Raw genomic sequence first — 57671 nt, 5'->3', positions numbered from 1 at the left:
GGAAGGGTCTCCCATCGGGATGACCATTGGAAGTCCTCCTGCTTGACGGATCCCTTCCGCAAATTGACTAGACACGGAAGAATGAAGGTTTTTCCCTTCCGGGTCCACCGGACAGAGATTAGCGGATACTCCAACAATTGTTCTGCACATATTCATTCCTCCTTCATTTTAACTACTACTTATCTTACCACCCATTCATGATCATGTCTAATATGTATTTTTTAAAACCGTGATAGATTTTATTTATCACCCTCACCTTCCTCACAAAACAATTGATGATCATACAAGTTTTTTTACCTATATTATGTTAAAATAGAGAGGAAAATAGAATCGTCCTTCAAGGCACACATTAGGCCGTTTCGAAGGTGCAAGCGCTAGATTCCTAGCCTTGTTGAAAAAATAGACATAGAAATGGAAGATACAATGGAAAAACAAACCGTTGCAGTATTGGGTCCTGGTTCATGGGGAACAGCCCTTTCACAAGTCCTCAATGATAACGGCCATGAAGTCCGCCTCTGGGGAAATATCCAAGAACAAATCGATGAAATCAATACCGCTCATACCAATCAACGCTACTTCAAAGACATCGTTATTAGCGAAGAGATTACTGCTACGACCGATCTGAAAGCAGCTTTGGACGGTGTGGATGCTATCCTTTTTGTCGTTCCTACCAAGGTGACCCGCTTGGTCGCAAAACAAGTCGCTGAAACACTGGATCACCCTGTCATAGTCATGCACGCTTCTAAAGGGCTCGAGCCTGGTACACACGATCGGATTTCTCAAATCCTTGAAGAAGAAATTCCTGCTTCTCTTCGCAGTGAAGTAGTGGTCGTTTCTGGACCGAGTCACGCGGAAGAAACCATCGTACGGGATATCACCCTCATTACAGCAGCCTCAAAAGACTTAGAAGCTGCACGTTATGTTCAAGAACTCTTTAGCAATCACTACTTCCGTCTCTATACCAATACAGATGTTATCGGAGTGGAAACTGCTGGGGCCTTGAAGAATATCATCGCAGTCGGTGCTGGAGCCTTGCACGGTCTTGGTTATGGTGACAATGCCAAAGCAGCCATCATCACGCGCGGTCTCGCTGAAATCACGCGCCTTGGCGTTAAGCTCGGAGCTAGCCCATTGACCTATAGCGGTTTGTCTGGGGTCGGTGACTTGATCGTTACCGGAACTTCTGTTCACTCTCGCAACTGGCGAGCCGGGGATGCTCTCGGACGTGGCGAAAAATTGGAAGATATCGAGGCCAACATGGGCATGATCATTGAAGGGATCTCTACGACCAAAGTCGCCCATGAGCTGGCCCAAGAATTGGATGTCTATATGCCGATTACACAAGCCATTTACCAAGTCATCTACGAAGGAAAAGATATCCGCGAAGCTATCCACCACATGATGAGCAACGAATTTAAAGAAGAAAACGAGTGGAAATGAGTCAACCACCCTATCATCAATCCTACCTTTTAGAAAGGAAACTATATGACTAAAGTTAGAAAAGCAGTCATTCCTGCGGCTGGTTTGGGGACACGCTTCCTCCCAGCTACCAAAGCTTTGGCAAAGGAAATGTTGCCAATCGTTGACAAACCTACGATCCAATTCATCGTTGAGGAAGCCCTTAAATCCGGTATTGAAGACATTCTCGTTGTCACTGGTAAATCAAAACGTTCGATCGAAGACCACTTCGACTCAAACTTCGAACTAGAGTATAACCTGAAGGAAAAAGGGAAAGATGATCTTTTAAAACTGGTCGATGAAACTACTGGGATGCGTCTCCACTTCATTCGTCAAAAACATCCTCGTGGACTTGGAGATGCAGTTTTACAAGCTAAAGCTTTTGTTGGAAATGAACCATTCGTCGTGATGCTTGGAGATGACCTCATGGATATCACGGATGATAGAGCCACCACTCTCACCAAGCAATTGATGAATGACTATGACGACACACATGCTTCAACCATTGCAGTCATGAAAGTTCCTCATGAAGATGTTTCTGCTTACGGAGTGATCGCCCCTCAAGGAGAAGGCATCAACGGGCTATACAGTGTTGAAACTTTTGTTGAAAAGCCAGCACCTGAGGAGGCACCGAGCGATCTTGCTATCATCGGGCGTTACCTCTTGACGCCTGAGATCTTTGATATTCTTGAAAATCAAGAACCAGGCGCTGGAAACGAAATTCAATTGACGGATGCGATTGACACCCTCAATAAAACACAACGCGTCTTCGCCCGCGAATTTAAGGGACAGCGCTACGATGTTGGAGACAAGTTTGGCTTTATGAAAACCTCGATCGATTATGCCTTGAAACACCCTCAAGTCAAAAATGATCTTAAACAATATATTATCGAACTCGGAAAAAAATTAGAAGCAGAAAAAACTGTAGACTAATAAAAGGAAGAGAGATTTCATTCTCACTTCCTTTTTTTGTTGCATGTTATAAACTGAATCGTTTAATGGTTTCTACGTTTTTTAATGTTGTATCCAAATCCAAAAAGTGTCAACAGAACTCCGCCTACCATCGTCGCGATTGAAATACTTTGTCCGGTGGATGGCAATTTCTTATCATTTTTCTTTTCTTCAATTTTTGCTGCAGACTTATAAACTACACCATAAGTTGAAAAATGAGAGGTTGTAAATGTTACGGCTGACTTATCTTCATTTAGTTGGAATTGGAAGGATTCTAATTGGCCATTTTCACCGATACCATAAACTGCTTCTACTTCTTTTTGGCTATTTACTGGAATTGTCACAACAGTTGGACTAATTTGATGTATTGGATTGTTTTGGTTCGATAATTGAATATTATATGCCTCGTACTCTTTATCGGCTAGTGCTTTGATATCTTTCAAAACTTCAACAAGGAGACTATAACCACCTTGAGCAAAATCAGGGTTTTGCAAGACGATACCTGTTGCCTGGTCTACCAAAATATATGAATTGGTTGGTAAAACTGGGCGACCAACGGTACTTACGCTATTACTGTTTGTAGGAACAATAGTAGTTGTATTACTTGGTGTTGTTCCTTCCTGGCTTGCCTCGGTACTTGGCTCTGTGCTTGCTGTCGTTTCTTCCTGACTTGCCTCAGTACTTGGCTCTGTGCTTGATGTTGTTTCTTCCTGGCTTGACTCAGTACTTGGCTCTGTGCTTGCTGTCGTTTCTTCCTTGCTTGACTCAGTACTTGGCTCTGTGCTTGATGTTGTTTCTTCCTTGCTTGACTCAGTACTTGGCTCTGTGCTTGATGTTGTTTCTTCCTTGCTTGACTCAGTACTTGGCTCTGTGCTTGATGTTGTTTCTTCCTTGCTTGACTCAGTACTTGGCTCTGTGCTTGCTGTCGTTTCTTCCTTGCTTGACTCAGTACTTGGCTCTGTGCTTGATGTTGTTTCTTCCTGGCTTGACTCAGTACTTGACTCAGTTGGATCCTTGTAGTCGTCTGGTAAAGATGCACGATATGGATCATCTGTACGACCTGCTTCTTTAAGAGTTGCAGATAATTCAGACTCATATTGCTTGAATTGTTTGAAGAGACGTTCAGAGCGAGCTAAAGCATCCTCAGTTACCTGATCTTCAGCTGCTTTTGCTGCAGCTTCATCAGCTTTCAAGGCTGCATATTTGCTATCACTAACCTTCTGTTCAATGATCAATTGTTCTTCGAGAGCTTTCCAGTGATTTTGAATCGATTTCCCAAAGAGATCTTGATTATTGATGGCCATTTGGTCAATGTGCCAAACTGTCCAATACCATGAATTCGGATCATAGGTAGCAGTTTGAGGTTTGAAAGCCTTATAGGTATCTTTTACATTTCCATAGAATGGAACATAAGGGGTATTCCGTGAAGGCCCCATGCCGAGCCATACAGTTCCACCAAATGTTTTCGGAAGATTTGGATTGATTTGATAGACATGGGCATCGATCACATTTTCGTTTCCTAAAGCATATTTGTATTGATCTTTTCGAACAGTATCGTTGCTACCATCATCCCCTTGTTTCTTGACACCAATTTGATCATCTGGAACAAAACGACCATTCAAATGTTCAAAACGGTTTCGTTGTAAGGCAAAAGCATCTTCTAAGGTATATTTTTTATTTGGATCGGTTGGTGTGCGGAAGAGTTCGTATTCATCATCTTCATAAGTTACTTTTGCATTTGGGTCCAAAAGAGTGATTCCTGCATAAGTACGTGAACGGTCACCTTCGGCATATTTTTCTGGCCCATAAGATTTAGCAATATGAAAGTTCCCATCTTTATCGGTCTTGTAGTTTCCAGATTCTTTGGCTACTTTTTCGACATCTTTCGAAGCGATCACATTTTCCTTGTCATTCAAATCAACATGACCAAGGTAGTAGGTATTTGCGAAGACAGCATATTTGTCTTCTGGGACTTTTACCGCTACATATTGGTGACCGGAAAGAATTTCCATATACCAGGTTTCATTTTGGTCTGTAAAAACGACAACATTTCCTTCTGCTGACCCTTTTTCTTCAATAACTTTAGCTAAAAATTCAACCCCTTCACGAGCAGACTTAACACGTGGTAATACCACGTCCAACATAGCAGCTTCTGGAATCCCATTTTCTGTTAATGGGTCAGTCTTCAAGACTTTTTTGTTTGGAATTGCTGTAACAGTTGAGGTCATAGAGACGCCGGCTTCGTTAAATCCGTGTTCCCCAAAAGCACCATTACTACCATCTCCACGAGCAGAGTCATAAGTTGCTGTATATTTCATTTCACTAGTAGCATGTGGATAGGTAAAACCATTGGATTCGTCTTCCAGTTGGTCCCCTTCCTTATAATTCTTCGCACCAACAACCACATAGTTCTTGTTGTGCTTGCCACCATTTGGATAGTAAGGATAGTCTTCTGTCCGACCAAAGAGAGTGGTACCATCCTTAGTCAATTGCCGACCAATGATAAAACCACAACAGGCTTGAACAGCTTGAACTGGTAGGAGCAAAAACGTCATTGCTACCAACGAAAGTTTAAACAACCATTTTTTCATGGCAAATCTCCTTTTTGAATACTCCTTTTAGTAAAAAAAGGATAGCATTCCCGATTTTTTATACCTCCAGTTTACATCTTTTTATTCATTTTTGCAAACGCTTACCAGACTTGTTTTTATTCTATTTTTTCCTAAATTATCTTTCTATTCACTCATTTCTATGAAAATTATATATATTTATTGAGATTTCAAACAATTTTCTGTTAGTTTACGATTGCGCTACATTTTTTAGGAAAAAAGGGAGGCTGTGACAAAAGTCCTAGCCTCTCAATTATTTTTGGATTGTCGAGCAAGACGCAGTGGTTGAGTGGACTCTACTACGCTGATTTCATCAGCTTTTACAGCCCTACTCAACTGTGCGGAGGTGGGACGACGAAATCGAATTCTAACGAATTACCGATTTCTGTCCCACTCTCTCTTAAAATAGATTTAAGATTTTACCTAAGAAATAAAGCAAAAGTAAGAGATAAGATAGGGCTGCACTCATCTGATAGGTTCGGTTCATAAAGCGAGCTTCCCCTCTTACTGGAAAGACATAAGCCAACATCACCCCAGCTACTAAGCCACCGATGTGCCCCGCCATACTGATTCTTGGCATGAAGCTAAAGATCAAATTGACCAGGATCAAGCTGGTATAGGACTGACTTAAGTGGCGAATATAGGGACTTTGGACAATAAAGCGCAAAGCACCAATGGTCCCAAACAGTCCAAAGAGGGCTGTAGAAGCTCCTGCTGCAATCACATCTGGCGTAAAAATAGCGACAAAGACATTGCCCATCATGCCTGATAAGAGATAAAGAGCTAAGAAAGCTTTCGATCCAAAGAGATCTTCTGCCAAACGTCCCAAGTAATAGAGGGTGATCATATTGAGCACAAAATGTTCTAGGCCGATATGAACAAATGTAGCTGTCACTATTCGCCATAACTGGCTAGGATCGGATTTCACAACCTCTCCAATAATCCCACCGCTATAGTAAATAGCAGCACCCGTTTGGTAGTCGCCTCCAAATCGGATAAACATGGAAAGAAAGACTGCCGTTGTGACGAGCAATAAGAGGCTGGTCACAGGATAACGACGATCAAAGAGTAACTTCATAGACTAACACCTCCTGAACTGCCTGATCAAAAGCATCTGGTTGGAACTCCTTCTGCTGGATGGAATAAATCGTACTAACCGTTTTTCCAGTAAAATCTTCTAAATAACGATCATAATAGCCACCACCATAGCCAATTCGGTAGCCTTTTGACTGGAAGACCACGCCTGGTACATGGATCAGATCAATCTCTGACTGATCCACAAACCTTCCTTTTTCATTGGGCTCCAGCAAACCAAAGCGTGTCTTTTCCAAAATATTAGGATCGTATTCCACAAATTCCATCCGTCCGTGTGGATAGGTACGGGGAACACAGATGCGTTTTCCAAGTTGAAGAGCGGCTTGAATCAAGCTAGCTGTGGAAACTTCATGCTCAAAGGACAGATAGGTCGCAAGGGTCTTTGCCTCCTGAAAAGCTGGTAGCTCCAAGAGGCGCTGAGTCAGCTCTTCATCTGCTTGAGTTTTCACGGATTCTGGCAACTGTTTCATGGCTGCTATGGTTTCTTTTCGTAGTGTTTTCTTCATGCCTACTCCTTTTTCCTAGTTTTTATTGTATCATTTTTTAGCAAAGATCCGAACAGTTTTTACGCGACAAAGAAAAAATCCAACTCCAGACGGAGTTGAATCAATCACTTATTGGTTGGCTTTCATTTTCAAAAATTTACCTATGTTTTCCACAGCAAAGGGAAGAGCTGCTTCATTTGGGCTCATCTTTGGATGGTGCAGGGCATAAGGGGTATCAATCCCCAGCCAGAACATGACACCCGGGACCTTGCTCAAGAGAAAGCCGAAGTCTTCTCCTGTCATCGCAGGCAGGATATCAATCAGGTTCACGTCTTCCTCAGCTGTGAAAAAGTCCATGAGTTCTTTGGCCAATTCTGGTTGGTTTTCCACAGGCAGGTAGCCCCCTTGCTTGAGTTCCAGGTCCAATTTCACATCAAACGCTGCTGCAATTCCTTCTGCAATGGCTTTGACCCGTTTTTGAGTCAAAAGATTCATCTCCATGGTCAAGGTCCGAATGGTCCCATGAAGGAAGGCTGTCTCAGCAATCACATTATTGGTTGTTCCTGCATGCATGGAACCAAAGGTCACCACAGCACCTTCAATCGGATCGACATTTCGACTCACGACTGATTGGACTTGGGTAATGAAGTAAGAGGCTGCTACAAGAGCGTCATTGGCCTCATGTGGAAAGGCAGCATGCCCTCCCTTACCTGTAAAGGTAATCTTGACTTCACAGGTCCCCGCAAAAAGGGTACCCGTATTGGTCGCAATGTCCCCCACCTTCAAATCAGGGCGTACATGCAGACCATAAAATTCATCAGGGAGCCAGTCGCCAAAAGCATTGTCCTTATACATGAGCATCCCACCAGCTTCGTTTTCTTCAGCTGGTTGGAAGAGAAAGAGCAGGTTATTTTTGGGTTGCACTTGAACCAGTTGGTCCAAAAGCCCAAGGGCTGTCGTCATGTGCATATCATGACCACAAGCATGCATCCGTCCTTCGTGCTTGGAGGCAAAATCAAGGCCCGTTTGTTCCACAATCGGTAAGCCATCGATATCCGTCCGCCAGCCGATCGTTTTTTCAGGTGCAAACCCATGGAGATAAACCAGGATCCCGGTCCGCCAAGTCCGTTGCTCAACAAAGTCCTTGCCCGCTGTGATCTCTGCGATTCGCTCTAAGAGGTAGGCTTGGGTTTCAAATTCTTCCAAACCAATTTCAGGGATTTGGTGCAAATCCCGTCTGATTTTGATTAAATCCAATGTCATAGTCGTCTTCTTTCTATTAGAATAGAGGCCTTACAGCCTCTATATTTCATATCTTATAAATTACGCAAGGCGTCTTCCAACGCTGTTTTTTGTTGTGTTTTTTCATCGATTTCCTTGATGATGCGAGCTGGGACACCCGCTACGACCACATTTTCAGGAACATCTTGAGTAACGATAGCTCCAGCGGCAACGACGGATCCGTTTCCTACTTGAACCCCTTCAATCACAACTGCATTGGCACCGACCAAGACATTGTCACCGATCCGAACAGGCTCAGCAGAAGCTGGCTCAATGACACCCGCAAGAACGGCACCTGCACCGATGTGGCTGTTTTTACCAACAGTAGCACGACCACCAAGGATAGCCCCCATATCAATCATAGTTCCTGCACCGATTTCAGCACCGATGTTGATGACAGCACCCATCATAACAACCGCATTGTCTTCGATGGTCACTTGGTCACGAATAATAGCACCTGGTTCGATACGCGCATTTAGATAGCGCTTATCCAGCAAGGGAACAGCTGAATTACGGCCATCTTGTTCCACCACATAATCCTTGTTCTCTGTCAAGTTGGCAAGAAGGGGCTCGATATCTTTCCAGTCACCGAACAAAACATTGCCAAGCTTGGTAACAGAAGCAGGAACAGCCGTTGCCAATTCCCCTTCAAAGGTTATTTTCACATTTGTTTTCTTTTCTGCATTTCCAATAAAAGCGATAATTTCTTGAGCAGACATTTTTTGTGCTGTCATAAGATTCTCCATTCATTTCAATTAAAGGTATCCATATTATACCACAAACCCAAAGAGATGAACACCTAAGGTGACGTGCTTGTAGCCGAATCCTCCAGGCCTGTCATTTCACTAATGGTGCGATGACTTTCAAAGTGAATCGTAACTAAATGCGCTTCAGACAGTTTGTAGTAAAAGATTAAGAAGGGCTCTGAACTCATCATATTCGACCAAGAAACACGGCTAGGAATTCCTACGGTATTCACAAGATCTGAATAGCTGGTTCCTATTTTAATATTGGCAAAATCCTCTCTGTTCAAACTGCCATTTTTATTGGCTAATCGCTCACTGTTTAAGTTCTCAACATCAAGAGAAGATAAACGGTCAATGCCAATATTTGAAAGTAAAACTGTTACGGAAGAAGGACAGGTTTTCATCCTATCAGACAGGGAGTCCTATACATTTTTTCTCGGCCCTGGAACTCTTGTTCCTCTCAATGAAACTAGACCAGCTTCTGAAATCAAGTAGGTTCGACCCTGGTGGGCCGAAGCTACCTTGATATTCATCACTTGACCTGCCAATGATTTCTCCCTTCTTATATCAACACCAATTTCTTACCTTTTTTCTTCAATTCCATCACTACTTCTGCCTGGCCTGGTATTTGGTAAGTGGCTAGAAAACCTTCTTCTCCATCCAGCAATTCCCCCCAGACTAAGCGTTGTGGAGTTCCCAACTTATTGATTAGACGGGCTAATTCTGTACCTTTATTTTCTTTTTCAGTAGTGATTTCTTTCTCACTACTTGCCTTCTCGTTTGCATCCAACAAATTCGTCGCATCTACCATCGTCAAGCGATACCCCTGATCTTTCTCTTGTTCAAACCACAAGGTCACACTTTTCTTCCCATGAACTGTTTGCTTAGCTGCATAAGTCAAGACAAGAACAGTTTTATCCCCTTTAGCTGTCTTTGTATAGCGAACTTTTTGAGCTTTTCCCCATTCCGTCACAACAGTTTCCAAGCGTGTTCCTAGTTGCTGACTCTGCTTAAGACGGACTTTCAAATTCGCCACAGCTTCGATGGTCCATTTAAACTGCTTGATTTCTTGTTCCTTGCTGACCAAATTCTTGTAATCCTTTGGCTGGAAATGAGTAAGCGTTTGATCCTCCTTGGTATCGGTTCCCTGCTCTTGCACCTGGATCCTTGCAATCGCAAGTAACAGTCCTAAAACAAAACACAAAAACGGTAGCAAGAGTTCTTTTCGATTCTTTTTCATCCACTCGATCATTTGCTTCACCCCTTCTTCGTCAAACGATACTGACCACTCTGGTCACGTTCAAAGGTCAAAGAGACCAGTCCATCTGTCACCTGATAAGACAAGGCTAAGACTTGCTCGTCCTTTGTAGAGGTCAAACTAAGAGAATTGGGAAGGCCTGATTTGTTCAAGACTTCTTCTACAGACGTTCCCTTTTCCTTTTTTCCATCCAAAGGCTTATAGCCTACAAAATCTGCCAATTTTAAATTCTTTTTGCTCTGATAGTGAGCCGACTTGGGCGCAAATCCTTGAATCGAGCTCACATAAAAGGCATCACCCTGCTTTTGAAATTCTATGGTATAAGGATAGAGCCCCTTTACAGGACTCCCATAACCTAGCTGGACTTGCGCTCCAAAACTCGTATCTTCTTGTGTAAAACTCGCTGCTTTTCCAAATTTTTTGACGAATGCAGACAAAGTCACCCAATTTTTTTGTGTCTTTCCTTCTCCTCTTGCAAGCTCCAATAACAGCAAGTCTTCTAAAGTCGGCGCTTTGGAAGAAGAAGCAACAAATTGCTGGCTGGCTTCATGCATTTGAGACAGGCTCAACAAGCGATCTTTGGGTAAGGTTTTAACCGGATGAATCATAAATACCAGGCAAGCACCAACGACAAAAGCTAACAAAGCACTTGCAGCTTCTTTGAGGATTTTCTTATGATCTCTGACCCACTCTTTCATTTCTTCCATCCTTTATGCTCTTTCTATTCAAACTCCTTCTATTGTATAGAAAATTAGCGTATTTGTCTCGTCTTATCCGAATTATCCGAAAGAAAGAGGCGCTTGCCTCTTTCTTTTCTTCATTAATTTAGTAGCTGTCTTTACTGCTCAAAAGGAAATCTCCATTTGATTGGCGAATGAAGGTTAAGTCCACATAGTCCCCATTTTTCTTTTGGAAATCCATGACCATTTCCACCTTGTCTGAATCATCAGATGTACGGATGCTCAGGCTGACCCCATCACTGTATTTTTTTAAAATCTCTTTGTATGAGGTTCCTCCTGCACCGGTCTCACTGTTTCCAATTTTGAATCCATCTGCGAAGTTATCCTCGACGCTAAGATTTTTCCCAAATTGATTAAATTCAAACTTGACAAGCTGGAATTCTTTTCCTTTCTTAGAGTAGGTTGCTTTGACATCTTTATTATACGAGCTGTCATCCCAGCTTAAGGTTAATTCGCCATTATCAAATTGAACAGAACTAGCTTTACCATAAGCATCGACTGTTTCTTCAGGAGTCTCCCCACCATCTTTTTCAGTCAAAAACTGAAGCTGCTCGATATCAGATTGCTTCCAGCTGAAATCGGCTTCCGCATCTTCAGAAGTCAATTGCTCCAAATCGATATTGGAAGAAGAAGCAGAATGGTAGCCTGACCAAGAAGCCTGCTTTCTTGATGACGAGGCGCTAGGTCTGGCATGACCAATCAAATAGCCACTGACTCCACCGATGAGAAGACCTACTAAGATCCCAAGAGCAAAACGAATAGCCTTCTTGTCTGCAGTATCCATCGGTCTTCCAACAGGAGGGAGAGGAGCTTGTGGAATATGTGTGTCAGGAACAGGCGCTGTTTGCGGACTAACCGGTCCAGCTACTGTGTTTTGAGGAGCTTGAGGCGCAGGCTGGAATGGAGGAGTCGGTTGAGGAGCAACAACTACATCTGGATTTTCTCCAACAGTTGCTTCATCTGCTTTTGGATGCTCCATAGTTTCTGATATAGCTGGCTCGTCTGCTTCTTCTTTCATTGCTTCCGTCTCCGTCACTGAAAGGCCACTAACTTCTGGAACGACCCAGTCTTCGGCTTCTTCTTTTGGGACAAAGGCTGGCGCAGCCACATCAAATTGAGGCGCACCCTCTAAGGGCGTCTGTTTCATAAATTGTTCTTGATCTTTCTCGGACATTTCGAATTCTCCTTTTTATTCTTCTCTTCTACTATAACATAAAACCAAGCAAGGACCAACTCCTGTCTGTTAAGACTGAAAAAGATCGGAGATAGATCGGACCTTTTAGAAATTTCTATTAAAATTTCTTGCGAAGGGGGACAATAGCAATCAGTTAACCATATGATTGAGAAACATAACTAGATCGTGTTTTTATAATTGATTCCAGGGGACAAAAATATGAGTTTGTTTAGCAAGTAAAAAAACGACCTCTTACGAGATCGTTTTGTCTATTGATTAAAGACGAGCGTTGAGTTCTGCTCCAAGTTCTTCAAATCCTGGTTTACCAAGAAGGGCAAACATATTTTTCTTGTAAGCTTCAACACCTGGTTGGTCAAATGGGTTGATCGCATTCAAGTAACCTGAAAGGGCGATTGCCAATTCGAAGAAGTAGATGGCATAACCAAGAGTGAAGGCATCTTGCTCAGGAAGAGTTACGTACATGTTTGGCACGTCACCGTCAGTGTGGGCAAGAAGAACACCGTCAGTTGCTTTTTTGTTTACGAAGTCAACGTCTTTTCCTTGGAGGTAACCAAGTCCATCAAGGTCTTCTTCCAATGTAGGGATGATCACGTTCTTACGTGGTTTGTCCACGCGGACAACTGTTTCAAACATGATACGAGTTCCTTCTTGGATAAATTGACCTAATGAGTGCAAGTCTGTTGAGAAGTTAGCTGAAGTTGGGTAGATTCCTTTTTGGTCTTTCCCTTCTGACTCACCAGCCAATTGTTTCCACCATTCTGAGAAGTATTGAAGGGATGGCTCGTAGTTTACCAAGATTTCGGTTGCATAACCTTTACGGTAAAGGATGTTACGAACTGCTGCGTATTGGTAAGCTTCGTTTTCAGAAAGTTTATCTGAAGTATAGTCTTTACGAGCTGCGTTAGCACCTTCCATAAGGGCTTTGATATCTGCACCTGATGCAGCGATTGGAAGCAATCCAACTGCTGTCAATACTGAGAAGCGTCCACCGATATCATCTGGAACTACAAATGTTTCCCAACCGTTCGCATCTGCTTCAACCTTAACAGCACCTTTTTGGCGGTCAGTAGTTGCGTAGATCCGTTTGTTAGCTTCTTCTTGACCGTATTTCTTCACCAAGAGTTCTTTGAAGACACGGAAAGCGATAGCTGGTTCAGTAGTTGTACCTGATTTAGAAATCACGTTTACTGAGAAGTCTTTGTCTGCAACATACTCTACCAAGTCAGCAAGGTAAGTAGATGAGATTGAGTTTCCAGCATAAAGGATTTGTGGAGCTTTGCGTTCTTCTTTTGTTTGCAAGTTTGCAAAGTGGTGGTTCAAGAAGTCAATAGCTGCTTTGGCTCCAAGGTATGACCCACCGATACCGATCACGACCAAAACATCGCTGTCTGATTTGATTTGTTCAGCAGCTTTCAAGATGCGGTCAAATTCTTCGCGGTCGTAATTTTCAGGAAGGTCCAACCAACCCAAGAAGTCGCTACCAGCACCTGTTCCTTTACGGATCAATTCATCAGCTGCAGTCACTTGTGGTTGCATGTATTCCACTTCATGTGGGGCAACAAATTTACCCAAAACTTTTGAGTAGTCAAATTTAATATGAGACATGTTATTCCTCCAAATTTTGTTCTCCTCTATGATATCGCTTTACACGGATTTAATCAAGGGAAACCAATCTATAAAACGTTTTCATTTGCTAATTTTTTTATTTTCACAAATCAAGCAACGACGCAATAGCAATCGTTTGCATATTTGCACTATTTTTGGCTAGAAAATAAAAAAAGAAGCTTCTCACGAAACTCTATTTTTTCTCTTTTATTCTTTGGATATCAAAGTCATTTCTACATGACTCTGGTGAGCAATAGCCCTCACGTCGCTTCGATCCTCAGGGTCAATATCTCTAAACTCATCTGCGACTTTCTGGCTAATTTCATTTACGCTATAGCCCTCACGTTGCTTCGCTCCTCAGGGTCAATATCTCTAAACTCGGTTGCGCCTTACAGGCTAATTTCATGTTACGCTATAGCCCTCACGTCGCTTCGCTCCTCAGGATCAATATCTCTAAGCTCGGTTGCGCCTTATAGGCTAATTTCATGTTACGCTATAGCCCTCACGTCGCTTCGATCCTCAGGATCAATATCTCTAAGTTCGGTTGCGCCTTACAGGCTTACCTCACTAAGAGCTATAGAAAAAAGAGCACACAGTTCACTTCGCTTAGGGCTGCTGGATTCCTCCCCTGACCCGCTTCACGCAGAACTGTTGCTCCGATAGGTATTATATCATAATTTGTTCGATTTGCAAAGGTCCGGTTTTTATTCTTGTGTTTCGGCCTTGGCTGCGAGTTTGGCTTGTTTTTTTCGTTCTCGACCTTGGCGGAAGAAGGTCTGCATGATGGCTGCACATTCTGCTTCCAAGATTCCTGTTTCTACTTCGACTCGGTGATTGAGGCGTTCATCTGCCAAAATGTCGTAGAGACTACCTGCTCCACCGAACTTCTGATTGGTCGCCCCGTAAATCACCTGGGGAATCCGAGCTAGACCAATGGCACCACTACACATGACACAGGGCTCAATCGTGACAAAAAGCGTCGTATCCAGCAGGCGCCAGCTATTTTCACGCTGATTGGCCTCCTCGATCGCCATGATTTCCGCATGCATGACCGCCCGCTGCAGCTCCTCACGCGCATTATGTCCACGCCCGATAATCTGACCATCCTTGACCAAGACACAGCCAATCGGTATTTCATCATTGGCGAGGGCAATCTCCGCCTCCTTCAGGGCTTCCCTCATAAACATCGCTTTTTCCTCTATCGTGTAGTCCATCTCTTCCTTCTTCCTTTTAGTTTCTTTGTTCATTATACCATAGGCAGCTTACGACTCACAAAAAAAGCCGCCGATTGGGCGACTCTTATGGGAGATTATTATGAAAAAGTTTAGGAGGTTTAAACAAAGTTAGGAGGTCTTTGTTTATGCTTCTAGTATAGCTGGCCTATCTTAAATAAAGCTTAAGTTCTCTGAGTATTGATGATTTTGGAAATATCACCACTTAGAATCTCAAAAATATCTGACAAATTGCTGGCTTACTACTATCCGCTTTGTCGCAGAACCAACTATTGTGGCATCGCTCATCCTTTACGTAACTCAAGGATTTGGTCATAGCGCTCTTCTTCATCAATATGATGGGCTATTTCTAGTACCGTGATCGGCAAAGAAAAGATTAGGTCTCTAACCAGACGACTATTTTTTTCGTCCAAAGCTGATGTCACTTCGTCCGCTAATAAAATATCCTTCTCGCGTAAGAGAAAACGAGCCAACTCTAATCTGACACGCTGACCTCCTGAAATGTTTTCACCATTATTATGAATTTCTACATTCAAAATATCCTGAAATTCATCTATTAAGCCAACTCGGTCCAATACCTCCAATAATTCATGGTCCTGAAAAGGCTGACCAAAAGTTAGATTATAGCGGATAGTATCGTTAAACAGGAAGGGATGCTGGCTAATTAAACCGATATTCCCTTGGAAATGACTCGTTATTTGATTTCCATCATACTGAACGAAAATGTCACCCTCATCACATACTTCTTCTCCTAAAATCAAGCGAAAAAGAGTCGTCTTTCCAGACCCGCTCGGTCCTTTGATTAAGACCTTCTGACCTACTGAAATCGTCGCCGTCAAATCAGAAAAAAGCTGACGTTCAGCAAAACTTTTTGAAATATGATTTAAGCGCAACGATTCGAGATTTTCAACAAATTGATCCTTTGTCTCTTCGAAATCAGGTTCTTCCTCGATAATCTTAAACAGGCGGTTCGCAGTCGGCAAGGCACCTTGGAGATTGGCTGCACTGTACATCAGAGTTTGGATCGGTTCTACCAGCATCCCCGCAGCAACATACATAGAGATGAGGCTTGTAATAGAAATAGAATTTCCCTGTAAACTCAAATAAAAGCCTAAAGCAAGAGGAACAACCTGACTAAAAAAGACCATAAATCCATTAAAGAAAAAAATAATATTATGTGTGAAACAAAATCTTTGGATGGCTTTTTGATATTCTCCGTTTAAATCATTCACGCGCTCTTCATTCAGCCTCATGGCCTGATTAATCCGTAAGGTTTGGCTGCCTTGCATACTATCCGAGACAAGCCCATGTAATTTCGTTCTAAGCTTGGACCAGCTGTCTCCCGAATCTTGTAAACGACGATTCATGATGAACTGAGGAATAGGTCTCATAATCGTAAAAATGACAAAAATAAGTCCTAAGAGAAAATTTTGTGAAACAATATAAATGGCTGTAACAAGGGCGACAAATCCCCAACTCACCATAACATTTATATTTTCCAAATAATTATCGCCCACATATTCCATATCTTGAGTTAGCAGACTAACTTTTTCATCATTGGAAAATTTAGGATTCAATATGACTTTCTTAAATAAAAGGGCACGGACACTTTTGTTGATTTCTCTTCGGAATATATTGTGCGAATAGTTTGAAAACAGCATCAGACTATAAATAACAAGATAGACAGACAAACCAAATAAAACAAAATTGAGAATTTTTCCATAAGAAAGGCCGTCTTGATCTAACTTCAAGGCCTTCGTTAAAATCAGAGGTTGCGCCAACACCAAACCACTATTCACAATACGCCCTAAAAAAATAGGAAAAAGATACTTCTTATCAATGTACTTATAAATATTTCTCATAATTATCATCCATCAAAATAGAGGGCTAGCACAACCCTCTTCTCTAATTTATTTAAAATCGTGATTATTTACAATCACAATTATAGTTAAATACTCTAGGTTTAGCATTCATTTTGTCATCGAATTTGTTATTCACTTTAACCTTCATGATATCTTCCTTTCTAGCGTAAGAAAAAATGAATGATTGGTTTTAGTATTAAAATACAACGTACCATCATCAGTACTATATTTTAATATATATCGTGACAAATTCATATTATCACCTCTTAATCTGTGTGACTTAACCTACAGTAAATATACACCGATAGAAATATTAAATCAAGCAATATTCAGCAGATTAGAAAAGTTCCAACTTTTAATATTTTGGAAAAGGTTATCCTATAAAAGCTGCAATTTCGCCAACTTCTTGAGCAATATAGGTGGCGCCGGCTTCTTCCAATTCTTCCCTGCTTCCAAAGCCATAAAGGACACCGATAGAATCAAGCTTTTGCGCTTGAGCGCCAAGCACATCGTGCTCCCTGTCTCCAATCATGATGGTATGCGCCAAATCTGTAATCCCATTTTGCTCCAAGGCATACTGGATAACATCGCTTTTTTTACTACGTTTTCTATCCATGGTCGCACCAGCGACAAAGTCAAAATAATCATACAAACCAAAGTGTTTGAGAATTTGAATGGAAAATTCTTCAGGCTTTGACGTAGCTACAATCAACTGTTTGCCAGCCTGCTTGAGAGAAGCCAGCAAGTCAGGAACGCCTAGATAGACCTCATTTTCATAAAGGCCTTTTTCGGAAAAATACTCATGATAGTAGTCAATGGCCTTTAAACATTCTTCCTTAGAAAATCCATAAAAGCGCTCAAAAGACTCCTGCAAGGGCGGACCGATGAAAACTCTCAATGCTTTCTTGTCTGGCGCTTGAATCCCATATTTTCCTAAGGCATAGGCCACCGAGTTGGTAATCCCTAGTTCTGAATTGGTCAAGGTGCCGTCTAGGTCAAATAAAATCGTTTGATACATTTTTTCCTCTTTCTGCTTTCAAAAAGAGGCTGGGACAAAAGTCCTAGCCTCTCAATTGTCTTTGGATTGTCGAGCAAGACGCAGTGGTTGAGTGGGCTCTACTACGCTGATTTCATCAGCTTTTACAGCCCTACTCAACTGTGCGGAGGTGGGACGATGAAATCGAATTCTAACGAATGACCGATTTCTGTCCCACTCTCTTATCTTCATTTGCTTATAAACTAGACCAAACACTTTCCAAGATATTGGTTTGCTCGCGACCTGGTCCGACTGAGAAGGTCGAAATGCGGACTCCAACCAGTTCGCTGACACGGCGAACATAATTGCGGGCATTTTCTGGCAGGTCTTCTAGGCTGCGGACACCAGTGATGTCTTCTGACCAACCTGGCAATTCTTCATAGATCGGCTTGCAGCGCTTGAGCTGCTCCAGACTTGCTGGGTAATGGTCGATTCTTTGACCGTCCAAATCGTAGGCTACACAGATTTTGACTGTATCTAGACCACTCAAAACGTCAATGGAGTTGAGGGAAAGGTTGGTAATTCCTGATACGCGGCGGCTGTGGCGCATAACAACGGAGTCAAACCAGCCCACCCGACGCGGACGGCCAGTCGTTGTACCGTATTCATGCCCCACTTCACGGATGCGCTCGCCCACTTCATCAAACAGCTCTGTTGGGAATGGTCCATCACCGACACGGCTCGTATAGGCTTTGCAGACACCGACAACCTTATCGATCTTACTTGGGCCGACACCTGATCCGATGGTCACCCCACCTGCGACTGGGTTTGAAGAGGTTACAAATGGATAGGTTCCTTGGTCGATATCCAACATAACCCCTTGGGCTCCTTCAAAGAGCACGCGCTTGCCGTTATCCAAAGCATCGTTCAAGATGACAGAAGTATCGGTTACATATTGTTTGATTTGTTGACCATATTCATAGTATTCTTCGAAGATATCGTCAAAGGAAAGAGCCTCTGCTTCATAGAGTTTGGTAAATTGACGGTTCTTTTCTTCCAAGTTGATGCGCAGGCGTTCTGCAAAGACGTCGCGGTCCAAAAGATCCGCGATCCGGATTCCCACACGCGCAGCCTTGTCCATGTAAGCTGGTCCAATTCCTTTGATGGTCGTTCCGATTTTGTTGTCCCCTTTTGACTCTTCTTGGAGACGGTCCAATTCGATATGGTAAGGGAGGATGACATGGGCGCGGTCTGAAATGCGCAAACTGTCTGTTGTCACACCTTCTTCATGAAGATAAGCCAACTCTTTGACCAATGATTTAGGATTGATCACAACCCCATTCCCAATGACAGAAATCTTTTCAGGGAAGAAGATACCTGAAGGAATCAAGTGCAACTTGAATTTTTTGCCGTCGATCACGATGGTGTGACCGGCATTGTCCCCACCTTGGTAGCGAGCAATGACTTCTGCATTGGCTGATAGGAAGTCTGTAATCTTCCCTTTTCCTTCATCTCCCCACTGGGTTCCTACAACAACTACTGATGTCATATCTTTGTCTGAGCTATATAGCTCGTCCTTTCTTGAAAAGCAGGCAGGAATCTCACCTGCGATTATGTTTTATACCTCATTATATGAAAAATTTGATAATTTTTCAAGGAGGGTTCATCATTTCATTTGTTTTTTCTCTTATGTAGACGAATTACATTTTTACAAAATATGTATTTTCTGAATTTTAGTACTTAATTTAAAATAAAAGTTCGGAATTTTTGTAAAATCGTAGCGGAAATTTGCTTTCTTTTTCCGTTTGTAATAGACTAAAATAACTACCATAGGACGGTGAAACGATGACGATTAATCAATTACTGCAGAAACTGGATACATCAAGCCCTATTCTCCAAGCGACCTTTGGTCTGGAGAGGGAAAATCTGCGAGTGACAACTGATGGACACTTAGCTCAAACTGCTCATCCGAGTCAGCTTGGTTCCCGCAATTTCCACCCGACCATCCAAACAGACTTCAGCGAACAACAACTGGAACTAATTACACCTATTGCTCACTCTACTAAGGAAGCGCGGCGCTTACTGGGAGCTATCAGCGATGTGGCAGGCCGCTCAATTGACCAGAGTGAATGCCTGTGGCCTCTGTCCATGCCACCGCAGCTGACTGAAGAAGATATTATCATCGCCCGTCTGGAAAACGAATACGAACGCCACTACCGAGAGGGTTTAGCGAAAAAATATGGCAAAAAACTACAGGCCATCTCTGGTATCCACTACAACATGGAGCTAGGGAAAGATCTGGTCGCTGCTCTCTTTCAAGTCAGCTCCTATCATTTACTCAAGGACTTTAAAAATGACCTCTATCTCAAACTGGCTCGAAACTTTCTGCGTTTCCGATGGCTCTTAACCTATCTCTACGGTGCTGCTCCTCTGGCAGAAGCCGGCTTCTACAGTCAGGAATACCCGCAGCCTATCCGCTCTTTTCGCAACAGCAACTATGGCTATGTCAATGACGAGAATATTCAGGTGTCCTACACTTCTTTGGAGCAATATGTAACCGATATTGACAACTACGTTCAGTCTGGCGAGCTCAGTGCTGAAAAAGAATTTTACTCAGCCGTTCGCTTCCGTGGACAGAAGCACAATCGCGCCTATCTGGAGCAGGGTATCACCTATCTGGAATTCCGCTGCTTCGATCTCAATCCTTTTGACCATTTGGGCATTAGCCAAGAGACCTTAGATACTGTCCATCTCTTTTTACTGGGCCTGCTCTGGCTAGATGATGTAGAAAATGTTGATGCAGTATTAAAAGATGCTCATGATTTGAACCAGAAAATTGCTTGTAGCCACCCGCTGACTGCCCTGCCAGATGAGGCAGACAGCTCAGCCATTCTCCAAGCCATGGAAGGGCTCATCCAGCATTTTGAACTGCCAACTTACTATCAAACTTTGCTGGACCAGATGAGAGAGGCTCTCTTACATCCTCAGCTGACACTGTCAGGACAGCTCCTGCCCCATATCCAGCAAGATTCTTTAACAGCTTTTGGTCTAGAAAAAGCAGAAGAATACCACCGCTATGCCTGGACTGCTCCTTATGCCCTCAAAGGCTACGAAAATATGGAACTGTCCACCCAGATGCTACTCTTTGATGCTATTCAAAAGGGGCTGAATGTTGAAATTTTAGATGAAAAGGACCAATTTCTCAAGCTTTGGCATGGTAGTCATGTAGAATATGTCAAGAACGGCAATATGACCTCCAAGGATAACTATGTCATCCCTTTGGCCATGGCCAATAAAACAGTCACCAAAAAGATTTTGGCAGCAGCTGACTTTCCCGTTCCGGCTGGAGCAGAATTTTCTTCTCTTGAAGAGGGACTGGCCTACTACCCTTTGATTAAGAACCGAGAAATTGTTGTCAAACCCAAGTCAACTAACTTCGGACTGGGCATCTCTATCTTCCAAGAGCCAGCTAGCCTGGAAGCTTATCACAAGGCTCTGGAGATTGCTTTTTCAGAAGATGTCGCCGTCTTAGTGGAGGAATTTATCGCTGGAACGGAGTACCGCTTCTTTGTCTTAGACGGACAATGCCAAGCAGTCCTCTTGCGAGTGGCGGCCAATGTCGTCGGAGACGGTCAGCATACCGTGAGAGAATTGATTGCCATCAAAAATGACAATCCTCTGCGGGGCCGAGATCATCGTTCACCGCTTGAAATCATTGAACTGGGGGACATTGAACTGCTCATGCTGGACCAGCAAGGCTATGGACCAGATGATATCCTGCCTGCTGGAGTCAAGGTTGACTTGCGGCGCAATTCCAACATTTCTACTGGCGGAGACTCGATTGATGTCACAGACAGCATGCACCCATCTTATAAGGAACTCGCTGCGGACATGGCAAAGGCTATGGGAGCCTGGGCCTGTGGCGTTGATCTCATCATCCCTGACAGCTCTGCTATTTCCACAAAGGAAAATCCCAATTGTACCTGCATCGAGCTCAACTTCAATCCTTCTATGTATATGCACACCTATTGTGCTGAGGGGCCGGGACAAAGCATTACTCCGAAAATACTAGCTAAACTTTTCCCAGAAATGGACCTATAAAGTAAGAAAACGCAGAAGATGTCTCTGCGTTTTTGTTTTGTAACCGAGGTAGAGTTTTAGATGATAAGCTAAAAAGATTAAGCATGGTCCTCCTACAAGTTTAAAATAGCAAGTCATTTGCTGTAAAATCATCCTCTAACAAGCAAATTTCAAACCTCTCCTGCATATAGCAGAGGAAATCTTCCCTTTTTCCCAAAAAGAATCATAGGCCGCGAATACAAGGCTAGTATCATCTGAACAAGTTCCAGCCAGTTACTGTTGGCTTCCATAGCCCACCATCTCAATCGCTTTAAAACTGCCTCGGGTTAAAAATTCATACGGAACCCCTAATGCATCAGCTACCGCCAAACCATAGACTGCCGCTTTCAAAGATTGGTTCATGCTAGCCTCCTTTGTTTTATTATACTATTTTTGGTCTTAAAATTCTTCTTAACCCCAAAAAACAAGCGCAGGCCTGCGCCTGTTTTTCTATTTTGTGTTAAAATAAAATGTATGGACAAAATTATCAAAACTATCTCAGAAAGTGGCTCTTTCCGTGCCTTTGTACTAGACAGTACAGAGACCGTGCGAGCAGCCCAAGAATACCATCAGACACAAGCAAGTTCAACAGTGGCCCTTGGGCGCACCCTGATCGCTAGTCAAATTCTCGCAGCCAATGAAAAGGGAAACACCAAGATAACAGTGAAAATTCTGGGCACTAGCTCACTTGGTGCTATCATCACTGTGGCAGATACTCAAGGAAACGTCAAAGGCTACGTGCAAAATCCTGGTGTGGATATCAAGAAAACAGCGACCGGTGAAGTCGTGGTCGGACCATTTGTCGGAAACGGGGAATTCCTAGTGATTACCGACTACGGCACAGGCAATCCTTATCATTCCATGACACCTCTCGTCACTGGAGAAATCGGTGAAGACCTAGCTTATTACTTGACTGAAAGCCAACAAACGCCATCTGCGGTTGGGCTCAATGTCCTCCTTGATGAAGAAGACAAGGTCAAGGTTGCCGGTGGTTTCTTGGTGCAGGTCTTGCCAAATGCCAAGGAAGAAGAAATTGCCAGCTTTGAAAAACGGATCCAAGAAATGCCGGCCATTTCTACCCTTTTAGCCTCTGACGACCATATTGAAGCCCTTCTTACTGCCATCTATGGTGACGAACCATACAAGCGTCTCTCAGAAGAAGAGATCCGCTTCCAGTGTGACTGTAGCAAGGAACGCTTCATGAATGCCTTGGCAAGCTTACCGGCTAATGACCTTCAAGAAATGAAGGACGAAGACCATGGCGCTGAAATCACTTGCCAATTCTGTCAGACAACCTACCACTTTGATGAAAACGACTTGGAGGAACTCATTCGTGACAAATCTTAATACACCTTTTATGATTGGGAACGTCGAGATCCCAAACCGGACGGTCCTCGCACCTATGGCCGGAGTGACCAACTCAGCTTTCCGGACCATTGCCAAAGAACTGGGGGCAGGGCTCGTTGTGATGGAAATGGTCTCTGACAAGGGAATCCAGTACAACAATGAAAAGACGCTTCACATGCTCCATATCGATGAAGGAGAAAATCCTGTATCGATCCAACTCTTTGGAAGTGACGAAGATAGCCTGGCACGCGCAGCTGAATTTATCCAAGAAAATACCAAGACCGATATCGTCGATATCAACATGGGTTGCCCGGTGAATAAAATCGTCAAGAACGAGGCTGGCGCCATGTGGCTCAAGGACCCAGACAAGATCTACTCCATCATCAATAAGGTTCAATCCGTCCTTGATATCCCCCTCACTGTTAAAATGCGGACGGGTTGGTCGGACCCTTCTCTAGCAGTTGAAAATGCGCTCGCTGCTGAAGCCGCGGGTGTCTCTGCCCTCGCCATGCATGGACGAACTCGGGAGCAAATGTATACGGGTCATGCGGACCTTGAGACCCTTCACAAGGTTGCACAAGCTCTGACTAAGATTCCATTTATCGCAAACGGAGATATCCGTACGGTTCAAGATGCCAAACAACGGATCGAAGAAGTCGGTGCCGATGCGGTCATGATTGGTCGCGCTGCTATGGGCAATCCTTATCTCTTCAACCAAATCAATCACTACTTTGAAACAGGAGAAATCCTGCCTGATTTGACTTTTGAAGACAAGATGAAGATTGCTTACGAACATTTGAAACGCTTGATCGATCTCAAAGGTGAGCACATTGCCGTTCGTGAATTCCGAGGGCTCGCCCCTCACTACCTCCGTGGTACCTCAGGTGCAGCCAAACTCCGCGGCGCCATCTCCCAAGCTAGCACTCTGGCTGAGATTGAAGAACTCTTACAATTAAAAGCATAGAAACACAAAAAGCAGAGAGTGGGACAGAAATCGGTAATTCGTTAGAATTCGATTTCGTCGTCCCACCTCCGCACAGTTGAGTAGGACTGTAAAAGCTGATGAAATCAGCGTAGTAGAGCCCACTCAACCACTGCGTCTTGCTCAACAATCCAAAAATAATTGAGAGGCTAGGACTTTTGTCCCAGCCTCGTTTTTATAGATTATCTGTCTGTAATCCGAGTTGTTTGACTCTGGCGGTGTAGTAGGTCATGATCAAAAAGAGGTTGGCTGTGATCAGCCAGATGGCCCATTGGTGAATGAAATGCATGAGGATGGCCACGCTAATCGCTCCCGCAACAAAGCTTCCAACAACAATCCCGTAATTCATGGCCTGACGCCGATACTCGTCCAAATCTCCCTTTCCTCGAGTGATTCGGTACAAGGCCGTCAGCATCTTGCGATAATTTCCGGAAGTCATAAAGATCACATAAGGGTGATTTTCGATGAGGCTTCCTGTAAAGGTCAACATCATCATCCCTGTCCCAAAAGCAATAAAGGGAACTTCTATAGGTGGTATGACAGACACCAAGGGAATCAGGAGTGTCACCACAAACAAAGGAATTAACATCTTGGTCCGCCAAAAGGCTGTCTTGCGATACTCTTTGATATGGAGGGCAACCAAAAAGCCGATCGAGAAAAATAGAATAGATGAAAAACGCATGATGGTATTTTCGACACGAGGATCGTGCCAATCAGCGATGAGAAGCAGGAGGTTTCCCGTTTGGGTCGCGACCAAACTCCGATAGTGCATGTGGCAAAAGACATCGAGGCCTCCTCCGATAAAACCAAGCAGAGCCCCCATCAATCGTGTATTTTGTGGTAAAATTATTTTTTCTTCCATAGTCTTGTCTCTTTTGATCTCAATTATGTTTATTATACCACTTTGCACACAAGTGGAGCAGGAAAAATCAGAAAAAGCCCTTCCGTTACTAAAAGTAAGGGAGGGCTGGTAGAATGAACCCCGCTCGATCTACTGTTTTAAGCGATAGGTCTTGCGTGGTTTTTTCTTAGGTACCCGCTTGACGCCCACTTCTTCTACGAATTCTCCGAATTTTACGAGGAAGTTATTGCTAACGATGGGACGTCCTGGATTGATCAAATTGACCAATTCGGTTGCTTCATAAACGGTGAAAGGCTCCTCTAACAGATAGAGGAAGGTTGGATTCCAGTCTAAACGCCCCTGAATCCGCTTGATCGATTCTTGAATGATTTGATAGTGGTCAAAGGCAAAATCAGAAACAGCTAAGGGTTCTCCATCGAGCAAACACTGGGATTTTTTGAAATCGACATCGAGAAAAACGACTTCCTTGGCATCGTCCCCTGCACAGGCTAAATCTACTGCTTCTGCTGGCAGATAGACCAGATGGGCGATGGTAATGACCCAGCCTCTGGGGTCCCGCCCAGGGGTGGAAACGGTCATGAGCTGCTCCACCTTATTCACTGGCAGATCGAGCCCGACTTCTTCTTTAACTTCTCGGATGCAGGCATGGGTCGCATCTTCATCCTTGTTCACAAAGCCCCCCACCAAGGCGAGGCGGTGTTGATAAGGGTGGGCCTTGCGGCGAATAGCTAAGAGCTTGAGCTTTCCTTCAACAAAACAGTAAGCTACCATGTCCGCTGTGACACTGGGGGTTTCATAAGTCGGCAGGTCTTGCTCCTTGTACCACTTGAGAAAGTCCGCTTCACTAGCGACCGTCTCAAAATACTCTTTCTCCGTCATTCCTGCTGGAATCGAGAGACTTGCCATCTAAGCCACCTCCTTCTTGAGGGCTTTGGTCCATTGGTACCAGCCCACTAAACTATTGAGCGTGTAGACCCAGTACATTCCTTGAATGTGAAGACTCTGATCCCACCAAAGATAGATACTAAAGACGTTGGTCGCAATCCAGAAGATCCATTGCTCCCGGTAAAGGCGGGTCATTAGGAGCTGACCGACCCCATTGGTCGCATCGGTGATACTATCGCGGAAAGGGCGAGCGCTATGGATGCTCTGATATGCAAAGCCCATACCGATCCAAATCACAGCACACAAGGCCAAGTAGCGCATCCACTCGATTAAGTTCAATTTCTTGGCTTCAAAGTGAGATTCTTCGATCTTACCTTGATCATTGATCCGATTAGAGAGCCAGACATAAAGGCCGATCGGTTGCATGATGAAGAAATAAAGTGTTGTCAGAACTTCCCCATAGAAGTTCTTATTGAGGGCTAAAACGAGGTAGATCGCTGAATTCACTGCTCCAAAGAGGTAGTTACTAGCACGCCCTTCGGCAACCAGGATGACGCAGACAATGCCTGTCCAAGAGGCAAACAGTCCCAGCCAATCATGCAGTCCTGTACGATTGGTCCATTCCAATAGGAAGGGAACGCTGGAAAGAAGCAGGAGATAGATCCATTGAAAGGCCGTGCGTCCTACAAAAAGGTCCTTCCATAGGAGTTTCATAATATTGACAAAGCCTTGCTTTTTCGCTTCTTGGTGAACATTTTTAAAGTCTTGGCTAAAAGTTTCGAATTTTTCAGATAGGTTTTTCATAAGCTGCTCCTTAGTCGGCTTGGTAGATGGCATCGATCACCTTCTTGGCTTCTTCGTAGTTGCCGAGATAGTCTGATGCGAGGAAAGTGGTCGGAATGTTCCCTAGGTATTGCTGGCGCAATTGGTCTAGGTAATTTGAAAAACTGGTACGGATCTCTTCGTCAGCCATGGTCATGTCTCGGAAACCATCATTGACATAAGAGCCGATCGGCTGGACAAAAAGGATCAAATCCCATTTTTCTTTGGAGAGAATACTGACAAAGAGGTTGTCGAAGGTATCAGTCATGCTGGTATCCTGACCTTCGACTTCCATATAGTAGTCGTAATAACCCTTGGTCACCAGGGAATTTGTATCTGCGATGACCAGGCCTCGATTGGCACTACTATCTATGAGCTTAGAAGTTTGATCATACTGTCCTAAGAGTAGGTAATAGTAATCTTTAGGCGTGAGCTCATCATCTCGAACATTGTTTTTTATCTGGTATTCACGGGCATACTCCAGACTAACAGGTGCATCGTAAAAGCGAGCCAAGTCCTTTGCAAGGGTCGTTTTCCCGTTGCTGGCGCTCCCCATGATCAAGACTTTTTTCGTGAACTGGCGACGGAAGGGCTGAGCGATGTATTTCCAGTATTTGCTTGGATTTTCCCGGATCATGGTAGCAGAGATTCCGAAGCGACGCTCTTCTAAGTGAACTTCAAACCCTCTAGCTTCCAACTCTTCCTTGTAAGCTTTCTCCCCTACATAAAAGATCAACTCTTCTGTCTCTGTTTGATACTGGATGATATCTAGGGCTGTTTGTAACCAAGGCTCCCACCCCAAAGGATAACGAGGAAGTTCTGTCTCATCTAACTTATAGACTTGGGTCAATTCATCATTTGAGAAGGCTTCGCGGATATAACGGAAGCGTTTTTGTAAAGTCAGTCCCACTTCTTCACCACGGTCCCCTTCATAACCGGAAACGATGACACGAACGCGATCACACTGACGCTTGGCCCGCTGGATCAGGTCAATATGCCCTTGATGAAGAGGCGCAAAGGTTCCAAAAACCAGGGCAATTCTTTCTTTTTTCATATGAACTCCTTTTTATAATTTTTTATAAATAGATTTTCTTTATGTTTTTATTATAAACTATATTTTCTGTCTGTCAATAGTTTTTTATAAAAAAATATATTTTTCTACAAATCAACAAAAAAATCTGAAAAGAGAAGCTTCTCCTTTCAGATCTTTCGAATCTTATTCACGAGTGAGGGAGTGGCTGACACCGTCTTTAAGAACTGTCACACTGGATACAGAGCCATCTTTTCCAACTACGATATCTAGAGTCGCTGCAGACCCATCGCCTGCTGAGAGATTAGCATGGTAATGACCATCATCCAAGGTATAGTTATACCCGCTGATACCATAGGCTATTGGTTGACCCCCAGGCAGTTGGATAGTCACTTGACCACCTTTGCCAATCGTCACACCTGTGTCACGTTTATCAGACCAGTTCCCAGCTGCTGCAGAGAAATCCCCTGCTGCTACAGAATAGACTCCCTTGTATTGGGCATTCTCCGTAGCAGAGACTTGTTGCTTAGCCTGGGCATGACCATCTTCTAGACTTGGCAATTTTGCTTTCGCTGGTGTTGCTGGAGCAGCTACTTCTTTTGTTGCCGATGCTCCTGATGTCTCTGCTTTTGCTGGAGCAGGAGTTTGACTAGCTGCATCTCGGTTGGTCTTGCTACCAACGCTATGGTTTTCTTCTGATTTGCTATCAGAGGACGAAGAGGCAATCGGATCCTTACTAGTAATTACTTTTTTCTTAGAAGAGGAGCTGGTTTGTTTGACTTGACTAGTCTTTGAACTGCTTGCTTCTGAAGTTTTTTCTTCTTTATTCCCGCCACAAGCTCCTAGGAAAAGAGTAGCTGTCAGGGCCAGGGCTGCTAAGGAAATGATTTTTTTGTTTTTCATAACAGAACCTCTATTTGTAATATTTGTAATATTTGTAATATTTTGTAACACTATTGTAACACTGCTGTGTGAGGCTGTCAATAGTTTCTCAAATAAAAAAGTGAAAGTTGTAAGAAGTTTTAGGTAAGTTCCTATACTTTAGCAGAAAATAAGTCGGACAAACTGTCCAGCTTTTCTTATTTATACACTTCTTGATAGAATTCGATCTTATCCCCTTTTTTAACGGTTGTTTCAGCAGCACCTTTTGGAGCCATTTCACCATTGATCTTGTACATCCAGTAAAGGCCTTTGGATTCATCTTGGCTGTGACCGTCAATCGAGGTGATCAGGCCATTTTTTTCTTCAATCTTGTAGTTGTCTTTGAGCACTTTCATAAGGTTGCTCTCTTCTGCTACTTTCAAGGTTTTTGATTGCGCTTTCTGACCTTCTGGCGTCACACTAATCGTAATCGAAATTTCGTTTTTCTTGGAAACTTCTGTGCTAGAAGCAGTTGTTTGATTGTTTGTGCTATGAGACGGAGCGCAACTCGCTAAAAGAAGAGCTGCAAATAAGGTCATCAAGCTAGAAATGGTTTTTTTCAACATAAAATCTCCTAAAGATTTGATAGATAATGGGATAGAAAGTGATCGTCGACAGAGCATGGGCAAGATTAAAACTAAAACCATTGACCAAAGCATAAGTCCACCAAGGAATATGGTACATCAAGGCATAAACACTATCGATCAAGACCCCATAAACAAAGGACAGTAGGCCCACAAAAAGGACCTGAAGGACAAAAGGCAACCACTTGTAACTGATACGCCAAATGAGCATCAAACAGCCAAAGGCGACAATCTGAAAGAACACAATCAGGCTCATCCCCAGGAAAAAGGCGGAGACAGACATGGTGATCATCATCACAAGAAAAGCAAAGCTATACCCTTCAAACATCACCAATAGAAAAAAGATGGCCGAAATAGGTTGGACATTTGGAAAAGGGGCAAAAGCCTGACGTAGAGCGACACAAAGGGCCGCCAAAAGCGAAATACGGGTTAATCGCTGAAGCGTCATGACGTCCTCCTAGACAATCTCAAACTTGATCGTTCCAGCTGTCGTTCCAACCTTGATCGTTTGCCCTTCTTGGGCTTGCCCTTTCAGCAATAGCTCTGCTAGTTGATCTTCCACTTCGGTCTGCAAGACACGACGGAGTGGGCGAGCTCCCATTTCTGGATCGTACCCTTTGGTTGCTAGCAACTTGAGCGCTGAAGGCTGGAATTTGAGGGTCATGCCTTGTTCAGCCAAGGTCGCGATGAGCGGTTTGACCATGACTTTCACCACCTGCTGCATGTCCTCGCTTGAGAGACTATGGAAGACCACCTTTTCATCAATCCGGTTGATAAACTCTGGACGATAGGTCTTCTTCAACTCTTCAAACATGCGTTTTTCCATATTGGCTTGGTCAAAGCGAATATCTTTGGCACCAAAGCCAACGGTCTTATCATCCCGAAGGGCTGTTGCTCCCAGGTTTGAGGTCATGATGATAATGGTATTGGAGAAGTCAATCTTCCGGCCTTTGCTATCGGTTAAGACTCCGTCATCCAAGACTTGCAAAAGGACATTGAAAATATCTGGGTGGGCTTTTTCCACCTCATCAAATAAGAGAACTGAATATGGTTTGTTGCGGACTTTCTCGGTCAACTCGCCTCCTTCTTCGTAGCCCACATAGCCTGGAGGGGCTCCGTTGAGGCGACTGGCCGCGAATTTTTCCATGTACTCACTCATATCAAAACGGATGAGGGCCGATTCATCATCAAACAGAACCTCCGCCAAAGCTTTGGCTAGCTCTGTTTTTCCGACACCGGTAGGTCCTAGGAACATGAAAGAACCGATCGGACGTTTATTGCTACGGATACCTGATTGATTGCGTCGAATAGCCCGACTGATACTCGAAACGGCTTGGTCTTGACCAATCACGCGCTTGTGCAATTCTGTTTCTAAGTTTAAGTACTTCTTGGCATCGGTTTGAGTCAGTTTTTGAGTTGGAATACCAGATAATTGGCTCAAGGTCACCAAGACATCTTGGTCAGTGACTTCTTTTTTGTAGACAATGGGAGCGGCCTCTACTTCTAAGAGTTGGGCTGCTTTCTTCCACTTGCCATCCATCAAAGCCCGGTCTAAGGCGGTCAACTCTTCTTTTACGTGACCATTGGAATCTCGGTTTTGTACAGTAGCTGCCGCTTCATCCAAGAGATCAATGGCTGAATCTGGCAATTGACGGCTGGTCAAATAGCGGTGGGCATATTTGACAGCTGTTTCGATCGCTTCATCGGTAATGGTCACATGATGGTGGTCCTGGTAGGTTTCTTTCAAGCCTTGGAGAATTTGGATGCTATCTGCAACACTTGGCTCTTCAATGGTGACTTTCGCAAAACGCCGAGAAAGGGCTGCATCTTTTTCGATATGCTTTTGGTACTCATCTTGGGTCGTCGCTCCAACTGTACGCAAGGTTCCTCGTGCTAGGGCTGGTTTTAGAATATTGGCTGCGTCTAAGGTCGAATCAATACCGGATCCTGACCCCATAATGGTATGCAGTTCATCGATAAAGAGAATCACGTGACCGTCTTCTTCGATGTCCTGGATGATATTGTTCATCCGTTCTTCAAAGTCCCCACGGAAGCGCGTCCCTGCAACGACATTCATGAGATCCAATTCAAGAACACGCATTTGCGCGATTTCAGCTGGAACATTGCCACTAGCGACACGCTGGGCCAGACCTAATGCAAGGGCGGTTTTTCCGACCCCTGCCTCTCCCACCAATACAGGATTGTTCTTCGTCTTGCGGCTGAGGATTTGGATCATGCGTGAAATCTCTGCATCCCGACCAATCACAGGCTCAAGCTGGCCTGCACGCGCCATTTCCGTCAAATCACGGGTATAATCTTCAAGACCTCCACTGGTGCTTGGGGGCATGCCCATCATATTTCCCATGGTTTGGCGGTTAGGATTTTGGGCCCGATAAAGGCTCCGAATGGCTTTGATATCATTCTTATCCCAGCCTGCCTTGTCCTCAAGATTCTTTCGAAGGGAGGCAATAGGAACTCCCTTGTCTTGCTCTGTAAAGGCAAAGCCGGCAAACTCCATGACTTGGCTCGCCAAGGTCCCACGGTCTGCTAGAAGAGAGAGGAGCACATGCTCTGTTCCCAAGGTCTTGGCATGAAGAACCTGGGCAATCTCCCTTGCGTGCTTCATAATGGCTTCCATCCGATAAGAAAATGGGAAGATTTCATACCGATTGTCGCTTTGAAAAGCTTGGCCTGTAATATGCTCCGCTGCATCCTGAAACTCATCGATCTGCATAGGATAATCGTTCAGTACAGAACCTGCCACGCTATAGGGATTATTGGCCATAGCCGTCAAGAGATGCCAAGTATCTAAGGTGTTCCCCTGATAGTGCCCTGCTAGTATTTGGGCCGCTTCTATACTTTCTAACAGTGCTGTTGAATAGTTCATCTAGTCGGTATTTCCTTTTCTATCTACTTGTTGAATGATTTTTTTCAGCATCGTTGCTCGTAGGATGAGAGCATCTCGACCTAGGACCTCATCGGAAGTTGTCGCAAGCAAGAGCTGAGTCTCACGTTTTGTCAATAATTTTTCTTCATAGAGCATCTGGAGGATATCATTAAAGACCTGCTGGCTGATGGCCTCTCCAATATTGGCTGCCAAGCCTTGGAGCATCTGATGGTGATCTGAAAACTGGACCTTGCCAATGCGGATATAGCCACCCCCACCGCGCTTACTTTCTACAATATAGCCTCGGCTTTCGGTAAAGCGGGTCTTAATGACATAGTTAATCTGACTGGGTACAACCTGAAAGACATCGGCTAACTCACTTCTTTTGAGCTCTGCCATGCCAGCTTGAGCCAGCAAGGCCTTGATATAAGCTTCAATGCTATCAGATGTGTTCTTATTTGCCATGATACTCCTTTCTGACTTGTTTTTTTCTAGATGGATGCTCTGCTCTTTGGTCCATAAAAAATGGCCTTGGAGTGTTCCTTCTCATCATTGACCTTATTTGACTATTATACAATTTTTACGGCTGTAAATAAAGCAAAGACTCTATGGAAATAGGAATCTCTTAAGGAAAGGAGAAAAAATAAAAGAGAGTGGGACAGAAATCGGTAATTCGTTAGAATTAGATTTCGTCGTCCCACCTCCGCACAGTTGAGTAGGGCTGTAAAAGCTGATGAAATCAGCGTAGTAGAGCCCACTCAACCACTGCGTCTTGCTCGACAATCCAAAAATAATTGAGAGGCTAGGACTTGTGTCCCAGCCTCTTATGCGAAGAATGAACTACTCTTTGCGACGAGCGAATTTGGCGCCTCCACCCAAGAATCCTAGACCAAGAAGGCCTAACCAAGCAAAGATACCACCTTCTTTTGTACCGGTTTGAGGTAGTTTTCCTTCCGATTGTAGAGAAGGACTTTCAACACCTTCTTTTTCCGGATGGTCTGGAGTCGAAACAGAAATTGCTTCTGGGGTCGTCTGTTGCAAGAGAACGGGTCTTTCTTTTTCTTTTTTGTCTTCAGCTTGAGAAAGAGTCATAACTTCTGGTTGCACCTTACTTGGAGTTACAGGAGTGGTTGGAGTCGGCATATCAGCTATCAACGGACTTTCTTCCGCTTCCTTCGTTCCGACTTCTGTGATCTGGTCCTGAGCCTCCACTTCGACAAAGGCATCGACTTCTGTCCGAATTTCTTTGCCTTCTTCTTGTCGAACCTCGATCAATTTCAGCCGGCGTCCGACCTTCCCTGCTTGAAGGATCCGGCTCTCGCCCTTGGCCAAGTCCTTGTTCTCACGCGTTTGACTCTCAAATGGAATCTCCTCTGCTTCGATGAGAAGCTCTGGCTTTTCAAGAATCAGATCTCGAACACCTTGATCTGGGCGTGTCTGCGTCAGGGGTTCATAATTGTGAGCATCTTCTAAGATGGTTTCAAGGGCTTCCACTTGATTAGCTGCAGCAACCAAATCTGGTCGCTCTTGATCCAACAACTGAGTCAAGTCCGTCAATTGTCCTTGAACAGTTGGTTTGAGATCTGCTTTCAAGCGATCGAGAGAAGTAGCCTTGATCTTTTCTACTCCTTCTCTGATGATCTGTTGCAGCTCTTCTTGACTGAGCAACTGGCTATCTTTCCCTGAGAGGATAAATCGGTCTACTTGGATAGCTCTAGATGACTGAGGATCATTGAGAGATGGATCCAGGTGCAAGCGTAGCTGGTGGTAGCCTTTTGCTAGACCTTGCAGATTGACCAAGCTCTGGTCTAGTTTGCGTTGGTCTCCATAGCCACTGAAGTAATGATCGCCTTCAATCTCATAGTCATGGCCACGACCTTCTTCGAAGGCCATTTCTTTTCCATCCAGGGTGACGCTGTAGAGACCATGACTTGGGTCGACTACTCCTCGAACCTCCACACCGGTGCCCTTAAAGGTAATGGTCACTTCAATGTGTTTCTTGCCTTCCTCATCGGTCACTTGGTTGAAACTAGACCAAGATTCTGTGCCATTTGAGAAGTTTGGATTGTCTGTCTCGTGGTGCCAACCCTCACTGTAATGCAGTTTTGGTTCTTGGTCATCCACTGCTTTGCGATTTTTTGGCAGCTAGTCCTCGTTCATCACTTGGACTGTCAGATCTGGAATAAAACCGACCAGGCTTCCCTGATCTGGATGCAACAATTTGACCTTAAAGTCATAGACATCGTTCGCTTTTCCAACAAAATCAAGGGTTGGGACTTGGACTGTTTTTTCCGTTTCGCCATCTGCGAACTCAAGGGTGACGTTGGTATCTTTGTAGACCTTGCCATGAACCCCTGTTCCTGGTTCTGTGATCAATTTAAGACTGGCACTTCCTTTATAGCCACCTTTTCTCTTGACGACGACTTGCGCTGGGTCGCCTTTTTTAACAGCTAGGGTTGGCTGAGAAAACTCAAAGAGACCCTTTTCTTGGTTATTGAGGGCATAAATCCCTTCCGTTGCGATCGCATCTCCCTTGCTATTGACCAAGGTCAAAGTGTGAGATCCTGCTGCCAAGTCCGGTGTTTCATAGACCTTTTGGCTACGGTTGCGGGTTGGGCTTTGGGTATTGACCGTCGCTAGCTTTTGGCCATCGACATAGATATCCATTTCCCCATGACCAGGGTCGACGGTTGCGACCACATAGGCCTTGGTGCCCTCAAACTGATAGGTTACGGAAGCTCCCTTTTCCTTGGTCCACATAGAGGTGCCTCGAACGCCTTCTCCCTCTTCATTCCATTGGCCATTGGCCCGCTCAGCTGTCCGATCAGAATAATAGGTCAAACCAAGCGGATAGCCATCGGTTTCTTCAATGCTAGCTGGCGTCTTATAGACAGAGACACCGTTCAAGATTGGAGTAGCTTGGGCATCGGTGATGGACACCCGGATATAGCGACTATCAACCGGTTGCCCTTTGATCAAACGGCGGTATCCTACGGTTGAGCCAGCCCCATAAGGAACCCATTGGCCATTCACTGCCACATCAATGGTGAAAGCAGAAATCCGTTGGCCTTTCTCGATCGTTTCCTTGAGCTCTACCACATCAAAGTGTTGCTCTTTTCCAAGATCGAGGACAAAAGAACCGTTCTTGGCATCATCAGCGGGGGCCCAACTGGTCTTTTCATCGCCATCTGTCAAATGGCTGGCCTTGTAGAGCGGATTGCATCGTGTCGATTCAGCTTCGACCAAAGCTCCTGTCGCATAGTCCACACTGTAGAGTTGGTCCAAGGTCTGACGGAATTCTTTCAAACGGGCCACATCGGCATCCGCAAATTTCCCATCTTGATTGGGTGGAATATTGAGCAAAAGCGGGGTTCCACGGCCGACCGATTTGAAGTAAATGTCCATCAATTCGCGCAAGGACTTAGGCTCTTGATTGTCATGGTAGAACCAGCCGGAGCGAATAGAGACATCGGCTTCTCCCACTGAGTATTGCTTCCCTTCCGGATCCCCGTGATTGAGGTAGCTATTAGATGGATTGTTGCGGATCTTATCTGGATTGACCTTTTGCCAAACCGGATCTCCGGCAATCCCCTTTTCATTTCCAATCCAACGAACATTGGTCGGCTCAGCAGAGAAGATAGCAATATCCCCTTGGGCCTTGCGAATGGCTTCAAACCACTTGTCAAAGGTATAGGTGACCTTTTGAGCCCCATCGCCACGCGCTCCATCCATCCAGACTTCTACGAACTTGCCCTTATTACCATATTTTGGATCTTCAAGGATTTCCTTAAGCTGGTTGAGATAGTATTCGTTGTATTGGTCCTCTGTATCCACATGGTAGAGTGGGCTGTGAGCATCCCAAGGCGAGAGGTAGACCCCCATGTCCATGTCATACTTGCTGGCAGAAGCAGAAACCTCGGCTAGGATATCACCTTTTCCATCCTTCCAACCACTTTTGGCAATGGTATGGTCGGTGTATTTGGAAGGGTACAAGAGGAAGCCATCGTGGTGCTTGACGACCATGATCGTCCGTTTAAAGCCAGTATCCTTCAGGGTTTTGATCCACTGATCGGTATCCAGATGCTCTGGATAAAAATAATAAGGATCTTCTTGCCCATCTCCCCACTCACGATCGTAGTAAGTATTCATCCCAAAGTGGATGAAAGCCGCTAGTTCTTCGCGGTGGTATTGCCTTTGGGCCTTGCTTGGAAGCGGTCCGTAATCCGCAATCTCAGACTCCTCATCTAGAGAAGCGACTGGTTGGGTTGCTTCTGTCCCTTGGCCAACTGTGCGATTTTCTTTCTCACTAGTAGCTGGTGAGGGCTGTTCTGATTCTTCTTGGTGCTCGTTCATAGTTTTCTCCTCCTTTCCTTGATGATCGACATCGCTCGTTTCAACCCGTTCTTCACGTGGTTCACTATTCTCAGCTTATTCCTCTGCGTAACTGGTAGTGACACCTAAAAAACAAGTCGCTACGACTACCGAGCAGACGCCTACTGAGAGTTTACGAATGCCAATCTTATCAAATAATCTTTTTCCCATATTCTATTCCTTTATGTCACCAGGTAAAGAGGGTGGGGCTTCCCCATCCTCCTTCTTTTACCTGTGAACTTTTCACCGTTTTTTGCTAGTTTCTCTAGCTGTTTTACTTGGCCTTATTGGCTCTTTTTTTCTGATCGTCCAGCACAGCACTGGCAAGGCCTGCCGCTAGGATTCCAGCAACGAGGCTTGCGACGCTTTCTTCCATTCCTGTATTTGGTAATCTATCTTCGGAAACTGGAGCAGCTGAAACTGTTGGTGTTTGAGCTGTTTTCTCGACTTCCTTCCCTGCTACATCTATTCCTTCCTGACGCACTGCTTTGACCTCAAGAGATGCTTGAGGAGTTGCGGCAGCTACTGGTCTTTCTGAGGCATGAGGATGTTCTGAGTTCGGAAGCGGGTGTGGTTGTGGTTCTGGTTGTGGTCGTGGCTGAGGTGCTGGCTGTGGCTCTGGTTGTGGTTCTGGCTGTGGCTGCGGCTCTGGTTGTGGAGTGTCTGGAAGTACTTCTTTCGTGCCCACCTCTGTGATTTCTGCCACTGGATCTAGCTCTACAAAGGCATCCAGTTCCTTCCGGCTTTCCACACCATTTTCTTGAGAAACTTCCACCAAGCGCAATTTGCGGCCTTTTTGACCTTCTTGAACCACACGTTTCTCACCTTTTGGAAGATCCGCATTTGGACGTTCTAAGCGTTCAAAGTCCATCTCTTCTGGCTCAATCACCAACTCTGGTTTGGTATGAACCAGATTCTTAACCCCTTCTTCAGGAATGGCTGAGCCTGTAGGTGCTTTTGCGGATAGAGAAAGTTGATATACTTTTTCGAGCTTGCCATCTTCTGAGACAACCTTGACAAGAACCGGAGCATTGGCACTTTTAGCATCGATGACCGTAACGGCTGTTCCATTCTTGCCTTGTGCTGAAACGATTGGACGTTCTCCCTCATACTCTAGATGATAATTTGTCACATCTGGTTTAAAACCTTCTAGGTCTTTGCCATTCACTTGGATCGTAACATCAGTTGTTGCCTGGGCCTCTTCTGTTGGGGCATAGGCGCTCAATTCAATGATTCCAATTCCTTTAAGATTTTCGTCACGGACCATTCTTAAACGGATGGCTTTCGTTCTGGTTTCGTTGAAGCTGAGGTTAGAGATATAACCAGGCTCAAATGCATAATCCAAGCTGTAAGGAATTTCTTCCCAGTTAGAGGACTGGTTAAATGGATGATCTGGAAGATTCTTCAGATTGCCATAATCATCCGGAACATCAAAGTCTGGACCAATATAGCGTTCAAGAACCGTTTTCGTTGGCAGACCTGTTTCCTGATCTGCAAAGAAGTCGACCGCTACTTTATTGACCAAACGCTCTGTTACTTGACCATTTTTCTTGAAGATGAGACCAGCAAAGGCTTCGGTTTGATCCGGTTCCCTCTTCCAGTTGGTCCAACGGTAGTACTCGTTGTAGCCACCATCGTTGATGTAATCGATATAATCGATTTGATTTGGATCGAGATCATTGGTTTCACTAGCAAATGCTCTTGTATCTTCTGCATTGTAGTCACGGTTCACAGAGAGGTTTTCTCCTGTCTTTTCTGACACCCGGACGGTCAGCTGAGCTGTCAGATCATAGCCAAGGACTTTTCCTTCTAGCGTGAAGCTACCTTCGTGAGAAAGCGCATCAGCTGGTAGAGCCTGCCAGTCCACCGTCAGTTCCTTGCGTTCGTAACCTGTGTCCCCTTGGAAGTAGACACCTACGGTAGATGGTAGAACCAGATCTTGACCGACTTTCACAAAGCGGCTACCTGCTTCCACTGCTACTGGAGCAGCTTGTTTCAGTTTTTCTGCATCGCTTGTGAGATGGAGGCGGTATTCTTGTAAGATAGTACCATCTTCTGCTTTATGGATGACACGGATTGGCTCACCTTCATGGACGCTTGGTACAACCGTTGCAAGACCGTGATGGCTGGCTGTCGCTTCCACTTGTGGATAAGCCCGATCACGCGCATCGATGTAGTAATCGGTCACACTTGGGTTGACACCTGGCAATACATCGCCATTGACGCGAATGGTCACCTGGCTCTTTTCTTCTGCTGCAACCTTATTGGCAAAGATCTGAATCTCTGAAATAGAACTTCCACGCTTGCCTTCTGGTGTCTTCATGCGGATACGAACGGCATAGGTGTCGACTTTATCAAAACTGAAATGATTCATCTTGCCAGCTGCTACCGGTTCTTCAACGGTTAGGTTGCTGACTTCTTTCCAGTTGGCTGGATTGTTAAATGGATGGTCTGTTTCGTCTTTGACGCGATTTGGATTGCTTGGAACAGTTGGGATTTGTTCCCCTGTATAGTACTCAATCACATACTCACTTGGAGCCCCAACGCCGTGGTCTTCATGGAAACCAACATGGAGGTTGTCCACTGCTCGCTTGGTCAAGATACCAGAATCTCCAAACAAGATACCAACAGAATCTTCCGCATTGTCACGGCCCCAGTTGGTCCAACGGTTAGCTGGAGCATCGGTAAAGGAGATGACCTTATCATTGACCTTAGCAACTGGATCCGCATCGTTAGAGTCACTTGCAAAGGCGAGTGGCAAGACTGATCCTGTCCATTGCTCTGCTACATTGGCTCCCTTGACTGTGGTGCTAGAAACACGAATATGAAGACGGGTTGGAAGGTTGGTTCCTTCTACACGACCGGCTAGGACAACTTCTCCTTCTTGGGCCAAGAGTTGCGGATCGACCGCATCCCAGGCCACCTTGGCAGCATAGGTCTTGCCATTGGAGTGATAAGTCCGCACGCTTTCTGGAAGGGCTGGTTTTTCACCAACTGGCGTTGTCGTGCTGACTTCTTCTACAGCGATAATGCCTTCAACCGTTACTTGAGCTTGGGCTTCTTTTTCCACACCCTCTACATGACCTGTGACTGTAAAGCTATGATAATCCTTGACTTGATCTGCGGTTACGGCATCCCAGGTCACACGTTTTTCTTTCGGGAATCCCTTATCATACTCGACCAAGACGGTCTCTGGAAGAGCTGGCAAAACGTTTCGATCGGTGCTGATCCGTACAGGACGCACCTTGACAACTGTCTTTTCTTCTGGATTTGGCGTGATGGTAAAGGTTAATTCCCCTGTTTGTCCTTGGAAGCTAGCTTGTAAATGAATCAATCCTGCTTCCCGTAGTTCCAAACCTTTCTTGCTTGCGACCGCTTTTCCTTGACTACCAGCTCTTGTCTTCACATCGATTTGATCTGCTTTGAAACTTGCCTGGCTACCATCTTGGTAATGGGCAATGACTTCAAGTGGTACCGTTTGGTCTTCCTTGAGTTCCTGTCCTTCTGGCAGACGCAATTCTAGGCGCTGGATCTGTGGACTTTCTTCTTGGAATTGGACCACATAGGTCTGGACAGCTCCCGTATCCTGAGCAGCCACAAAGATTTGAGCCTTCAAACCATTTTCGCGGCTAGCTTGTAGGACCGTCACTTGGGCATTTTCTGCACTTGCTGTGACTTGACCAGGCTCTTGCCCATAAGCCAGCGGACGGAAAATAGTATGATTGCCACTACCAAATTTTGGAAGGGCTACCCCATCTAGCTGCACAGTTGGTTTCTTAGCCTTGCTGACTGTTCCACCTGCAACCACTAGCGTCGCTTGGACGGCTTCCCCATTGCCTAGGAGACCTGTCGCCTTCAAGCGAGCACCTGGTGTGGACAACTGATCTTCTTGACCAGCTTCCAAGGTCCATTGATCAACTTCATAGCTAACTGTTCGGCCATCTGTGAAGACCAATTGCACAGTCTTATCCACTGTCGCTAGATCTGCTCCCTGTGGGATTTGTTTGATAACTGGAAGGACTTGCTCCACACCGATCACATCGACCAGAGCTTCGACCGTCCGTCCTTGAACATGACCTGTCACCCGGACTTGGCCAGCACGACTATAGTCTGCTGCATCCCATTCAACGGCTTCTTCTTGGGCCTTGCCATCACTATAAACAACAGATACGTGACTTGGAAGTTCAGGATTTTGTCCCAAGTACACTTGAGTTCGAACCGGTTCGACTCCCAAGACAGAGCGTTCTTCCTGGTCCTTCTTACCAGTAAAGAGGCTGACTTGGTCTGACTGCAAGCGGTCTGAGTCTGCATACAGGGTAAAGGCACCTGCTTGCTCCGTTGATTTGACAATGACAACCCCTTTGCCGTTAAAGGCCCGACGTTGCCATGAGCCATCTTCCTGCGCTTTGTAGCGTTCCCGGCTGGCTTGTTCCCCATTATCGACACCGACAATTTGACCTTGTCCATGCAGATGGAAATGCACCAAGTTATTGGCAGTTGGGACCACACGACCTTCTTCATCGACGATTTCATAGGTAATATAGGTCAGATCCTTGCCGTCTGCTGCAATGGCGTGTTCTTCTTTCAACAGACGAACACCGGCTGGCTTCCCAGCTGTTTTAATCTGATCGCGGGCAATCACTTCTCCTGCTTCGTTGCGGGCAATAGCTTCCACCTTGCCTGGTACATAAGGGACTAACCACTCTAGATAGAGTTCATCCGGATTTGCCCCTTCTTGGTAGGTCCGGCCATCTGCTGTGGTCTTCTTAGTAAAGGTCTTGACTCCTTGTGATTTCCCATTGACAATCAATTCCACACTGCGGGCATTGGAGAAGGCACGAACAGGGATCCGTCCTTCTTCATCCATGACACGATTGGCTAATTCTGGATTGTCCCAGTTCCAATGTGGTAAGAGATGCACCATTGGATGTTTCTCAGCCGATACCCATTGACTTTGGTAAAGGTAAAAATCATTCTTTAGAAGGCCGGCAGTATCTACAATACCGAAATAAGAACTTTTCACAGGTGTATCATTTTGGTTGTGCCATGGGGTTGGCTCACCGATATAGTCCGTACCGGTCCAGATAAATTGTCCTGCATAGCCGGCATGATCACGGTCAAAGGTCCAAGAGGCGGTTGCTGTCCGACCCCAACCAACCCGGTCATTGCCGTAGTCTGATTGTTCATAATGGCGGTCTTCTTGGTTGCTGCCGACCCATTCTCTTTCAGGATGATAGTATGAGCCCCGTGTCCGCGTTGCAGAAGAGGTTTCTGATCCATAAATGAGCCAGTTTGGATGTTTGGCCCGTAAGCTTTCATAGTTGGCTTCTGAATAGTTAAATCCAACCGCATCGAGCTCTGCTGCTACCTTTTCATGGCCTCCTGATCCATCACCAAAGCGGAATTTATCAGCTCCCATGGTGACATAGCGGGTTGCATCCACGTCCTTGATGGTCTTGACCAAGCGACGAACAGTTGCGACAGATTTGTCTGAACCATCTGCTTCACCGACTTCGTTACCGATTGACCACATGACAATGGCTGGATTGTTCTTGTCCCGCTCTACCATGGTCCGTAGATCGTAATCTGACCAAGTATCCCCCTTACGAGCTTCTGGGTGAGTGGCATCTTTTTCAAAGAAACGACCATAATCGTATTGCTTCTTGCCACCATACCAGGTATCAAAAGCTTCTTCTTGGACCATCAAGCCCAACTCAGCCGCAATTTTTAAGGTTTGTTCACTCGCTGGGTTGTGGGTCGTCCGGATCGCATTGACTCCCATGTCCTTCATCTGTTTGAGACGACGGTATTCAGCCTTGTAGTTTTCCTCAGCTCCAAGAGCCCCGTGGTCATGGTGAAGGGATACCCCGTGGAATTTCGTCGCCACCCCATTGAGGAAGAAGCCACCTTCTGGCGTCCAGTTGAGATAGCGATAACCAAAGCGTTCCTTTTGCACATCCACTAACTGCGAATCCCGATAAACCCGCGTATACAAGGTATAGAGAGCTGGATGATCCGTTTTCACATCCCAGAGGGTTGGTTTTTCAACATGGAGGGTTTGAGATAGGTTGATCTCTTGACCAGCTAAAACATCTTGTGCCTCACTGCGCGTTTTTTCGCTCACCACTTGGCCATTTTGATCGACAATTTCATATTCCGCATAAATACTATGAGCTTGATCATCTTGGTTGACAATGCGGCTCTTCACCACTGTATCCACTGCCCCATTTTGCTGTTTTTCCAACTGAGGGGTCGTAATCGTAGTCCCATACTGCGCTAAATGAACCTTGTCCGTTACACTCAGCTTAACATCCCGGTAAATCCCACTACCAGAATACCAACGGCTACTTGGTTGTTGATTGACCACATGAACGGCGATGGTATTCTCGCTTCCATCCGCATTCAAATAAGGAGTAATATCATAAGAAAAGGCATTGTAGCCATTTGGATAATGACCAACGAATTGTCCGTTCACATAGACTTTGGAATCCATATAAACCCCGCCAAATTCCAAGCGGACCTTCTTATCTAGATCCTTGTCGTCCAAACGGAAAGTTTTACGATACCAAGCATCCCCTCCGTTTAATTGCCCCCCTTCATTTTGAGCAGGAGAGTTGTGATCGAAATCAAAGAAAATAGACCAGTCATGAGGAAGATCTAATTTTTTCCAATCCTTGACATCCACTTGACGCCCTTCTGCACCAGGAGCCGCATTTAATTTAAAATACCAATCTTTATTAAAATCACGTTCTCGATCTTGCACAATATCCTCCGCTACACGATTTTGATCTGGAGCAGCTGTTTCTTCCGTTCCCGTAGCACGCTCAGATGAAGCTGAAACGGGCTGGCCTTCGCCTTGAGGCGCTGGCTTTTCCTCAGCTCTGGTAGGGGTGATGACAGCTGGAGCTTCTGAAACCCTTGCACCAGCTTCAGGAACTTCCGCTTCTGAATTTTCCGTCACAACACTTGGTGTCTCCATCGAAGTCGGTTCACTTTCAAGGGCTGGCTTTTCTTCCGCATGGACCCTTGAAAGACCCAAGGCAGAAATCCCAATCACAACAGAACAAGCTCCAACTGAGAGCTTACGAATACTAAAAACAGGACGCTTTTCAAAAAAAGACTTTCCCATAAAAACCTCCTCTTAGGATTAACTATTCAATTTGTAAGCGCTTTCTTATACCTGCGAACGCTTACAGAAAATCACATATTAACTATACCAAAAAAATAGGAGCGATAGGCCTCGATTTCGCTCCAACTATAGTTAGATTAAGAACTCCTTTAATTAGTGGAAATCTCCTACAAAGCAAAAAAATAGAAGCCAATGGCTTCTATTTTTTTTATGATCTTATAATCCTGGTTCTTGACCAAGTTCAGCTGCCACCATCCAAATGTTCTTTTCAAGTTCTGCTTTAGCCCCAACAAAGATATCGTTGGTTACATCGTCGCCTTCAGCGTCGGTAACATCCAAAGCTTTTTGGTAAAGGCCGTCAAGGTAATGGAAGATTTCAAGAACACGTGTCAAGCTTTCTTCTACATTTTTCGTAAATGTTCCACGGCGTTCTTCAATATTGCTGTGTTCCAAAAATTCAGTCATGCTAGAATATGGCGCGCCACCAAGAGTGATCAAGCGTTCGCTCACTTCATCCAAGGTTGCATCCAAGCTGTCCATGTATTCGTCCATCTTTGGATGCCAAACCATAAAGCCACGTCCACGCATATACCAGTGTACTTGGTGAAGGGCAATGTGAGCGACGTAGAGATCTGCTACGACTTGGTTCAAGAGGGCTTTTGTTTCTGGAAGAGTTTCTTTATTAGAAGGTGCAAAAGTTGCTACATCAGTAGCTGCTTCATGTTTCATAGTTGTCATATCGTTTCTCCTTTTTTATAATGATTCTAATTAACTATATCTCTATTATATGCTTCCTCCACCAGAAAGTCAAGATAAAAGATTTAAAAAGTTCATTCCAAAGCTGGAATAGTTGTCAATTGAAGGAAGATACGATAGAATGAAGAAGACTAATCGAAAGGCTTGACTAATGAAATATATCTTTACCTTCCTGATCTCCATGGTTCCCCTTGTTGAATTGCGCGGGGCCATCCCTTTTGCCATTGCAAATGGTATTCCCTTATGGACAGCGCTCCTGATCGGAGTGATCGGAAATCTTCTCCCTGTCCCTCTGATCTTCTTCTTCGCCCGCCATATCCTCACTTGGGGGGCAAAAAAACCGATCATCGGAGGCTTTTTTAGCTGGTGTCTCAATAAGGGCCATAGAGGCGGACAGAAATTAGAAAAAGCTGCAGGAGACAAGGGAATCTTCTGGGCCTTATTGCTCTTTGTGGGAATCCCTCTTCCGGGAACTGGTGCCTGGACCGGAGCTCTTGCGGCCTCCATCCTTGACTGGGACTTCAAACGCAGTAGCCTCGCAGTCATGCTCGGAGTGATACTAGCCGGCCTCATCATGGGAACCCTGTCTCTGCTTCTAGGAATCGATACCTTCGCACATTAAGCAAATGAATGAGCCCATGATATCAGTTCACATAATATCTTCTCTGAATCTTTCCTTAGGTGAGTACGGACGTCAGCGAACTTCTATGAAGTTCCATGACTTAGTTTTGAACCTAAAGTTTCAAAACTCCCGAGTGCTTGAAACTTCATTGTTTCAAGCACTTTTCTCACGGCGGAAAGTTTCAGAAAGTATATCGATGAATCTTCGGTAACGTCTGTTATTTTTTGAAAACAAACTTTGTTAATATTTTAAAACAGCTTAAACAATGATATAAGATATTTTCCACACAAAAAGAGGTTTCCTTCGAAACCTCTTTTTGTTTATTCTTAGTTGTTAAGAGCTGCTGCCATTGTAGCTGCAACTTCTGCTTCAAAGTCATTTGAAGCTTTTTCAATACCTTCACCAACTTCAAAACGAACGAATTCGATAACTGAAGCATTTACTGATTCAAGGTAAGCTTCAACTGTCTTGCTGTCATCCATGATGTAGACTTGTGCAAGAAGAGTGTAGGCTTGGTCAACTTTTGTGTTGTCCAAGAAGAAGCGATCCATTTTACCTGGGATGATTTTATCCCAGATTTTTTCTGGTTTACCTTCAGCTGCCAATTCAGCTTTAATATCTTCTTCAGCTTGAGCAACCACTTCGTCAGTCAATTGTGCTTTTGAACCGAATTTCAAGTGTGGAAGAGCTGGTTTACCAACCATTGCACGGCTTTCGTTATCTTGGTCGATGACGTGGTTCAATTGTGCCAATTCATCTTTCACGAATTGTTCATCCAATTCTTTGTATGAAAGAACAGTTGGTTTCATTGCAGCGATGTGCATTGAGATTTGTTTAGCAAGTGCTTCGTCTCCACCTTCGATCACAGAGATAACACCGATACGTCCACCGTTGTGTTGGTAAGCACCGAAGTGTTGTGCATCTGTTTTTTCAAGCAAGGCAAAACGACGGAATGAAATTTTTTCACCGATTGTAGCTGTTGCAGATACGTATGCAGCTTCAAGAGTTTCACCTGAAGGCATTGTCAAAGCAAGAGCTTCTTCGTTGTTAGCTGGTTTACCTTCAGCGATCACTTTCGCTGTTGCGTTTACCAATTCAACGAATTGAGCGTTTTTCGCAACGAAGTCAGTTTCAGCGTTTACTTCAACTACTGCTGCAACGTTACCATTGACATAAACACCAGTCAAACCTTCAGCGGCAACACGGTCAGCTTTCTTAGCTGCTTTAGCCATACCTTTTTCGCGAAGCAATTCGATCGCTTTTTCGATATCACCTTCAACTTCAACCAATGCCTTTTTAGCGTCCATGACACCGGCACCAGATTTTTCACGCAATTCTTTTACAAGCTTAGCTGTAATTTCTGCCATTTTTGTTCTCCTATATTTTTTAATAAAATAAGAGGGTCGGGCTGAGCCCTGCCCTCTTAGGTTCGTTACTTATTGAATGAAATTAAGCGTTGTCGCCTTCTACAACTTCAACGATTTCTTCGATTGAATCAGCTTGACCTTCAGTAGCTGCCAATTCAGCTTCTACTGTAGCAACACTGTCTTCACCTTGACGTCCTTCGATAACAGCGTCAGCCATTTTCGCAGTGATCAATTTAACAGCGCGGATAGCGTCATCGTTCGCTGGGATGATAACATCGATATCATCTGGGTCAGTGTTTGTGTCGACCATCGCTACAACTGGGATACCCAATTTCTTAGCTTCTTTAACAGCGATTTGTTCTTTATGTGGATCCACAACGTACATTACGTCTGGGATACGAGGCATGTCTTCGATACCGCCCAAGAATTTTTCAAGACGAGCGCGTTGTTTGTTCAACAATGCAACTTCTTTCTTAGGAAGAACTTCAAAAGTTCCATCTTCTTCCATGCGTTTGATTTCTTTCAAACGAGCGATACGTTTTTGGATTGTTCCCCAGTTAGTAAGAGTTCCACCCAACCAACGGTGGTTGATGAAGTATTGACCTGCACGAACAGCTTCTTCTGCAACAGCATCAGCAGCTTGTTTCTTAGTACCTACGAACAAGATCACTGCATCGTTTGCAGCTGCATCACGCATGAAGTCGTATGCTTGGTCTGCATATTTTACAGTTTGTTGCAAGTCGATCACGTGGATTCCGTTACGTTCTGTGAAGATGTACTTAGCCATCTTAGGGTTCCAGCGACGAGTTTGGTGACCGAAGTGTACACCAGCCTCAAGAAGTTGTTTCATTGAAATTACTGCCATGAGTAGTTTCTCCTTTTTTGTTTTTTTCTCCTCTCTCAGACGTCAACTTGCAGCACGACCACAAGGGCAACGGTGCCACAATGGATCCGAGATGAGTATTTGCTGTCTTAGACAACTCTATAAGTATAGCAGAAATCACTAGAATTCGCAAGCTATTTGATAGATTTTTTCAATCCCTACGATGAAATGGTTTTCTAAAGTTGTTTGACGTAAAAAGTTTTCTTGACCTATCTTTATTTTTAGGTTACAATATTATATGTTATGGCGGTATAGCCAAGTGGTAAGGCACGGCTCTGCAAAAGCTTGATCGTCGGTTCAAATCCGTCTACCGCCTTGATAATAAAATTTTTTATCATCTTTTATCTTTTAAAAATTCCCCTAGCAATAGGGGTTTTTTGTTGCACTTTGGGTCCTTTCTTAATGATGGTTTTCCTAAAGCTTTCCTCTTCTATGCCAAGCACACCTCAAAAAATCCTAACAAATACTCTATGTAAACCAAGGTTCCCCTCAAAATGATAAAATCGTAATTGTCCTATCTGCTGCAACTATCAAGTACTTAAAAGTTATTTCCGATCTGAAATAACATCGAAGAAATGAACCCTCCAAGTTTTTCTTGGAGGGTTCTCGCTTTCTTACAATTCAGCAATTTGGTTCAAGTTTACTTCTGCAACCGTATCGTTACCGAACATAGAAATGACCATTTTCACCTTGTTGTTATCAATTTCAGTGATCTTACCAGTATAGTCTGTGAAAGCACCGTCGATGATGCGAACTGTATCGCCCACCTTGACATCCAAATCAAACTCTTGAACGGTTTGACCCATAGAGAGCAAGATGCTGCGGATTTCTTCTTCCAACAATGGAGTTGGTTTTGAACGGTTCCCGTGGGATCCAACGAAACCAGTAACGTTCGGTGTATTCCGAACAACAAACCAAGCTTCATCTGTCATGACCATTTCAACCAAGACATAACCTGGGAAGCGGTTTTCTTCGATTTCTTTTGTTTTACCGTTTTTCTCAACTTGTACGGTTTGAGTCGGAATCTCTACGCGCAAGATGTTTTCTAACATATTGTAAGTTTGCGCACGTTGCAAAAGATTCTCTTTTACCTTGTTTTCATATCCTGAGTAGGTTTGTAATACAAACCAGCCTTTATCAAAACTGTCCATTTGGGCATCCTTTCTTTCTGTTTAGCCTGCTCGAGCTTTTGTGAACACACTAAAAAAAGCCTCTTGGCTTTCCTTTTCCTAGCTTCATTATACCACATTTTGCAGGAATGCAAAGAGGTTTGCTGATTTATTTTTTAGAAAAGAGCACAAAAGTGGGAGTGGGAAAGAATTCCAAGAAATTTAAAGAGGTTGAAGAGGTTGAAGAGGTTGAAGAGCGAACAAAGACTTAGGATACTTGCTTCGCAAGTTTTATCCGCCACCTCAAAGCAGTGCTTTGAGCAATCAGCCACTGCGTCTTGTAGTTATTCCTATCAAACATCAAAGGCTGGACAGTTTTTGCCCAGCCTCATGGCTTCTTTTCTTAAAAAAAATTGATCATGTGCAATAGGCCACGTGCAATGACTTTGTCGAATAAATAAATCAATGCAACAAAGAAAGCGGTGTACTCAATCACTGAGATAAAGTTTTTCCATCTTTCCTTGCGATTTGGCCAAGTTGTATCTTTTAGTAAGACGAAAATATCTTTAATGAATTTCACAACTCTCTCCTATCGTGTTTCTTTATGGATGGTATATTTGCTGCAATGTTTGCAGAATTTATTAACTTCTAAACGTGTTGGTTTTGGCGTCCCACTCAACTTAATGGAGTAATTGCGTGACCCACAAACCGTACACGCTAGACTTGCTTTTTTTAATGCCATAACGCCTCCGTTCACCTCATTATAGCAAGTTTTCCACGTTTTGACAAGGACAGAAACCCTTCTGTCAAGAAAAAAGTAAATCTAAAGCGTTATCACTCTGGTTTTCACTTCATTTTTGGTAAAATAAAATAAAAGGAGACGAATATGAAAAGTGATAACCTAAAAGAAAGTAGAAATATCGAAGACCGTCGAGGGCAAAGCTACTCCCAGTCTTCCGGCAACAGTAACCTTGGCGGGGGCATTTTACAAATTTTGCTATCGCCCGGAAGCTTCAAGAGTAAAATCATCATCATCCTTCTCATGGTTCTTCTAGGAGGGGGAGCTAGCCTTGGGAGTCTCTTTGAAAATGGGACTTCTTCTCAGCCTTACCAGTCCACCCAAGTCACGCGCAACAACAAGACCCATGTAGACGATGCAGATGCCCAGTTCGTCAGCAAAGTCCTTGGGACAACAGAAGATCATTGGCACAAGGTCTTTCAAGCCGAAGGACGGACCTACCAAGAGCCTAAGCTAGTCTTCTATACCGGACGGACAAAGACAGGCTGTGGGGTTGGGCAAGCATCGGCTGGTCCCTTCTACTGTCCAACCGACAAGAAAATTTATTTGGACATGAGCTTCTATAAGGAATTGACAACTAAATACAAGGCCAGCGGGGACTTTGCCATGGCCTACGTCATCGCCCACGAAGTCGGCCACCACGTACAAAATGAGCTGGGAATCCTTGGCAAATACCATCGTATGCAGCAAGGACTTTCTGAAAAGGAACGAAATGCCATCAGCGTTCGCATCGAGCTGCAAGCCGACTATCTAGCAGGTGTCTGGGCCCGTTCCATTCAAGACCGAAACCTTCTAGATATCGGTGATATCGAAGAAGCCATGAATGCGGCCCATGCGGTCGGTGACGACACTCTCCAGGAGCAAGCTTACGGCTACTCGGTGCCAGATAGCTTTACCCACGGGACCTCAGAGCAACGCATGCGCTGGTTCAAACGGGGCTACCAGTACGGAGATTTGCAACACGGCGATACCTTTAGCTTGTCAGATAGTGAACTTTAAATACAAAACGATTCAGAAGAAGTTCTGAATCGTTTTTATGATTAGAAACCAAGCCAGCCTTTGAAGGTATCCCAAGCGTTTTTCGCTTTTCCTGGGATATCGGCTTCGTCGATTGCTTTTTTCGCATCATCGACCATATTCGATGCCTTCTCTTTGACATCCTCAAAGAAACCTTTGTCTTCTTTGCTATCTGTTTCTGTCGTTTCTTCTCCGACTGGCGCAATACCATTTTCAGCATAGGAGTTCTTCACCGAGTCAAACTGAGTACCGTCTGTATAAGGCAGGACACTGCTTGCGACATTGCGAAAGATCTCCGACGCCGTTCCAGCACTACTATCGGTTAGGTAATGACCTTCATCGGTCGTTGGGAAACCAAGCCATTGACTGATGACAACATCTGGCGTGTAGCCGATTACCCATTGGTCTCCAGAGAGGTCCTTGTTAAAGCTGGTCTCTGTCGTACCAGTTTTCCCTGCCATAGTATAACCATATGGTGCAGCGTTGACCCCTGTACCGTTACTGAAGGTCCCCAGCATCATATTGGTCATCTTATCCGTTGTGGATCCACTAAGCACCCGTGTTGATTTCTGACTGTGACTCTTGACCACTTGTCCACTTGCATTTTCAATCTTGGTAATGAGATGGGCATCATTCATGACCCCACCATTGGCGAAGGTCCCATAAGCTTGTGCCATCTGCATTGGATTGGTTGTCACACCGGCTCCCAAGGCAACGGCAAGCGACTTGTCCACCTTGTCCATGTTGAGCCCGAATTTTTTCCCGTATTCAAAGACCGTATCGAGACCCAATTCATTCGCCGTTGCTACGGCTGGAAGGTTAAGGGATTCTGCCAAAGCCTGGTACATTGGTACCGTTGGGCTCGACTGGATTCCCGCATAGTTATTAACCTCATAGCTTCCATATTGGGTGGTACTATTGTCCAACTCCTTATTAGTCGACCAACCTTCAGCAACAGCTGGGCTATAGACGACTAATGGTTTGATGGTTGATCCCGGACTACGGGCAGCCTGGGTAGCGTAGTTGTAGGTACGGAAACCTGGATTTTGATCGCTTCCGACACGCCCTACGAGAGCCCGAACCCCTCCGGTCTTAGGATCGAGGGCGACACTACCAGATTCCGCGCGCGTGCCGTCTTCCGCTACTGGGAAGAGGGCCGTATTGTCATAGATCACCTGCATGCTTGCTTGGTAATTCTGATCCAGCTCGGTGTAGATCCGGTAGCCATTTTTGACAATGTCTTCTTCGGTCAAGCCGTATTTATTGACCGCTTCATTGATAACCGCATCAAAATAGGATGGGTAGCGGTAATCCTCCGACTTGCCTTCATAGGCATCGACTAGCTGGCCATGGATATCGACAGCAGCAGACTGATCAGCTGTTTTCTGGTCAATATAACCAGCTGCCACCATATTTTGGAGGACAGTATTGCGGCGATTGGTCGCATTCTCTACCGAATAGAGCGGGTTATAGATTTCAGGCCCCTTGAGCATACCGGCGAGTACCGCGGACTGATCCAAGCTTAATTGACTGGCTGAAACCCCAAAATACTTCTTGGAAGCATCCTCAATTCCCCAAACCCCATTCCCAAAATAGGCATTGTTGAGGTACATGGTAAGGATCTCTTTTTTACTGTATTTCTTATTGATTTCAAGCGCCAGGAAGAATTCCTTGGCCTTGCGTTCCACCGTCTGATCCTGAGACAGATAAGCATTCTTGGCTAGCTGCTGGGTGATAGTCGAACCACCACCTGAGCGACCCAGGGTCAAAATCGCTAAGAAGAAGCGACCATAGTTGATCCCGCTATTCTTGTAAAAGCTCCGGTCCTCTGTTGCGACCACGGCATTTTGCAGATTCTCACTAATGGCATCGAGTTCGACATAGGTTCCTTTTTGCCCGGTCAAACTTCCCGCCTGGTCCCCATTCTTATCATAGATAATGGTGGTCGCCTTCAGTGCACTCTGCAAATCCTTGACGTTGGTCGTCTTAGCGAGGTAGAAGAGATAGCCCCCTATCAAGAGGCTAAAGCCTAGCCCAATGATCAGGAGAATCTTGGTCAAATGGAAGCGGCGCCAAAAACGACGGAAGGGGTGCTGAGAGAGGGGCTTGCTTCTGTGCTTGCCTGAGCGACTATAGGTTGGCTCTACTGTCTCTTCCTGTAGTTCTGTTTCTGGCACTTCTTCTGCCACCGCTTTTGGGGGATGATCCTTTCTAAAAAAAGTGATCAGGTTTTCAAATAATTCTTTTATTCTATTCATATCTGTTATTTTAACACCTTATCCTTGTCCTAGCAAGAAAAGATCGCTCATCCCCTTCTCCCATTTAGTTTTCTTTAAGCTTAGATTTTGCTACAATAGGGTCATGAACTATCAATTTACCATTCCACAATCCTTTCCCCAGATGACTGTGAAAGAGCTGCTTGAGGACTACTTCCTCATTCCCCGTAAGATCCGGCATTTTTTACGAACCAAGAAGCACGTCTTGGTCAATGGCGAGACCATCAACTGGCAGAGCCCCGTTCAAAAAGGAGACCAGATCCAGCTGATCTTTGATGCCGACGATTACCCTGAAAAAGAGCTCCCAGCCGGAGACCCGAGTCTGGTTGAAGAACTCTATCAGGATGAGCATGTCATCATCGTTAATAAGCCTGAAGGCATGAAAACCCATGCCAATGAGCCGACAGAAATTGCTCTTCTCAACCATGTTTCCAGCTATGTTGGATCCACCTGCTACGTCGTGCACCGCCTAGACAAGGAAACCAGCGGGGCGATTTTATTTGCCAAAAATCCTTTTATCCTGCCCATTCTCAACCGCATTTTGGAAGATAAAAACATCCAACGCGAGTACTGGGCCTTGATCCAAGGTAGCTTAGCACAAAAAACCATCGTCTACAAGGATAAAATCGGACGTGATCGCCACGATCGGCGCAAGCGCCTGGTCGATCCACGTAAAGGACAGTACGCAGAAACCCAGGTGACGCAACTGAAAAAAATCGGGCGAAACAGCCTGGTCAAATGCCAGCTCAAGACGGGGCGTACCCATCAGATCCGGGTTCATCTATCCCATCATGGGCACCCGATTGTTGGGGATCCTCTCTATAACCCTGCACGCGGAAAGCGACTCATGCTCCATGCTCACCGCTTGACCTTTACCAATCCATTAACCCTTGAAACCATCCAAGTCGAAGCCCCTTCCAAGAGTTTTGAAGAAGGGTTGAAAGATTGAAAAAAAGAAGCCATAGGGCTTCCTTGGAGAATGTAAACAAACCGTTGTTATAGACAACCTAATAACTTCCATTAAGACAAAAAATTTTATTGCTTAGAGTTATTCAATCATCTTCTGAAACTTTCCGCCGTGAGAAAAATGCTAGAAACAATAGTGTTTCTAGCACTCGGAATTATTGAGACCTTAGGCTCAATAATTAGTCATGGAACTTCTTTGAAGTTCGCTGACGTCCGTACTCACCTAAGGAAAGTTTTTAGAATGACTTTGTCTTCATTCAAAAAAGAAGCCACAGGCTTCTTTTTTTATTATTGATAGCGAGGGGTTGCAAATCCACGAATATTGCCATGGCCGATCCGGTAGGTATTGCGACGGACTTGGTTGTTGGAGTTTCCTTCAATGGTATGAATAATCCCATTTGAGACGCTTTCGACAATTCCGATGTGATCCGCAAAGCCGTTATTTGGCTGGCTATTTTGATCCCAGTTAAAGGTGATGATATCCCCTGCTTTTGGTGTAGAGGCACCATTTTCATTCCAAATGCCCAAGCGTTTGAAGATCTGAATGTGACGTTCAACTCCACATTCACGACCAATCAAACCGCTCAAACCTTCCCGCTGGAAGACTGTTGTGACAAAGATATCACACCAATCATCGGTCGTTTTCACTGCATACCCCACTGGAAGTGGTTTGACACTGTTATAATCATTAACCAATTGATGGTGAGCTGCGGTACCGCCACGAACGCCAACTAGACTAGCTGCTGCCCGTAAGACACGGTCCCGTTGCCCATTCGGCACACGAGGACTAAAAGCAGTTTGATCTGCTGTTACACGAGGATGGAGGGCTGTTTGACCAAGGTTAAATCCTTCAACACCACCATCGACATAATCTACATAGACGTGAGTGGTGTAGTTTCCCTGTTGATACTGGTGATTGGCTGTAGAAACTTGCACTTCTGTGTGCATACCAGAAGGTGCTGTTGCATACCAGAAAAGATTTTCTTGATGTGCTTTAGACCAGACAGCAACACGGATATTCTTAATCCGGCGTCCCTGAGGCGCTTGATCCACCGTTACCGTATAGGTTCCAGCACCAGAATTAACATTCTTGATCCCTGTTTGTGTCTTTGTCTTAATATTTCGAAATTCGACATCTGTAGTCGTTGTTCCAACACCCACACGAGAGCCATCATTTTGGATGTAGTAGAGGTGGATATGGTACTTACCAGTAGAGTTCTTATGATCGCTCGCTTTGATGGATACCTTGTAGTCTCCATTTGATTGGCGAGTCGCTTCATACCAGCGAATATCGTCTTGACCGTCCTTATCAGACCAAGTTGGGACTTGGACTGTTCGCACACCTTTAGGGCTGTAGACATCCTTAATGATGACGTCAAAAGTCCCCGTATCCTTGTTGTTGTTTTGAATAATAAGATTGCCAGTTGGACGAGATTGATTTTTGAAATCAATAAAGGCTTTTTTGACAAACTTGTTTTGACCCTTGGCATCCACATAGAAAACTTGCGCTTCATACTTGCCATCGGCATTTTCGTGATCACTAGCTTTCGCAGTCACTGTGTAGGAACCATCTGCTTGGCGAGTCGGAGTGTACCAGACAATGTCTTTCATGCCATTCGCATGAGACCAGAATGGAATCTTCACTTCCTTATAGCCATCGAAACCTTGAAGATTCTTGGCAGTAATCGTGAAGGTGCCCTCTTTTTCTGATTTTTTTATGGTCAAATCAGCAGATGGTTTGGGAGCTGTATAATCAACAAAGGCCTTTTTCACAAACTTGTTTCGACCTTGGGCGTCCACATAGAAGACTTGCGCCTCATACTTGCCATCAGCGTTTTCGTGGTCATTTGCTTTCGCAGTTACAGTGTATGAACCATCTGCTTGACGCGTCGGAGTGTACCAGACAATGTCTTTCATACCATTGGCATGAGACCAGAATGGAATCTTCACTTCTTTATAACCATCGAATCCTTGGAGATTCTTAGCGGTGATTGTGAAGGTACCCTCTTTTTCTGATTTCGTAATGGTCAGATCAGCAGATGGTTTGGGAGCTGTATAATCAATAAAGGCCTTTTTCACAAACTTGTTTTGACCTTGAGCATCTACATAGAAAACTTGCGCCTCGTACTTGCCATCAGCATTTTCGTGAGCACTCGCTTTAGCTGTTACGGTATATGAACCATCTGCTTGACGAGTCGGAGTGTACCAGACAATGTCTTTCATGCCATTGGCATGAGACCAGAATGGAATCTTCACTTCTTTATAACCATCGAATCCTTGGAGATTCTTAGCTGTGATAGTAAAAGTACCTTCTTCTGACTCTGATTTTTTAATATTCAAATCTGCAGAAACCGGAGAATCCTGTTGAGGTACACTCTCAGTTCTTGCTGCTACCACTCGTGCGCGTGCGCCGTATGGAGCGCGACTAGCTACCACGGCAGGTGCTGGATGCTCTGTTGCACCCTTCTCGCTAGTGACCTGCTCAGAAGACGGGTTATCACTAATAGTAGGTGTGATAGGTGCTGTCTCTGTTGCAACGGTATTTTCTGTCTGAACACCTTTCTCAACTCCCACTCCTTCGTTCACAGTATTCTGCGCTTCTGATGAAGTTGTTGTTTTTGCAACGATAGCTGATGTATTTTCTGGTGTTTGATCGGACGTACCTTTCTCATCGGCTTTGGCTTGTTGTGTCGAAAAAGCTAACAAAACAGCTGCTCCGGCATAAAAAATAAAATCTTTCTTTTTCATGTATCTTCCCTTACAATTTTTTGACGGATTCTACCCACATAGTAGTATTATAGCACAAATCGCCAGATCACGAAACAACTTCATTAGAAGATTTTATCCTGTTTTTAAAGAAAACAGAAGGCCAGATTAGCCTTCTGATTAGCTTATGCAAAAATAGAGAAGAAAGGTGCTCCAAGCTTGTTATCCATTGGGTCTTTACTCTTAATAGAGTGGAGATAATTGATCGAATACCAGCCGTTGTTGCCACTATTATATGGATCGCGTACGTAGGTTCTTCCATTGTCATAACCATGCAAGACCAATTCATGAGTATAAGGATCGCTAGTAAATTGGCTATTGCCTACCGCAGCAAGTACATGCTTGCCAGCCATGAGGGCTTCTGCAATGCCTCCAGCTCCATTAACCAATTGGCTCTTCAAGCCCCAGTCACGAGTGGCAGCTACAATCCCATCAGAATCTGTTCCTGCTTCACCTTTGTTGAATGAATCAGTATTGTTGTAGAGATAATCAGCTACTGTTGTTGGCAAAATAGTTCTACCAAGGATATCTGTGAAAGTCATAGCAAGAGAGGTTGGTACACAACCTGACTGATCGACATTGCTCACACCGTAATATTTCCCAGCCCAACGAGGATCACGTTGAGAATAATAGGTTGTTCGTGGATTCACCTTTTGATTTCGTGGAGACAAGGCTGTTTGACCGAGGTTAAAGCCTTCAACTCCCCCATCTTTGTAGTCCGCATAGACGTGAGTAGTATAGTTGCCTGCTTCATTACCGTGATTATTAGCAGAAACTGTGATCTCTGTGTGCATACCTGTCGGCGTTGCAGAATACCAGTAAAGATTTTCTTGATGAGCTTTAGACCAAGCGGCGACACGAATGTTCTTAATCTGACGCCCCTGAGGGGCTTGATCTACAGCTACTGTATAAGTCCCGTTCGTTGCATTGACATTCTTGATAGAAGCTTGCGTCTTGGTCATGGCATTTCGGAACTCCACGTCTGTAGTCGTGGTACCAATACCAATCCGAGAACCATCATTTTGAATGTAGTAAAGGTGAACATGGTACTTACCAGTAGAGTTCTTGTGATCGCTCGCTTTGATGGATACCTTATAATCTCCGTTCGCTTGACGAGTCGCTTCGTACCAGCGGAGATCATCCTGTCCATCCTTATCCGACCAAGTTGGGACTTGGACTGTTCGCACACCTTTAGGATTGTAGACATTCTTGATGACAACGTCAAAAGTACCCGTATCCTTGTTGTTGTTTTGGATCAAGAGAGTGCCAGTTGGACGAGATTGATTTTTATAATCAATAAAAGCTTTCTTGACAAACTTGTTTTGACCCTTGGCATCTACATAGAAGACTTGCGCTTCGTACTGGCCATCGGCATTTTCGTGATCGCTGGCTTTGGCTGTTACGGTATAAGAACCGTCTGCTTGGCGTGTCGGAGTATACCAGATGATATCCTTCATCCCATTGGCATGAGACCAGAATGGAATCTTCACTTCTTTGTAGCCTTCAAAACCTTGGAGATTCTTAGCCGTAATGGTGAAGGTACCATCTTTTTCTGATTTTGTAATAGTCAGATCAGCTGCAACAGCGTTGGCCAGTTTTGTCGCTGTATAATCGGTAAAAGCCTTTTTCACAAATTTGTTTTGACCTTGGGCATCTACATAGAAGACTTGCGCTTCGT

The 57671-nt window shown here is 44.6% G+C and carries 43 protein-coding genes, 1 tRNA gene, 1 other RNA gene and 1 pseudogene (1 of these 46 running past the window's edge); 9 read left to right on the top strand and 37 right to left on the bottom strand.

Annotation, left to right across the window (positions count from 1 at the left end):
- A protein-coding gene (locus tag O3642_RS08605; protein WP_151379459.1) for a gamma-glutamyl-gamma-aminobutyrate hydrolase family protein crosses the window boundary here: on the bottom strand, positions 1-150 show its 5' end (the start). Its footprint begins 540 nt before the window's first position; the window shows 150 of its 690 coding nt (coding positions 1-150); the start codon lies at positions 148-150; its stop codon lies beyond the left edge, outside the window.
- A gap of 273 nt (positions 151-423) precedes the next feature.
- Here O3642_RS08605 and O3642_RS08600 point away from each other — a divergent pair, with 273 nt between their 5' ends.
- The gene (locus tag O3642_RS08600) at positions 424-1440 is read left to right on the top strand and encodes an NAD(P)H-dependent glycerol-3-phosphate dehydrogenase (RefSeq protein ID WP_003012829.1); all 1017 of its coding nucleotides are present in this window, start codon (positions 424-426) and stop codon (positions 1438-1440) included.
- Positions 1441-1485: 45 nt separating this feature from the next.
- Positions 1486-2391 (top strand): UTP--glucose-1-phosphate uridylyltransferase GalU, encoded by a 906-nt coding sequence (galU, locus tag O3642_RS08595; protein WP_003012906.1) that lies wholly within the window; start codon positions 1486-1488, stop codon positions 2389-2391.
- Positions 2392-2453: 62 nt separating this feature from the next.
- Here galU and O3642_RS08590 read toward each other — a convergent pair whose 3' ends face one another.
- From O3642_RS08590 to O3642_RS08520, 15 genes are all read right to left on the bottom strand, one after another.
- Positions 2454-5000, bottom strand: coding sequence for a C69 family dipeptidase (locus tag O3642_RS08590; RefSeq protein ID WP_371605798.1), 2547 nt, complete (start codon positions 4998-5000; stop codon positions 2454-2456).
- Between the two features lie 418 nt (positions 5001-5418).
- Positions 5419-6096 (bottom strand): rhomboid family intramembrane serine protease, encoded by a 678-nt coding sequence (locus O3642_RS08585; protein ID WP_320911116.1) that lies wholly within the window; start codon positions 6094-6096, stop codon positions 5419-5421.
- Positions 6080-6619, bottom strand: coding sequence for a 5-formyltetrahydrofolate cyclo-ligase (locus O3642_RS08580; RefSeq protein WP_003012768.1), 540 nt, complete (start codon positions 6617-6619; stop codon positions 6080-6082). Before O3642_RS08580 ends, O3642_RS08585 begins: the two co-directional genes overlap by 17 nt.
- A gap of 108 nt (positions 6620-6727) precedes the next feature.
- Positions 6728-7861, bottom strand: coding sequence for an N-acetyldiaminopimelate deacetylase (locus tag O3642_RS08575; protein ID WP_371605797.1), 1134 nt, complete (start codon positions 7859-7861; stop codon positions 6728-6730).
- 53 nt (positions 7862-7914) lie between these two features.
- On the bottom strand, positions 7915-8613 hold the full coding sequence (gene dapD, locus O3642_RS08570; protein WP_003012831.1) for a 2,3,4,5-tetrahydropyridine-2,6-dicarboxylate N-acetyltransferase: 699 nt from the start codon (positions 8611-8613) through the stop codon (positions 7915-7917).
- Between the two features lie 65 nt (positions 8614-8678).
- Positions 8679-8912, bottom strand: a complete 234-nt coding sequence (locus O3642_RS08565) for a hypothetical protein (RefSeq protein ID WP_371605796.1) — start codon at positions 8910-8912, stop codon at positions 8679-8681.
- Positions 8913-9187: 275 nt separating this feature from the next.
- Positions 9188-9877 carry a hypothetical protein gene (locus O3642_RS08560; RefSeq protein ID WP_320911114.1) on the bottom strand — a complete coding sequence of 230 codons (690 nt, stop codon included), beginning with the start codon at positions 9875-9877 and terminating at the stop codon, positions 9188-9190.
- Between the two features lie 5 nt (positions 9878-9882).
- The gene (locus tag O3642_RS08555; protein WP_371605795.1) at positions 9883-10590 is read right to left on the bottom strand and encodes a hypothetical protein; all 708 of its coding nucleotides are present in this window, start codon (positions 10588-10590) and stop codon (positions 9883-9885) included.
- A 118-nt stretch (positions 10591-10708) separates the two neighbouring features.
- Positions 10709-11797 carry a hypothetical protein gene (locus O3642_RS08550; RefSeq protein WP_371605794.1) on the bottom strand — a complete coding sequence of 363 codons (1089 nt, stop codon included), beginning with the start codon at positions 11795-11797 and terminating at the stop codon, positions 10709-10711.
- Positions 11798-12073: 276 nt separating this feature from the next.
- Positions 12074-13423: a glucose-6-phosphate isomerase gene (locus O3642_RS08545; RefSeq protein ID WP_049491423.1), complete on the bottom strand. Its 1350-nt coding sequence runs from the start codon at positions 13421-13423 to the stop codon at positions 12074-12076.
- A 569-nt stretch (positions 13424-13992) separates the two neighbouring features.
- Positions 13993-14088: signal recognition particle sRNA small type (ffs, locus tag O3642_RS08540), an RNA gene on the bottom strand.
- A 39-nt stretch (positions 14089-14127) separates the two neighbouring features.
- Positions 14128-14637: a tRNA adenosine(34) deaminase TadA gene (gene tadA, locus O3642_RS08535; RefSeq protein ID WP_003016809.1), complete on the bottom strand. Its 510-nt coding sequence runs from the start codon at positions 14635-14637 to the stop codon at positions 14128-14130.
- 302 nt (positions 14638-14939) lie between these two features.
- Entirely contained in the window at positions 14940-16517 is a 1578-nt protein-coding gene (locus tag O3642_RS08530) for an ABC transporter ATP-binding protein (RefSeq protein WP_003016812.1), read from the bottom strand.
- A gap of 373 nt (positions 16518-16890) precedes the next feature.
- The gene (locus O3642_RS08525) at positions 16891-17535 is read right to left on the bottom strand and encodes an HAD family hydrolase (RefSeq protein WP_371605793.1); all 645 of its coding nucleotides are present in this window, start codon (positions 17533-17535) and stop codon (positions 16891-16893) included.
- Positions 17536-17749: 214 nt separating this feature from the next.
- Entirely contained in the window at positions 17750-19042 is a 1293-nt protein-coding gene (locus O3642_RS08520; RefSeq protein WP_003002046.1) for an adenylosuccinate synthase, read from the bottom strand.
- A 296-nt stretch (positions 19043-19338) separates the two neighbouring features.
- On the opposite strand from O3642_RS08520, the gene gshAB reads away from it, so the two are divergent.
- On the top strand, positions 19339-21594 hold the full coding sequence (gene gshAB, locus O3642_RS08515) for a bifunctional glutamate--cysteine ligase GshA/glutathione synthetase GshB (RefSeq protein WP_003002066.1): 2256 nt from the start codon (positions 19339-19341) through the stop codon (positions 21592-21594).
- A 252-nt stretch (positions 21595-21846) separates the two neighbouring features.
- Here gshAB and O3642_RS08510 read toward each other — a convergent pair whose 3' ends face one another.
- Positions 21847-21975 (bottom strand): hypothetical protein, encoded by a 129-nt coding sequence (locus O3642_RS08510; RefSeq protein ID WP_003002006.1) that lies wholly within the window; start codon positions 21973-21975, stop codon positions 21847-21849.
- Positions 21976-22086: 111 nt separating this feature from the next.
- On the opposite strand from O3642_RS08510, the gene hslO reads away from it, so the two are divergent.
- Both hslO and dusB read left to right on the top strand, forming a co-directional pair.
- A complete protein-coding gene (hslO, locus tag O3642_RS08505; RefSeq protein WP_003002063.1) occupies positions 22087-22959 on the top strand; it encodes an Hsp33 family molecular chaperone HslO in 873 nt (290 codons plus the stop codon).
- Positions 22946-23923 carry a tRNA dihydrouridine synthase DusB gene (gene dusB / locus O3642_RS08500; protein WP_049471951.1) on the top strand — a complete coding sequence of 326 codons (978 nt, stop codon included), beginning with the start codon at positions 22946-22948 and terminating at the stop codon, positions 23921-23923. Before hslO ends, dusB begins: the two co-directional genes overlap by 14 nt.
- A gap of 193 nt (positions 23924-24116) precedes the next feature.
- Here the strand turns inward: dusB and O3642_RS08495 are convergent, their stop codons facing one another.
- From O3642_RS08495 to O3642_RS08440, 12 genes and pseudogenes are all read right to left on the bottom strand, one after another.
- Positions 24117-24803 (bottom strand): YoaK family protein, encoded by a 687-nt coding sequence (locus tag O3642_RS08495; RefSeq protein ID WP_320911108.1) that lies wholly within the window; start codon positions 24801-24803, stop codon positions 24117-24119.
- A 129-nt stretch (positions 24804-24932) separates the two neighbouring features.
- Positions 24933-25709 carry an NUDIX domain-containing protein gene (locus O3642_RS08490; RefSeq protein ID WP_371605792.1) on the bottom strand — a complete coding sequence of 259 codons (777 nt, stop codon included), beginning with the start codon at positions 25707-25709 and terminating at the stop codon, positions 24933-24935.
- Positions 25710-26492 (bottom strand): nicotinamide riboside transporter PnuC, encoded by a 783-nt coding sequence (gene pnuC / locus O3642_RS08485; protein ID WP_371605791.1) that lies wholly within the window; start codon positions 26490-26492, stop codon positions 25710-25712. It lies immediately after the preceding gene.
- 10 nt (positions 26493-26502) lie between these two features.
- Positions 26503-27564 carry an AAA family ATPase gene (locus O3642_RS08480; RefSeq protein ID WP_371605790.1) on the bottom strand — a complete coding sequence of 354 codons (1062 nt, stop codon included), beginning with the start codon at positions 27562-27564 and terminating at the stop codon, positions 26503-26505.
- Positions 27565-27726: 162 nt separating this feature from the next.
- Positions 27727-28443, bottom strand: a complete 717-nt coding sequence (locus tag O3642_RS08475) for a hypothetical protein (RefSeq protein WP_371605789.1) — start codon at positions 28441-28443, stop codon at positions 27727-27729.
- 176 nt (positions 28444-28619) lie between these two features.
- Positions 28620-29027 carry a DUF4430 domain-containing protein gene (locus O3642_RS08470; protein ID WP_371605788.1) on the bottom strand — a complete coding sequence of 136 codons (408 nt, stop codon included), beginning with the start codon at positions 29025-29027 and terminating at the stop codon, positions 28620-28622.
- Positions 29005-29493, bottom strand: coding sequence for an ECF transporter S component (locus tag O3642_RS08465; protein WP_371605787.1), 489 nt, complete (start codon positions 29491-29493; stop codon positions 29005-29007). Before O3642_RS08465 ends, O3642_RS08470 begins: the two co-directional genes overlap by 23 nt.
- A gap of 9 nt (positions 29494-29502) precedes the next feature.
- On the bottom strand, positions 29503-31932 hold the full coding sequence (locus O3642_RS08460; protein ID WP_003002263.1) for an ATP-dependent Clp protease ATP-binding subunit: 2430 nt from the start codon (positions 31930-31932) through the stop codon (positions 29503-29505).
- Positions 31933-32397: a CtsR family transcriptional regulator gene (locus O3642_RS08455; protein ID WP_155172718.1), complete on the bottom strand. Its 465-nt coding sequence runs from the start codon at positions 32395-32397 to the stop codon at positions 31933-31935. It lies immediately after the preceding gene.
- A 375-nt stretch (positions 32398-32772) separates the two neighbouring features.
- Positions 32773-36474: pseudogene (locus O3642_RS08450) on the bottom strand (alpha-L-fucosidase).
- 103 nt (positions 36475-36577) lie between these two features.
- Positions 36578-43432, bottom strand: coding sequence for an Ig-like domain-containing protein (locus O3642_RS08445; RefSeq protein WP_371605786.1), 6855 nt, complete (start codon positions 43430-43432; stop codon positions 36578-36580).
- A 216-nt stretch (positions 43433-43648) separates the two neighbouring features.
- Positions 43649-44170: a DNA starvation/stationary phase protection protein gene (locus O3642_RS08440; protein WP_003001978.1), complete on the bottom strand. Its 522-nt coding sequence runs from the start codon at positions 44168-44170 to the stop codon at positions 43649-43651.
- A 169-nt stretch (positions 44171-44339) separates the two neighbouring features.
- On the opposite strand from O3642_RS08440, the gene O3642_RS08435 reads away from it, so the two are divergent.
- Positions 44340-44810 (top strand): small multi-drug export protein, encoded by a 471-nt coding sequence (locus O3642_RS08435; RefSeq protein WP_003002130.1) that lies wholly within the window; start codon positions 44340-44342, stop codon positions 44808-44810.
- Positions 44811-45136: 326 nt separating this feature from the next.
- Here O3642_RS08435 and tsf read toward each other — a convergent pair whose 3' ends face one another.
- Together tsf and rpsB are read right to left on the bottom strand one after the other, a co-directional pair.
- Positions 45137-46177 carry a translation elongation factor Ts gene (gene tsf, locus O3642_RS08430; protein WP_003001949.1) on the bottom strand — a complete coding sequence of 347 codons (1041 nt, stop codon included), beginning with the start codon at positions 46175-46177 and terminating at the stop codon, positions 45137-45139.
- 82 nt (positions 46178-46259) lie between these two features.
- Entirely contained in the window at positions 46260-47042 is a 783-nt protein-coding gene (rpsB, locus tag O3642_RS08425) for a 30S ribosomal protein S2 (protein ID WP_003002189.1), read from the bottom strand.
- A 263-nt stretch (positions 47043-47305) separates the two neighbouring features.
- Here rpsB and O3642_RS08420 point away from each other — a divergent pair.
- Positions 47306-47376 (top strand) — tRNA-Cys (locus tag O3642_RS08420).
- 298 nt (positions 47377-47674) lie between these two features.
- Here O3642_RS08420 and nusG read toward each other — a convergent pair.
- The 3 genes from nusG to rpmG all read right to left on the bottom strand — a co-directional run bounded on the left by nusG (position 47675) and on the right by rpmG (position 48911).
- Complete coding sequence (nusG, locus tag O3642_RS08415) at positions 47675-48211, bottom strand: transcription termination/antitermination protein NusG (RefSeq protein ID WP_003002077.1); 537 nt, start codon at positions 48209-48211, stop codon at positions 47675-47677.
- Positions 48212-48572: 361 nt separating this feature from the next.
- A complete protein-coding gene (gene secE / locus O3642_RS08410; RefSeq protein ID WP_003002261.1) occupies positions 48573-48749 on the bottom strand; it encodes a preprotein translocase subunit SecE in 177 nt (58 codons plus the stop codon).
- A gap of 9 nt (positions 48750-48758) precedes the next feature.
- Complete coding sequence (gene rpmG, locus O3642_RS08405; RefSeq protein WP_003009043.1) at positions 48759-48911, bottom strand: 50S ribosomal protein L33; 153 nt, start codon at positions 48909-48911, stop codon at positions 48759-48761.
- Positions 48912-49055: 144 nt separating this feature from the next.
- On the opposite strand from rpmG, the gene O3642_RS08400 reads away from it, so the two are divergent.
- Entirely contained in the window at positions 49056-49967 is a 912-nt protein-coding gene (locus tag O3642_RS08400; protein WP_371605785.1) for a neutral zinc metallopeptidase, read from the top strand.
- 41 nt (positions 49968-50008) lie between these two features.
- Here the strand turns inward: O3642_RS08400 and pbp2a are convergent, their stop codons facing one another.
- Positions 50009-52243 carry a penicillin-binding protein PBP2A gene (gene pbp2a, locus O3642_RS08395; protein ID WP_371605784.1) on the bottom strand — a complete coding sequence of 745 codons (2235 nt, stop codon included), beginning with the start codon at positions 52241-52243 and terminating at the stop codon, positions 50009-50011.
- Between the two features lie 103 nt (positions 52244-52346).
- On the opposite strand from pbp2a, the gene O3642_RS08390 reads away from it, so the two are divergent.
- Positions 52347-53210, top strand: coding sequence for an RluA family pseudouridine synthase (locus O3642_RS08390; protein ID WP_371605783.1), 864 nt, complete (start codon positions 52347-52349; stop codon positions 53208-53210).
- A 305-nt stretch (positions 53211-53515) separates the two neighbouring features.
- Here the strand turns inward: O3642_RS08390 and O3642_RS08385 are convergent, their stop codons facing one another.
- Entirely contained in the window at positions 53516-55975 is a 2460-nt protein-coding gene (locus O3642_RS08385) for a GBS Bsp-like repeat-containing protein (protein ID WP_371605782.1), read from the bottom strand.
- 143 nt (positions 55976-56118) lie between these two features.
- Positions 56119-57671: GBS Bsp-like repeat-containing protein (locus tag O3642_RS08380; RefSeq protein ID WP_371605781.1), on the bottom strand; the 1553-nt coding region annotated here is incomplete at its 5' end.

Source organism: Streptococcus sp. 27098_8_66 (assembly GCF_041431945.1).
GTDB classification, from domain to species: domain Bacteria; phylum Bacillota; class Bacilli; order Lactobacillales; family Streptococcaceae; genus Streptococcus; species Streptococcus dentalis.
Note: the sequence above shows the minus strand (reverse complement) of the source record. Positions and strands in the feature narration are given on the sequence as shown.

Coding starts and splice junctions, on each gene's coding strand:
- O3642_RS08455 (WP_155172718.1), bottom strand. CDS start 32,397: ATGGCAAATAAGAACACATCTGATAGCATTGAAGCTTATATCAAGGCC.
- O3642_RS08560 (WP_320911114.1), bottom strand. CDS start 9,877: ATGATCGAGTGGATGAAAAAGAATCGAAAAGAACTCTTGCTACCGTTT.
- gshAB (WP_003002066.1), top strand. CDS start 19,339: ATGACGATTAATCAATTACTGCAGAAACTGGATACATCAAGCCCTATT.
- pnuC (WP_371605791.1), bottom strand. CDS start 26,492: ATGAAAAACCTATCTGAAAAATTCGAAACTTTTAGCCAAGACTTTAAA.
- hslO (WP_003002063.1), top strand. CDS start 22,087: ATGGACAAAATTATCAAAACTATCTCAGAAAGTGGCTCTTTCCGTGCC.
- O3642_RS08470 (WP_371605788.1), bottom strand. CDS start 29,027: ATGTTGAAAAAAACCATTTCTAGCTTGATGACCTTATTTGCAGCTCTT.
- O3642_RS08480 (WP_371605790.1), bottom strand. CDS start 27,564: ATGAAAAAAGAAAGAATTGCCCTGGTTTTTGGAACCTTTGCGCCTCTT.
- O3642_RS08550 (WP_371605794.1), bottom strand. CDS start 11,797: ATGTCCGAGAAAGATCAAGAACAATTTATGAAACAGACGCCCTTAGAG.
- O3642_RS08585 (WP_320911116.1), bottom strand. CDS start 6,096: ATGAAGTTACTCTTTGATCGTCGTTATCCTGTGACCAGCCTCTTATTG.
- galU (WP_003012906.1), top strand. CDS start 1,486: ATGACTAAAGTTAGAAAAGCAGTCATTCCTGCGGCTGGTTTGGGGACA.
- O3642_RS08465 (WP_371605787.1), bottom strand. CDS start 29,493: ATGACGCTTCAGCGATTAACCCGTATTTCGCTTTTGGCGGCCCTTTGT.
- O3642_RS08385 (WP_371605782.1), bottom strand. CDS start 55,975: ATGAAAAAGAAAGATTTTATTTTTTATGCCGGAGCAGCTGTTTTGTTA.
- O3642_RS08460 (WP_003002263.1), bottom strand. CDS start 31,932: ATGAACTATTCAACAGCACTGTTAGAAAGTATAGAAGCGGCCCAAATA.
- O3642_RS08400 (WP_371605785.1), top strand. CDS start 49,056: ATGAAAAGTGATAACCTAAAAGAAAGTAGAAATATCGAAGACCGTCGA.
- rpsB (WP_003002189.1), bottom strand. CDS start 47,042: ATGGCAGTAATTTCAATGAAACAACTTCTTGAGGCTGGTGTACACTTC.
- rpmG (WP_003009043.1), bottom strand. CDS start 48,911: ATGGCATTAAAAAAAGCAAGTCTAGCGTGTACGGTTTGTGGGTCACGC.
- O3642_RS08390 (WP_371605783.1), top strand. CDS start 52,347: ATGAACTATCAATTTACCATTCCACAATCCTTTCCCCAGATGACTGTG.
- O3642_RS08510 (WP_003002006.1), bottom strand. CDS start 21,975: ATGAACCAATCTTTGAAAGCGGCAGTCTATGGTTTGGCGGTAGCTGAT.
- O3642_RS08440 (WP_003001978.1), bottom strand. CDS start 44,170: ATGACAACTATGAAACATGAAGCAGCTACTGATGTAGCAACTTTTGCA.
- O3642_RS08600 (WP_003012829.1), top strand. CDS start 424: ATGGAAAAACAAACCGTTGCAGTATTGGGTCCTGGTTCATGGGGAACA.
- O3642_RS08530 (WP_003016812.1), bottom strand. CDS start 16,517: ATGAGAAATATTTATAAGTACATTGATAAGAAGTATCTTTTTCCTATT.
- O3642_RS08545 (WP_049491423.1), bottom strand. CDS start 13,423: ATGTCTCATATTAAATTTGACTACTCAAAAGTTTTGGGTAAATTTGTT.
- O3642_RS08590 (WP_371605798.1), bottom strand. CDS start 5,000: ATGAAAAAATGGTTGTTTAAACTTTCGTTGGTAGCAATGACGTTTTTG.
- O3642_RS08580 (WP_003012768.1), bottom strand. CDS start 6,619: ATGAAGAAAACACTACGAAAAGAAACCATAGCAGCCATGAAACAGTTG.
- O3642_RS08520 (WP_003002046.1), bottom strand. CDS start 19,042: ATGACATCAGTAGTTGTTGTAGGAACCCAGTGGGGAGATGAAGGAAAA.
- pbp2a (WP_371605784.1), bottom strand. CDS start 52,243: ATGAATAGAATAAAAGAATTATTTGAAAACCTGATCACTTTTTTTAGA.
- O3642_RS08555 (WP_371605795.1), bottom strand. CDS start 10,590: ATGGAAGAAATGAAAGAGTGGGTCAGAGATCATAAGAAAATCCTCAAA.
- O3642_RS08490 (WP_371605792.1), bottom strand. CDS start 25,709: ATGGCAAGTCTCTCGATTCCAGCAGGAATGACGGAGAAAGAGTATTTT.
- tadA (WP_003016809.1), bottom strand. CDS start 14,637: ATGGACTACACGATAGAGGAAAAAGCGATGTTTATGAGGGAAGCCCTG.
- O3642_RS08435 (WP_003002130.1), top strand. CDS start 44,340: ATGAAATATATCTTTACCTTCCTGATCTCCATGGTTCCCCTTGTTGAA.
- O3642_RS08575 (WP_371605797.1), bottom strand. CDS start 7,861: ATGACATTGGATTTAATCAAAATCAGACGGGATTTGCACCAAATCCCT.
- O3642_RS08445 (WP_371605786.1), bottom strand. CDS start 43,432: ATGGGAAAGTCTTTTTTTGAAAAGCGTCCTGTTTTTAGTATTCGTAAG.
- O3642_RS08495 (WP_320911108.1), bottom strand. CDS start 24,803: ATGGAAGAAAAAATAATTTTACCACAAAATACACGATTGATGGGGGCT.
- nusG (WP_003002077.1), bottom strand. CDS start 48,211: ATGGACAGTTTTGATAAAGGCTGGTTTGTATTACAAACCTACTCAGGA.
- dapD (WP_003012831.1), bottom strand. CDS start 8,613: ATGACAGCACAAAAAATGTCTGCTCAAGAAATTATCGCTTTTATTGGA.
- O3642_RS08525 (WP_371605793.1), bottom strand. CDS start 17,535: ATGTATCAAACGATTTTATTTGACCTAGACGGCACCTTGACCAATTCA.
- O3642_RS08475 (WP_371605789.1), bottom strand. CDS start 28,443: ATGAAAAACAAAAAAATCATTTCCTTAGCAGCCCTGGCCCTGACAGCT.
- tsf (WP_003001949.1), bottom strand. CDS start 46,177: ATGGCAGAAATTACAGCTAAGCTTGTAAAAGAATTGCGTGAAAAATCT.